This window comes from Caballeronia sp. LZ028 (assembly GCF_031451415.1).
Lineage (GTDB): Bacteria > Pseudomonadota > Gammaproteobacteria > Burkholderiales > Burkholderiaceae > Caballeronia > Caballeronia zhejiangensis.
Genome location: NZ_JARUXN010000001.1, coordinates 1 through 55,060 on the forward strand (window position 1 = coordinate 1; position 55,060 = coordinate 55,060).

Here is a 55,060-nt window from a genome sequence, read left to right on the forward strand (position 1 = left end):
ACAACACGAGATCGATGAGGGTTTCGTGCTGACCTGCCAGTGCCATCCGGTGAGCGAGCGCGTGGTTGTGAGCTTCGACGAGCGGTAAGCGACGTCCCGCCGGCATTCGATTCGCGTAAACTAGGATCGCTCACCCGAGCGGTCCTTTCGTCTTTCCGGCAGCCGACACCGATGAACACGATTCATGTCACGAATGGCGATAGCGCGGCCCAATCGCTCACCGAAGCCCTGCTGCGCGCGGAACGCGATGAGCGCGTCATTGCGCTGCGCGACGATCTCGCCGTCGGTCCGCTTAGGGACATCGACGAATCGGTGCTCGCGCGCGCCACGTTCTGGCGTCAGATCATAACGAGCGGCATCGACTTCGAAGACGAACTCGAACAGCAACAGGCGCTCTTCACCCGCCTCGCGCGCGGCGACGGACAGATCGTCGTGTGGCACGGTCAGAGCGCGGCGGATCAGCTCACGTTGCGACGCGTCGCCTATCATCTGCGCAATGCGCCGCAGCGCCTGAACGAAGCAAAACTCACGTACGACGATCTGTCGATCGGAACCGACGACAGCGAGCCGCAACGCGTCAGCCGCGAAGACCGCGCGACGGCCGTCGGCATGTTCTCGCCGAAGCAACTGGTCGCGAAGCTGCCGACCGCCGCGCCCATTTCCGTGCTGCGCATCAGCCGGCTCGCGCTCGAATGGCAGGAAGCGAAGTACGCCAACGCGGAAACGCGCCGGCTGCGCGACAACATGCTCGTATCGGGAACGTGGACCGACGTCGACGAAGCGCTGCTCGATCTCGCCAGTCCAGAATGGAAGCCGGCCGCCCGCATCGCCGGCGCGGCGATGGCACAGCGCTTCGATTTCCTGCTCTCCGATGCCGTCGCGTTCTGGCGTTGCCGCGAACTCGTGATGGCGGGACGGCTTAAAATCCGCGGCACGCCGTCCGAAATCAGTCAGGCCGAACTGCGCCGCTGAATCCATATTTATAAGAACGCATTCTTCGAACACATGGCCCGTACCAAAGCGCCCGATCACGAGACGCAACGCGAACAGATCCTCGAACTCGCCGCCGCGAAATTCGCGCAGACGAGCTATCCCAGTACCTCGATGGCCGATCTCGCCGCGGCGAGCGGCACGTCGAAAGCCCGCCTCTATCACTATTACGAGAGCAAGGAAGCGATCCTCTTCGATCTGCTCGATCGCTACACGAAGCGGCTGATGCTGATCATCGCGGAGGTCGAAGGCGCGAGCCAGCGGCGCGGACTGGGCGAGCGCGAGGCGTTCGCCGAGCTCGTGCGCGCGTTCCTCGCCGAATATGAGACGTCGCACAGCCGGCACGTTGCGCTGCTGAACGACGTGAAGTATCTCGAAGAGGCGCAGCGCGAAATCGTCCTCGATCGTCAGCGCGACATCGTGGCGGCGTTTGCGCGACAACTGGCGCGCGCGTATCCGAAACGCGCGACCAAGGACAATCAGACCGCCCTCACGATGATGGTGTTCGGCATGATCAACTGGACGTTCACCTGGCTCAAGCCGGGCGGAAAGCTCGGCTACAGCGAATTCGCCGAGCAGGTCGTCGACATGATCGAAAATGGGTTAAACGTCGACCGTTAGAAAATGCTGCGGCACAACAGACTCACCGGTCGGTGAACCGTTGCGTTCACGCCAATCTGTTAAGCGACTGATTTCATTGACCTAAATTGATTTCAGCGCTCGTTTAGAACGTCACGCCTAATCGGTTTTAAGGGTTTTCCCGTACTCGCTTCTCCCAGATCGGCTAGAATTCGTTTTGCTTTGCAGCACGCTGCATGACGAATCGAAGGAGAAACGACCGTGGAACTGACTATCAACCGCACTGCCGAGCAGATCGTCGCGCACGATCAGCCGCTCAAGGACGCGCGTATGCCGGTTCTCGTCCGCGAGTTGTCTTCGGCGGATCGCGAGCGTCTCCTCACGCACTTCCTCGCGCTCGATGAAGACGACCGTCTTCTGCGGTTCGGCCAGATCGTGCCGGACCACGTCATCGAGAACTACGTGCGCAACATCAATTTCGCGGACGACAAGGTGTTCGGTGTCTTCGGCAGCGCGCTGGAATTGATCGGCGTCGGCCATCTGGCCTATCTGCCCGCCGAAGGCGACAAGCGCACCGCCGAGTTCGGCGTGTCGGTGCTCGAAAGCGCCCGCGGCCGCGGCGTCGGCTCGAAGCTCTTCGAGCGCGCCGCCATGCGCAGCCGCAACACGCACGTGTCGGTGCTCTACATGCACTGCCTGTCGCGCAACTCGACCATGATGCACATCGCGAAGAAGTCGGGCATGAAGATCGAGTACGCGTACGGCGAAGCGGACGCCTATCTGTCGCTCGCGCCGGCCGATCAGACCAGCATCATGGCCGAAATGCTCCAGGAACAAGCGGCCGTGTTCGACTACGCGATCAAGCGCCAGGCGCATCGTGCGTCGCAGGTTTTTCAGGCGTTCGTTCCGACGGCGGACGCAGCTTAACCATCATCGAGAACAGCGCGGGGTTTGCGCTGCGAGCGGGACCAGCAAGGGCGGCATCGACCGCCCTTTTTCATTTCAGCGCAACGGCAGAACCGTCGTCTCCTTGATGCGCTCCAGCGAGAAGCTCGAGCGTACGTCGATCACCGATGGATGATGCAGCAACTCGTCCTGCACGAAGCGCGAAAAGTCATCCATGTCGCGCACTTGCACGCGCAGCAGAAAGTCCATCTCGCCGGTCATCGCGTCGCACGCGACGACTTCCGGCCATGAACGCACGGCTTCGCGAAAGAGATCGCCGTGCGTCGGCGCCTTCGGCGTGCCCGCCGCGGCCTGCGTGCCGCCGCGCTTTTCCAGACGCACGTTGATATAGGCAAGCAAGCCGAGCCCGAGTTTTTTTGCGTCGAGCAACGCGACGTACCCGCGAATGACGCCGACCTCCTCCAGCCGACGGATGCGCCGCAAGCACGGACTCGGCGACAGATTCACGCGCTCGGCGATCTCCTGATTCGACAGCCGGCCATTTTCCTGAAGGATCGCAAGAATGCGGCGGTCTATCGTGTCCAATTCGGGTTCGGCCATTTCATAGCTCCGGAATGCACTCGATTAGCAGTATCGTGCGCAATCTTATGAATGCGCGATTTGTTTCGCAAGTTTTTGCCATCGCCATCTGACTAAACTGTCTTCACGTCGCGCACACGCGCCGCACGCCAATCAGGAGACATGCATGACCGCAACGACTTGGGACAATCCCGTCGGCACCGACGGCTTCGAGTTCATCGAATACACCGCGCCGGATCCCGTCGCGCTCGGGAAACTGTTCGAGCAGATGGGCTTCACGGCGATCGCGAAGCATCGTCACAAGGATGTGACGCTGTATCGGCAAGGGGAAATCAACTTCATCGTGAACGCGGAGCCGGATTCCTTCGCGCAGCGCTTTGCGCGTCTGCACGGGCCGTCGATCTGCGCGATCGCGTTCCGCGTCGCCGATGCCGCCAAGGCGTATCAGCGCGCGCTCGAACTCGGCGCCTGGGGTTTCGACAACAAGACCGGTCCGATGGAGCTGAATATCCCGGCGATCAAGGGCATCGGCGATTCGCTGATCTATTTCGTGGATCGCTGGCGCGGCAAGAACGGCGCGCAGCCGGGCAGCATCGGCGATATCAGCATTTACGACGTCGATTTCGAGCCGATCCCGGGCGCGGAGCAGAATCCGGTCGGCCACGGCCTCACGTATATCGATCACCTGACGCACAACGTGCATCGCGGCCGCATGGTCGAATGGGCGGAGTTCTACGAGCGGCTCTTCAACTTCCGCGAAGTGCGTTACTTCGATATCGAAGGCAAGGTGACGGCAGTGAAGTCGAAAGCGATGACCTCGCCGTGCGGCAAGATCCGCATTCCGATCAACGAGGAAGGCTCGGAGAACGCCGGCCAGATTCAGGAATATCTCGACGCGTATCACGGCGAAGGCATTCAGCACATCGCGCTCGGCACGGGCGACATTTACGGCACCGTCGACGGACTGCGCGGCGCGAAGATCGCGCTGCTCGATACCATCGACACGTATTACGAACTCGTCGATCGTCGCGTGCCGGGGCATTGCGAATCCGTCGCGGAACTGAAAAAGCGCAAGATTCTGATCGACGGCACCAAGGACGAAATCCTGTTGCAGATCTTCACGGAGAACCAGATTGGGCCGATCTTCTTCGAGATCATTCAGCGCAAGGGCAACCAGGGCTTCGGCGAAGGCAACTTCAAGGCGCTGTTCGAATCGATCGAACTGGATCAAATGCGCCGTGGCGTGCTGAAGGACACCACCGCGAGTTAAGAAATACGAGCGGCACAAAAAAAGGGACATGAATTTCATGTCCCTTTTTCCATTCCGGCGGCCCGCTTTGTCGGCGCGGACCGCGACGATCGGGTCAGCCCGCCGTCTCGTCGTCGCTGCTTTCGGATTCGCGGCGCTGTTGGGCGCCAGCCTGAACCGACTGAACGCGCACTTGCGCGACCTGTGCAACCGACGACGCCCCGAACGGCGAGGCATTATTCGCCCGTGCGCCACCAACGGGCGCGCTGATGGCGAAAAAGGCTGCCGAAACCATCAAGAAATTCTGGATGTGGCGTTGTTTCATCGTTATCTCCTTCTAACTGCTTGCGTACAACTCGCTTTCGGAAGCCAAAACGTGCTTAAAAAGGTGGCACGGGATTTCCGGAAGCGCCATTTTAGACAGGGATGAGTGGCAGGGTTCCGAAGATCGGTCGGTTTTACACGATGTAACAAAACCTTCCCGATCACGGTCAAATCGTCAAGGAATTGACGCAAAGCGCAACCAAGCGAGGAATTTTTAACGGGTTTGTCCCACTGTCTCGAAAACCCTTAGACCGGCAAACTGGAATCCCGGCCCGACCGTTCATAAGACGCGACGGCCCGAAACATGCTTTGGTGATCCCAAACCTCGGGTGGAGGAAGACACATAATGAACGCCCCGCTAGACGCAGAACAGAGAGCTTCGCTAGAAGCCGCGCTGAAGTCCGTCACGCTCGACGACAAATACACGCTCGAACGCGGCCGCGCCTACATGAGCGGCATCCAGGCGCTGGTGCGTCTGCCGATGCTCCAGCAAGAGCGCGACAAAGCCGCTGGTCTCAATACGGCCGGATTCATCTCCGGTTATCGCGGTTCTCCCCTCGGTGGTCTCGATCAGTCGCTCTGGAAGGCGAAGAAGCATCTCGCCGGGCATCAGATCGTGTTTCAGCCGGGCGTGAACGAAGATCTGGCCGCCACCGCCGTGTGGGGCTCGCAGCAAGTCAACCTGTACCCGAGCGCCAAATACGACGGCGTTTTCTCGATGTGGTACGGCAAAGGTCCGGGCGTCGATCGCTCGGGCGATGTCTTCAAGCACGGCAACTCCGCTGGCTCCGCAAAGCACGGCGGCGTTCTCGTGCTCGCCGGCGATGATCACGCCGCGAAATCGTCGACGCTCGCGCATCAGTCGGAGCACATTTTCAAGGCGTGCGGACTGCCGGTGCTGTTTCCGTCGAACGTGCAGGAATATCTCGATTTCGGCCTGCACGGCTGGGCGATGTCGCGCTACTCCGGCCTGTGGGTCGCGATGAAATGCGTGACAGATGTCGTCGAGTCGTCGGCTTCGGTCGATATCGATCCGCATCGCACGCAAATCGTGCTGCCCACCGATTTCGCGATGCCCGACGGCGGCCTGAACATCCGCTGGCCCGATCCGCCGCTCGTGCAGGAAGCGCGTCTGCTCGACTACAAGTGGTACGCGGCGCTGGCCTATGTGCGTGCGAACAAGCTCGACCGCGTGGAGATCGATTCGCCGCACGCGCGCTTCGGCATCATGACCGGCGGCAAGGCGTATCTCGACGTGCGTCAGGCGCTGACCGATCTCGGCCTCGATGACGCGACGTGTTCGCAAATCGGCATTCGTCTCTACAAGGTCGGCTGCGTGTGGCCGCTGGAAGCGCAAGGCGCGCAGGAATTCGCGCGCGGGCTGGAAGAGATTCTCGTCGTCGAAGAAAAGCGCCAGATTCTCGAATACGCGATCAAGGAAGAGCTGTACAACTGGCCGGATGCGCAACGTCCGCGCGTCTACGGCAAGTTCGACGAGAAAGACGGCGCCGGCGGCGAATGGTCCGTGCCGATGGGCAACTGGCTTCTACCCGCGCACTACGAGCTGTCGCCCGCGATCATCGCGAAGGCGATCGCCACGCGCCTCGAAAAGTTCGATCTCCCCGCCGACGTGCGTGCGCGCATCGCGACGCGCCTCGCCGTGATCGACGCGAAGGAGAAATCGCTCGCGCGGCCGCGCGTCGAGGCGGAGCGCAAGCCGTGGTTCTGCTCGGGCTGTCCGCACAATACGTCGACGAACGTGCCGGAAGGATCGCGCGCGATGGCCGGAATCGGCTGTCACTACATGACGGTCTGGATGGACCGCAACACGAGCACGTTCAGCCAGATGGGCGGCGAAGGCGTCGCGTGGGTCGGCCAGGCGCCGTTCTCGAACGACAAGCACGTCTTCGCGAATCTCGGCGACGGCACGTACTTCCATTCGGGCCTGCTCGCGATCCGCGCGGCGATCGCGGCGAAGGTGAACATCACCTACAAGATTCTTTACAACGATGCCGTCGCGATGACGGGCGGCCAGCCCGTCGACGGCGTGCTGACCGTGCCGCAGATCACGCATCAGCTCGCGGCGGAAGGCGCGGCGAAGATCGTCATCGTCACGGATGAGCCGGAGAAGTACACGGCGAACCTCGGACTCGCGCCGGGCATCGACGTGCATCATCGCGATGAACTCGACGATATCCAGCGCCAGTTGCGCGACATTCCGGGCACGTCGATCCTGATCTACGACCAGACCTGCGCCACCGAGAAACGGCGTCGCCGCAAACGCGGCGCGTTTCCCGATCCGGCGAAGCGCGTCGTCATCAACGAGGCCGTGTGCGAAGGTTGCGGCGATTGCTCGGTGAAGTCGAATTGCCTGTCGGTGGAACCGCTCGAAACCGAGTACGGCACGAAGCGGCAGATCAACCAGTCGACGTGCAACAAGGACTATTCGTGTCTGAACGGCTTCTGCCCGAGCTTCGTCACGGTGGAAGGCGGGCAGTTGAAGAAACCGAAGGCGACGAGCGTCGCGAGCGATGCGATGCCCGCCGTGCCCACGCCCGAGCTGCCGGAAATCGGGCGGCCGTATGGCGTGCTGGTGACGGGCGTCGGCGGAACGGGCGTCGTGACGATCGGCGCGCTGCTCGGCATGGCGGCGCATCTGGAGCAGAAAGGCGTCACCGTGCTCGACGTCACCGGTCTCGCGCAGAAAGGCGGCGCCGTGATGAGCCACGTGCAGATCGCGAATCGTCCTGCCGATATCCACGCGACGCGCATCGCGATGGGCGAGGCGGATCTCGTCATCGGCTGCGACGCGATCGTGACCGCGAGCAACGAATGCGGCTCGCGGATGCAGCCGGACCACACGCGTGTCGTCGTGAACAGCGCGCAAACGCCGACCGCCGAGTTCATCAAGAATCCGAACTGGAGCTTTCCGGGCGCGAGCGCCGAGGCGGATATCCGCGCGGCGGCGGGCGAGCACGTCGCGCTCGTCGATGCCAACCGCTTCGCCGTCGCGCTGATGGGCGACGCGATTTATACGAATCCGTTCGTGCTCGGGTTTGCGTGGCAGAAGGGCTGGGTGCCGCTGCGGCATGAATCGCTGGTGCGCGCGATCGAATTGAACGCGGTGCAGGTCGAGAAGAATCTCGCGGCGTTCGAATGGGGACGACGCGCGGCGCACGATCTTTCGTCGGTTACGCGGCTCGCTCACGGGACGCAAACGCAAGACGCGCCGGGCAAGATCATTGCGCTGCATACGCCGAAGGCGCTCGATACGCTCATCGACAAGCGGCTCGACTATCTCGCGAAGTATCAGAACACGGCTTATGCGGCGCGGTATGGGCGGCTGGTCGCGTCGGTGCGCGCGAAGGAAGCGGAACTCGGAACCGGTGATTATTCGTTGACGGAAGCTGTCGCGAAGAATCTTCACAAGCTCATGGCTTATAAGGACGAGTACGAAGTCGCGCGCCTGTATGCCGATCCGGTTTTCCTCGACAAGATTCGCGGGAGCTTCGAAGGCGACTGGAAGATCAAGGTGCATCTCGCGCCGCCTTCCTTGTCGAAGAAGGATTCGCATGGGCATCTGGTGAAGAAGCAGTACGGCCCGTGGATGATGTCCGCGATGCGTGTTCTCGCTCGTTTCAAGTTCCTGCGCGGGACGGCGCTCGACCCGTTCGGACGCACGGAGGAGCGGAAGATGGAGCGCGCGTTGATCGGCGAATACGAAGCGCTGGTGAAGGAGCTGATCGGCGGATTGACGGCAGAGAAGCTGCCGCTCGCGATCGAACTGGCGAATCTGCCGGATTCGATGCGCGGGTATGGGCACATCAAGGAAAACAACGTGAAGGCCGCGAAGCTGAAGTGGGAGAAGTTGCTGGGACGGTGGCGCGATCCGCAGGGTGACGAAAAGCGACAAGTAGCCTGACGCGCTGGCTCAAAAAAAACGGCGATCCTTTCCGGATCGCCGTTTTTCTTTCAGCGCAGCAAATAAACCTTACTTCGCCACGCGCGCATTCGCGCTCGCCACCGCCGTCATATTGATGATCCGACGCACGGTCGCCGCCGGCGTGAGGATATGAACCGGCTTCGCGGCACCCAACAAGAACGGCCCGACCGTCACGCCTTCGCCGCTCACCATCTTGAGCAGGTTATACGTGATGTTCGCCGCCTCGACGTTCGGCATGATGAGCAGATTCGCCTCGCCATGCAGCGTCGTGCCGGGGAACGAAGCCTTGCGCACGGCTTCCGAGAGCGCCGCGTCGCCGTGCATTTCACCGTCGATTTCGAGATCCGGCGCGCGCTCGGCGATCAGCTTGCGCGCTTCGGCCATCCGGCTCGCCGATGCGCTCGGCACGCTGCCGAAGTTCGAATTCGACAGCAGCGCGACCTTCGGCTGCACGCCGAAACGCTCGATCTCGCGCGCGGCGAGAATCGTCATGTCGGCGAGTTGTTCGGCCGTCGGCGTCTCATTGACGTACGTGTCGCTGATGAACAGATTGCGCCCTTGCAGCATCAGCAAGTTCATCGCCGCGAAGTTGTTGGCGCCTTCGGCCTTGCCGAGCACCTGATCGATGAACTTCAGATGATCCTGATACGTGTCGATGAGACCGCAGATCATCCCGTCCGCGTCGCCGGTATGAACCAGAATCGCGCCGATCAGCGTGTTGAACTTGCGCAGCGCGGCCTTCGCGCTTTCGGGCGTCACGCCCTGACGCGCGGCGATCTCGTGATACGCCTGCCAGCTCTTCTGATAACGCGGATCGTCTTCCGGATTCACGATCTCGAAATCGACGCCTGGCTTCAGCTTCGAGCCCATCTTCTGCAGACGCATCTCGACGACCGCCGGACGCCCGATGATGATCGGCTTCGCGATCTTCTCCAGCAGCACGAACTGCGCGGCGCGCAGCACGCGCTCGTCCTCGCCTTCCGCGAACGCGATGCGCGCCGGCGCCGCCTTCGCCGCCGCGAACACCGGGCGCATCACCATGCCCGTGCGATACACCGTCGCGCCGAGCGTCTCGCGATACGCGTCCATGTCCTTGATCGGACGCGTCGCCACGCCCGAATCCATCGCGGCTTGCGCGACAGCCGGCGCGATCTTGATGATGAGGCGCGGATCGAACGGCTTCGGAATCAGATATTCCGGACCGAATTCCAGCGAATGACCTTCGTATGCCTTCGCGACTTCATCGCCCTGATCGGTCTCTTCGGCGAGTTCCGCGATCGCGCGCACGCACGCGAGCTTCATCTCTTCGGTGATCGTCGTCGCGCCGACATCCAGCGCGCCGCGGAAGATAAACGGAAAGCACAGCACGTTGTTGACCTGGTTCGGATAGTCCGAACGGCCCGTCGCGACGATACAGTCCGGACGCACGCGCTTCGCTTCTTCCGGGCGGATTTCCGGCTCGGGATTCGCGAGCGCGAGAATCAGCGGCTTGTCGGCCATCGTCTGGACCATCTCGGCCTTCAGCACGCCCGCGCTGGAACAGCCGAGGAACACGTCGCAGCCGTGCATCGCATCGGCGAGGGTGCGCGCGTCGGTCGACGCCTGATAGCGCTCCTTCGACGCATCCAGATTGCCGCGGCCTTCGTAGATCACGCCCTTCGAATCGATCACGAGCGTGTTCGACTTCTTCAAACCCAGATGCACGAGCAGATCCAGACACGCGATCGCCGCCGCGCCCGCGCCCGAGCAGACGAGCTTCACTTCCTCGAGCTTCTTGCCGACCACTTTCAGGCCGTTGAGAATCGCCGCCGAAGCGATGATCGCCGTGCCGTGCTGATCGTCATGGAAAACGGGAATCTTCATGCGCTCGCGCAGCTTCTTCTCGATATAGAAGCATTCCGGCGCCTTGATGTCTTCGAGATTGATGCCGCCGAGCGTCGGTTCGAGCATCGCGATCGCATCGACGAGTTTGTCCGGATCGGTTTCAGCCAACTCGATGTCGAACACGTCGATGCCCGCGAACTTCTTGAACAGGCACCCTTTGCCTTCCATCACCGGCTTGGCCGCGAGCGGGCCGATGTTGCCGAGTCCCAGCACGGCCGTGCCGTTCGTCACGACGCCGACGAGATTCGCGCGCGACGTGTACTTCTGCGCGTCGAGCGGTTCGTCGTAGATCGCCATGCAAGCGGCCGCGACGCCCGGCGAATACGCGAGCGAGAGATCGAGCTGGTTGGATAGCGGCTTGGTCGGAGTAACCGAAATCTTGCCGGGGCGGGGATTCTGGTGATACGCGAGGGCGCTTTGCTTGAGTTGTTCGTCCATGATTGACCTGAGACGTTTGGGAATTATTTGAACAGGGTTCACACTGCCGTCGACCGTGCTGCAATGAATGCGGAAATGTGAATCGATGGACCAAGTATCACGGCTCGGCACGTCGGATAGACGCAACGTGCCGCTCGGAAGGATGTGACGAGCGGACGGAGCCTTGGTTTTTTTGGGACGTCCAGTGTACACCGCGCACTTGAAATGACGCGATGCAACGTTTCAGCGCAATTTCGTCCGATGAAGCACGCTCAGACGAGCTCGGCGCCGCGCTTTTCGGGGATCAGAAAGAGCGTCGCGATGACATCGAGCAGATAGATCGACGCGAGGAACGCGAGCGCGACCGCGAACGAATAGCGCGCCGCCAGCGCGCCGACCGCGACCGGTCCCAGACCGCCTACCGCGCGCCCGATGTTGAACAGCACGTTCTGCGCTGTCGCGCGCGCTTCGGTCGGATAGATTTCGGAGATCAGCGCGCCGTAGCCGCCGAGCATGCCGTTCACGAACACGCCCATCACCGCGCCGCCGATCAGCAACGCGGACGGGCTCGTCAGATTGGAGTAGACGAAGACCATCGCGACCGCGCCGATCTGATAGACGAGAAACGCGGGCTTGCGCCCGAAGCGATCCGCCGCGAGACCGAACAGCCAAATGCCGAGCGCCATGCCGAGTACGGTGGCCGCGGTCCAGAGACCGGATTTCGTGAGCGAGTAGCCGAACGTCTTCGACAGATAGCTCGGCAGCCAGATCATCAGCCCGTAATAGCCGAAGTTCTGCACCGAGCACAGAATGATGACGCCGATGCTCGCGCGCGCGGTGCGGGCGTCGTCGAAGAGACGTTTGAGCGGCAGCTTGCGGGCGCGGTTCGCTTTCGCGGCCGCGCGGCGTTCGGTGAAGAGCGCGGGTTCCTCCACATGCCGCCGCACGAAAAACGACGCCACCGCCGGCAGCAGCCCCACCGCGAACATGCCGCGCCAGCCGATCAGGGGGAGGAGCAACGGCGTGACGAGCGCGGCGGCGAGCACGCCCAGTTGCCAGCCGATTCCGACATACGACGACACGCGCGCCCGCAAACGCGCGGGCCACGCCTCGGCGACGAGCGCCATGCCGATGCCGAATTCCCCGCCCAGCCCGATCCCGGCGATGGTGCGGTAAATCAGCAGATCGCCATAGCCCTGCGCGAGCGCGCATAAACCGGTGAAGACGGCGAACACGAGAATCGTCCAGGTCAGCATGCGGACGCGGCCGAAATAGTCGGACAGCATGCCGAACACGATGCCGCCCGCGACCGCGCCGGCGAGCGTCCACGTGACGAGCGCGCCGGATTGCGCGGGCGTGAGATGCAGGTCGGCGGCGATCGCGGGCAGCATGAAGCCTAGAATCAGCAGATCGAAGCCGTCCATCGCGTAGCCGAGAACGGACGCGATGAGCGCCTGCAGCGCGTGGCGCGTGGGCGCGACGCTGGAATCTTGTGTAGAGGGAACGGATGTCATCGGCGATGTGAAGTTGCGCAACGGCGCCGCGAGTTTACGCGCGAGCGGCGCGGCTTCACAACCTGCAAACAATTCGCCCCGCCTCGCCGCCTCGGGTAAAATGGCGGGCTAGCTGTGCATGGGACGGCCTTAAGGCGCCGAACTAACGCGCCGAACTAAGGCGCCGAAGCGCCAAGTCCCGTCGACACGCGCGCAGGAAACGCCAAAAGCCATCCGAAAGGAATGCTCTTTCCGCGTCGATCCATGCGCCAGGGCCCGCGCGGCCGCCTCCCGCTTTCCAAGCGCCACACAAGTCCAAGGATTCGCCCATGACAGGCTTCGATCGCCAGACGATCTCCGACACCACCGCCAAGATGTTGCTCGAAGTGCAGGCGGTGCACTTCAACGCGGAAAAACCGTACATCTTCACGTCCGGTTGGGCGAGCCCCGTGTATATCGATTGCCGCAAGCTGATCTCCTACCCGCGCGTGCGCCGCGGCCTGATGGAGATGGCCGAAGCGACCATTCTGCGCGACGTCGGCTACGAGCAGATCGACGCGGTCGCCGGCGGCGAGACCGCTGGCATCCCGTTCGCGGCGTGGATCGCCGATCGCCTGATGGTGCCGATGCAATATGTGCGCAAGAAGCCGAAGGGCTTCGGCCGCAACGCGCAGATCGAAGGTTTGCTGACCGAAGGCCAGCGCGTGCTGCTGGTCGAGGACCTGACCACCGACAGCCGCAGCAAGATCAACTTCATCAACGCGCTGCGCACCGCGGGCGCGACGGTGAATCACTGCTTCGTGCTCTTCCACTACAACATCTTCAAGGAAAGCGTGTCCGTGCTGAAGGACATCGACGTCGATCTGCACGCGCTCGCCACATGGTGGGACGTGCTGCGCGTCGCGAAGGAACAGGGCTATTTCGAGACGAAGACGCTCGATGAAGTCGAGAAATTCCTGCATGCGCCGGCGGAATGGTCGGCCGCGCACGGCGGTGCAACTGCGGCTCCGCAATAAATATTGACAGTCGCAAGGCAATGAAAATGCAAAAAACCGCTGATTAAACTCAGCGGTTTTTTTAATTCTGCAAGCGGACGAACTAAAGCGAGTTCGGATTGGAAAGCGAGGAATCGTCGAGCGAGCCGTCGCCGGAATACGCCGACAGGTTCATTAATCCGTTGCTTTGCGCGTACTGAAACAATTCCGAATCGCGCTCGATGCCGAGTTTGCGCATCGCCGTATTCTTTTGCGTGCTGATCGTCTTGATACTGCGCCGCAATTGAGCCGCAATTTCGGTGATCGTCATGCCCGAGACGAACAGGCGCACCACTTCGAGCTCGCGCTTGGACAGGATGACGCTGCGCTGCTGCCCGCTCGCGCCGAGGCCCATGCTGTCGAGCGCGACCTTCACCGACGGCCCGAGGTATTCCTGGCCGCGCATCACGTGCTGGATCGCCCAGCCGATGTGATTCATGTCGTCGGCCTTGTTGATGATCGACATCACGCCGACCTCGCGCAAACGTTTGAGCAACGCCGGATTCTCGAGCATCGTCAGCACGACGAGTTTGACCCGCGGGAATTGCCGTCCGATGTAGCCGAGCAAGGGCATGCCGTCGCCGTACGAACCGCCGCGCATGGCGAGATCGGTGACAAGAACGTCGCAGGGAGACTTCTGAAGCAACTGGATGAGTTCGGTCGACTGACGCGCCTGCCCGATGACGTCAACCTCCGGAAACTTGTTGAGCGCCTGCGTCGCGCCGAAAAGGATCACCGGATGGTCGTCTGCGATAATGACTTTTATTCGCTGGCTCATTTAACTCTCCTGTATTTCAGTCGATTTGTTGCCGCGCGAATCTGCATCGAATTACTCATTTCTACATTCAATAGAGTCGGAAGTCGTCGCCGTCAAGGCGCTGCTTTCACTACGTCCAAACCTGCGAGCGCACAATGCGCCATCGGTTAAGTCCCAAGGAATCCAAGCTTTAATGCTTTGTTGCAATGTTAAACTGCAAGCTGGTTCGAAGCGCATCACTGAGACAAAAAACATCGTTGCGGCCAGCGAAACGCTGCTATAACGCGCGGCGATACTGACAGGAGTTCAGCCCATGCGCCTCACCGGCCGACGCGTGAGTTCGAGTGGCCATGTCGTATCAGTACTGTTCATCGCCTTGGCGGCGGCGGTTTTTCCCATTTCGCGCGACGCTGCGGCCGATCCCGTCTTCACCGTGACCAGTACGGATCTCGCGCCGGGCAAGACTATCGGGCGCGATCTGCTTTTCGATCAATCCGAGTGCAAGGGCGGCAACCGCTCGCCGCAAATTTCCTGGCATGGCGCGCCTTCGAACGCGCGCAGCTTCGCCGTGACCATCTTCGACCCCGACGCGCCGGGGCGCGGATGGTGGCACTGGGCCGTCGCCGGCATTCCCGCCGGCACGGATCGGCTGCCGAACAACGCGAGCGCTTCGGGCGCGCTGCGCAAGCTGGGCGCCATCGAAGCGCGCAACGACTGGGACACGGACGGCTACGGCGGCCCCTGCCCGCCGCCCGGCAAGCCGCATCGCTACATCGTGACCGTGTACGCGCTCAACAGCGCCGATCTGCGCTTGCGCCAGGGCACGCCCGCACTCATGTTCGAACACGAAATCCGCACAATGGCGATCGCCAGCGCGCGACTCACCTTCACATACGGGCGATAGTCGGACGTCGAGAACCGTGCGGTCGCGCCGGTCGGTCAGAAATTGTCTTTGCTAGACTGGCCCGAACCGTCCGCACGGCGCGCCTTCGGCGTGTGCCGCCGCGCACGGACCGACCTCGGGGACACCATGCCGAACATCGTCATCGTTTATCACAGCGGCTACGGCCACACGAAGAAGGTCGCGGACGCCGTGCTCGGCGGCGCAACGGACGCCGGCGCGAACGTGAAGCTGATCGCCGTCGGCGAGCTCGACGACGCTGGCTGGGCCGAACTCGACGCCGCCGACGCCATCGTTTTCGGCGCGCCGACCTACATGGGCGGGCCGTCCGCCGATTTCAAGAAATTCGCCGATGCAAGCTCGAAACCGTGGTTCGCGCAGAAATGGAAGGACAAGATCGCGGCCGGCTTCACGAATTCGGCGCACATGAACGGCGATAAATTCCTGACGATCTCGTATTTCGTGACGCTCGCCATGCAGCACGGGATGGTCTGGGTCGGCACGGGCATGATGCCGTCGAACACGAAGGCGGCCACGCGCAACGACCTGAATTTCGTCGGCGGATTCACCGGGCTGCTCACGCAATCGCCCGCGGATGCCTCGCCGGAGGAAGCGCCGCCGATCGGCGATCTGGAGACGGCGAAGGTTTTCGGCGCGCGCGTCGCGGCTGTGACGGCGCGTTGGATCGGCGATCGCGCCGCCGTCGACAACGACGGACATCAGCCCGCCTCGAATTCGCACTAAAATGTCCGTTTTGCGGCGAGCGCCCGCACGAACCAGCGAGATCGAGATGACCACGAAAGTATTTGTCGACGGACAGGAAGGCACCACCGGCCTGAAGATTTTCGAATATCTGTCGCAGCGCCGTGACATCGAAGTGTTGCGCATCGAGGATGCGAAGCGCAAGGACGTGGAGGAGCGCCGCCGCCTCATCAACGCATCGGACGTGACGTTCCTGTGCCTGCCGGATGTCGCGTCGCGCGAGTCGGTTTCGCTCGTCGCGCCGGACAACACGCGCACCGTGATGATCGACGCCAGCACGGCGTTCCGCACGCAGGACGACTGGGCGTACGGTCTGCCGGAGTTGTCGCGCGCGCAGCGTGAGCGCCTGCGCACGGCGAAGCGCATCGCGGTGCCGGGTTGCCACGCGTCGGCGTTCGTGCTGTCGGTGCAGCCGCTCGTCGCGGGCGGCCTCGTGCCCGCCGATTTCCACGCTCACGCCTATTCGATCACCGGCTACAGCGGCGGCGGCAAGAAGATGATCGCGGAGTACGAAGCAGGCGGCGACGACAAGCTGATGAGCCCGCGCCCGTATGCGCTCGGCCTGACGCACAAGCATCTGCCGGAAATGTCGGTGCGCACGGGTCTGAAACGCGCGCCGGTCTTCACGCCGATCGTCGGACCGTTCCTGAAAGGTCTCGCCGTGACGACGTATTTCTCGCCGGACCAGCTCGCGCGCCCGGCGAAGCCGCAGGACGTGCGCGACATGCTCGCCGAGTATTACAACAACGAGCCCTTCGTGCGCGTCATGCCGTTCGACGCTGAGAGTAACCTCGACGCCGGCTTCTTCGACGTTCAGGCGTGCAACGAAACGAATCGCGTCGATATTTTCGTGTTCGGCAACGACGAGCGCTTCGTGACCGTGGCGCGCCTCGACAATCTGGGCAAGGGCGCGTCGGGCGCGGCGATCCAGTGTATGAATCTCGCGATCGGCGCCGACGAAGAGACGGGGCTCGCCCGCTGATCGAGCTTCAGCCGAATCAAAAAAGGCCGACTCGCCTAGGCGGCGAATCGGCCTTTTTCGTATCAGTCGGTGCGGCGCAGCATCGGAAGGTACCGACGAAAAAAAGCCCGCCAAGGTTGACGGGCTGAATCCATATCAGTGGAGACATGGAGGAGACAGGAGTAAATATACCAAGAATATTGGTGCATCGCAACATGGCCGCGCTGACGCCCGACACGCCGACGAAACTCAGGGCTGCATCATCGAAAGGATGAACTGGAGCTGATCCGCGGAAATCGGCTTGACGAGATGCATGTCGAAACCTGCGTCGAGCGTCATTTCGCGATGCTGGGGCTGCCCCCAGCCGGTGAGCGCGACGAGCATCAACGCGTGGCCGTTCGGCAGCTTGCGCAACTGGCGCGCCGCCGCAAGTCCGTCGACGAGCGGCATGCCGAGATCGAGGATCACGACTTCGGGGTCGAACTGCGCGGCGACTTCCACAGCCTGCGCGCCGTTCGCCGCGAGCGCGACCTCGTGGCCCATGCCGGTCAGCAAGTTCGCGAGACCGGCGAGCGCATCGTCGTCGTCGTCGGCTATCAGGATGCGCTTGCTCATGATGGCCTCAGCGGGAACCGTAAATTTCGAGTGTCAGCTTGTTCGACCCGGCCTGCGCCGCCGTAATCTCGGTGCGCGCACCGCGTGCGCCCAGATAGAAGTGCTGGCGCGCGGGCGAATTCTGATCGTGCGTCGCGTCGGGCACGCACGAGGCGATGTCCGCCGCGACGCCCTGCAGCGAATCCGCGCTCGATCCGCCGCGCGGCGTCCATGTGCATCGATAGTTGGTTTGCGAAGCGGCGCACTTCGCGTCGTCGCCGTAGGGAAGCGCGATCGCGCGGCCGTCGAAAGCGGAAAGCGACGAGAAATTCGGCGCGGCGGACAGCACGCGTTTGAGCGCATCGCACGGATTCGGCGTGTCGTCGGCGCGCGCGCACGTCGTCGAAAGCATGCCGAAGCACAGCGGCAAGAGCGCGGCGAAAACGGCGCGTCGGCCTGTCTCATCCATGAGCGCCTCCTTTTAGCTGTTCTTTTCGTTTCGCCGCGAACCGGCGAGCGCGACTATGCGCTGCCGATTCGCGTATGTCTGTTCGAAAGCGAATGAAGCACTGAAAACGGCAGCAAGTCACGCACCCGTTTTTGCAGACGTTTGGAAGCGCGTTAGTGACGCACGAGCGCCATCATCGCGCCGAAGCCGACGAACACGCCGCCCGTCAGCCGGTTGAACGCCTGCGCGACGCTCGCGCTTTTCAGTTTGTCGCCGATGCGCGCGCCGAGCCCCGCGTACACGGCGTACCAGCTCACCTCGATGACGGCGAACGTCGACACGAGCACCGCGAATTGCGGCAAGACCGGCCGGCTTGCATCGATGAACTGCGGCAGCAGCGCCGCCGCAAAGAGAATCGCCTTCGGATTGCTGCTCGCGACGAGAAAGCCGTTGCGAAAAAGCGTGAAGGGTCTGAAAGCATGCGCGCCGCCGGTTTCGTCGCGCACGTCGATCGCGCCCGCCTTGGCGCGCCAGCTTTTCACGCCGAGCCAGACGAGATACGCCGCGCCGATCAGACGCAGCGTGTCGAAGAGGCGCGGCCACGCTTCGAGAAACACGCCCAACCCCGCCGCCGACACCGACAACATGATGACGAGCGCCGTCAGACAGCCGGCCATGGTGGCGGTCGAGCGCTCGAGACCATGCCGTGCGCCGTGCGTCATGACGAGCAGCATGTTGGGGCCGGGAATCGCGGATACGACGAAGACGGTGGCGACGAACAGCCACCAGAGATGCAGGCTCATTGCGGCGTGGCAAGGACGGAAACGGGATTCGAATTATGCCGTTTGACCGCCTTCGCCACGACATCGATTTACGACTCGCGCCCCGCGCGGCGCGCGGCCACCTGACCGAGCACGGCGAAATCCTTCTCGCCGTCGCCGTGGGCGAGCGCATCGACGAGGTTGTCGCGCACGACGCTCGCCACCGGCAGCGGCACGTTGACGGCATCGCCCGCGGCGATCGCGAGACGCACGTCCTTTAGTCCGAGACGCGCCTTGAAGAGCGCGGGCTCGTAGCGCCGCTCGGCGATCATCTTCCCGTATCCCTGATAGACCGGACCCGGAAACAGCGAATTCGTGATGACGTCGAGCAGCGTCTGCGATTCGATGCCGTGGCCGCTCACGAGCGCCGCCGCCTCGCCGAAGCTCTCGATCGCCGACGCCAGCATGAAATTCGCGGCGAGCTTGAGCACGTTCGCGTGCTGCGGCTCGCTGCCGACGCGCCACGTTTTCTGGCCGAGCGCATCGAGGACGGGCTGCGCACGGTCGATCGCTTCGCTCGCGCCCGCCGCGAGAATGTTGAGCTTGCCCGCCGCCGCGACGTCCGGCCGGCCGAGCACCGGCGCGGCGACATACGCGACGCCGTGCTGCGCGTGCAATTCGGCGAGCTCGGTGGCGAGCGCCGCCGAGATCGTCGCCATGTTGACGTGCACCAGGCCTTTCGGCGCGTGCTTGAGCAGGCCGCCATCGACGAGCACGGAGCGCAGCGCGGTATCGTCGGCGAGCATGGAGAACGCGGCGTCGCCGGCGAAAGCCTGCTCGGGCGTATCGACGACCGACGCGCCCTGATCCGCGAGCGCGCGCGTTTTGTCGCGCGAGCGATTCCAGACGCGCACGCTGTGCCCCGCCTTGAGCGCGCGCTCCGCCATCGCGCCGCCCATTTCCCCCAATCCGATGAATCCGATATCCATGCTCGTGTGCTCCTTTGCCTTGTCCGCTTGCCGCGCGCGCAATGCCGCGCGGACCGAGCGCCAGTAAAGCACATCGCCGGAAAGCGCGCAGAAGCGCGCAATGCCATACTGCTGCATGGTCAAGGCGCGCTTTCACTTCCATCGCGAACTGAACGATTTCCTCGCTCGATCCCTGCGCGGGCACACGTTCGCGTGCGCGTGCGCGAAGTCTTCGTCGATCAAGCACATGATCGAGGCGCTCGGCGTGCCGCATACCGAAGTCGATCTGATCGTGAAGGCCGGCCGCGCGGTTGGATTCGACGCCCCGATCGAGCCGGACGATCTCATCGAGGTTTATCCCGCGCGTCACGCGCCCGCCGGAATGGAGAACGGCGCGCTGCTGCTGCGCCCGCCGCTCGACGCCGCGGACCTGCGTTTCATCGCCGATGCGCATCTCGGCGGACTCGCGCAATTGCTGCGACTGGCGGGCTTCGACACGCGCTACGACAACAACTTCCCCGACGATGAAATCGAGCAGCTCGCGCAGGACGAAGCGCGCATCGTGCTCACGCGCGATCGCGAATTGCTCAAGCGCCGCACCGTCTTGCGCGGATGCTACGTGCGGACCCTGCAAGCCGACGAACAGTTCCGCGAAGTCTCGGAGCGCTTCGATCTCGCGCCGCACGTCCGCGCGTTCCGTCTCTGCCTGATGTGCAACGCGCCATTGCGTCCGGCCGCGCCCGGCGAGATCGACGGCCGCGTGCCCGAGGGCGTACGTGAGCGGCATGCGCGCTTCGTGACCTGCGATGTGTGCCATCGCGTGTTCTGGGAAGGCTCGCACTGGCGGCGCATGCGGGCGCGCATCGATGCGCTGGCGGAGGCGGGTCGCTAGTTCCGTACAATGTCGGACTTGCAATCAATCGTCGCATCGGAGCATCGCGTGAACAAATTCGAACTGGAACAGAACAAGGCATTCAAACTCGCCAACGACCTCAAGCAGGGCGGCCGGGCACGCGTGGGCGCAGCGGATGCGCAGAAGGTAGATCGGCGTGAACAGCGCAAGCTCGATCAGGCGAAGGGGCTCGTGCCGTTCGCGTGCAAGCTCGATGAAAAGCTCGTCAAGCAGTTGAAGGAACGCGCCGAAGCGCATGAAGGCGGGATGACGGAAGTGCTGGCCGAGTTGCTGGTGAAGGCGGGGCTGGAGCGGTAAGCGCTGGTTGTCGCCGTGGTGGCCGCGGCAGCGAACGATGCGCGGCGACTACGCTTTGTCGTGCCTGAGCGGTTCCGGCTTGCCCGTTCCCTTGAACGGGCTGCGGCAGGACTCATCGATCAGGCTCGTCAGCTTCTCGAAGGTCTTCGCATCCGAACTACGCCACTGGTGATAATCACACCAGCCCGGCATCAAGAACTTCACGCCGCGCCCCATCATCCGGCCTGCTTCGTTCGTTTCGCGAACATGTTGCGAAACATATTGAGAAACGACGATTTCGGCGTCCACGTCCTACGTATGCGCCGCGCTCGCAGAGGCTTCCCACCTTGCGACGCTTCCTCCTCCTCGAGATCTGCCGGCGTAAGAAACCTGACGCCCTGCGCCTCCATCAACTCGAACGTCTCGTCGACTGTCCGCCGGCAAAGCTCGTTTTCGACCTCTTGAAGCCGCGCAATGTACAGCGCCAGCCTGTCCTTCGGAACCACGACGAGCTTCTCCGAATCCAGCAACGGCATCTCGCCCCATTCGCTCGACAACCGCCCCGCTGCCCGCCCCGCTTCATACTTACGCTCGATTAATTCAACGGTCCTAACCATTTTCCATCCTCCCATTTGCACGACGATGGGCCGATTATGACCGCCAACGTTCGCCCCATGCCACCTGTCCGAACGGGTTAGGAAGAATCGCCTGCGCGCGCCCGGCCGTGTCGTCGGCTTGCGCCTAACGCGTGAGGTCGCGCGCTTCGTCGACATCCGCATGGCGCGTCGCCGGGATGCACGCCACCGCGATCAGCGAGAGCACGAGCCCGCCCATCACATAGAACGTGGGTGCGAGTTGCGATTCGGTCACGCGGATGAGCCACGTCACGATGAACTGTCCGAAGCCGCCGAAGATCATCACCGCGATGTTGTACGCGAGGGAAAGCCCTGTCGAGCGCACGTGCGCCGGAAACAGCTCCGCGATCAGCGCGCCGAACGGCCCGTAGTATCCCGACAGCGCGATCGACAGCAGCGCCTGCACGACAACGAGCCGCATCACGCTCGGTTCCGCCGCGAGCCACGCGAAAAGCGGATAGATGATGACGAGCGTGATCGCGAGCGACCACAGCGACAGCCCTTTGCGCCCGATGCGATCCGACCACGCGCCCGTGACCGGCGACAGCACCGTCAGCAGAAGATTGCCGACGATCAACGCCGTGAACGACTGACCGAACGGCAGCTTCAATTGCTTGACGGCGAACGTCGGCAGATAGGCGATCAGCACGTACACGCTCACCGTCAACGCGATCACCGAGCCGAGCCCGCACAGCACCTCGCGGCCATGCGTGCTGAACACTTCGCCGAGCGTCGCGCGGCGCGCGGTTTTCTTCGCGTGCAGGAACGCTTCGGTGTCGGCCATGTTGCGGCGAATGTACAGCCCGACCGGCCCGATCACGAGACCGAAGATGAACGGCACGCGCCATCCCCATGAATCGAGCGCTTCGGGCGACAGTCCGCGCGAAATCGCCGAGCCGACGATCGCGCCGAGCAGGAGCGACGCCGCCTGGCTCGCCATCTGGAAACTGCCGTAGAAGCCGCGCTTCGAAAACGGCGCCGCTTCGATCAGCAGCGCGGTCGAACTGCCGAACTCGCCGCCAGCGGAAAATCCCTGCAGCAGCCGCGCGAACACGATGACGAGCGGCGCGCCGATGCCGATCGCCGAATACGGCGGCGCTATCGCGAGCAGGAGAATGCCGAGCGTCATCAGTCCGATGACGAGCGTCAGCGCCGCCTTGCGCCCCGCGCGATCCGCATACAGGCCGAGAACGATGCCGCCCACGGGACGCATCACGAACGCGACGCCGAAGGTCGCGGTGGTCAGAAGAATCGACGAATAATCGCTGCTGCTCGGAAAGAACAAGCGGGCGATGACGACCGTCATGAAGCCGAACACGGTGAAGTCGTACCACTCCAGCGCGTTGCCGATGACCGCCGCCATCACGGCGCGCGCGTTCAATGCTCTTCCTGGCATGCGATCCCCCAAGGTCAGTGGGTGTCCGCGCTTTAAAGATGCGAACGCGCGGCTCTTTTTTCCTTGGCGAGTGTAAAGACGGTTTTTCTCCCGATCAAGCTAATTGCGAACGAAGAAAAGCGCGCCGTGCCTTTCGGCCGGGCGCGCTTCGGCTCGGGCGCGAGCCGCGCTTATGCCTTTTTCACATAGGCGCTGCACCAGCCCTTCGCCGCGACCTGCTTGTTGCTGAACATCGGGCACGGCGCGTAGGCGTCCGTCGGCTTGCCCTGATAGAACTGACAGTTGCCGCAGTCCTGCCCGGCGGCGTACTTCGCGAACTTGGCCTTGTCGACCTTGCTCGCGTCTTCCTTGTAGCCGAGTGCCTGCGCGGTGGGATCGCTTTCAGCGACTTTCGGGGCGTCGGCGGCGAAGGCCGCTTTCGAGCCGAGCGCGAACGTCGATGCGACGCCCACGCTGGTAATGAGAAACGTGCGACGTGATGTCTTCATGGTGACTCACTCCATGTTGTATTGGGGGATAGCGCCGTTCTTGGCGACGGCGATACCCGAGCATAGCAACCTGAAAGCGAGTCGACGACGCCAAATGTTAGAGATAAGGCACGGCGGAAAGTCGCATGACAGTCAGCGCGCCATGTCGGCGACGCGTTCGGCGATCGCGAGCGATGCCGTCAATCCCGGCGATTCGATGCCGAAGAGGTTCACGAGTCCCGGCACGCCGTGCGCCGATTTGCCCTGGATCACGAAATCCGCCGCCACCTGGCCCGGACCGGACAGCTTCGGACGGATGCCCGCGTACGCGGGTTGAAGCGCGTCGTCGGGCAGACCCGGCCAATACGCGCGGATCGCGGCGTAGAAGGAATCGGCGCGACGCGGATCGACGTCGTAATTGAGCGCCTGCACCCATTCGACGTCCGGACCGAACTTCGCCTGCCCGCCGAGATCGATCGTCAGATGCACGCCGAGGCCGGCTTCGTTCGGCATCGGATAAATGAGCCGCTCGAACGGCGCGCGTCCGCTCACGCTGAAGTAGTTGCCCTTCGCGAAGTAGAGCGGCGGCACGTGACGATCGTCGAGTCCGCGAATGCGCCGCGCGATCTCGTTCGCATGCAAGCCCGCACTGTTGATGAGAAACGACGCCCGAAAGCGCGCCGGCGACTCGCCACCCGTCTCGACGATGAAGCAGCCTTCGCGCGCATCGATCGACGTGACCGGCGTATGGAACACGATATTCGCGCCGTGATTCTCCGCCTCGCCCTGCAGCGCGAGCATGTACTGATGACTGTCGACGATGCCCGTCAGCGGCGACCACACCGCCTCGACGCATTGAAGTTGCGGCTCCATCTCCGCCGCCTGCGCGCCGCTGATGCGCACGAGTCCCTTCACGCGATTCTCGATGCCCTTCTGTTCCAGCGCCGCGAGTTGCGGCACCTGATTGCGCGCCGTCGCGACGAGCAGCTTGCCGCATTGCCGGTGCGGCACGCCGTGCTCCTGACAGAACGCGTAGAGCATGTCGCGCCCGCGCACGCACAGTTCGGCCTTCAGCGATCCGCGCGGATAGTAGATGCCTGCGTGAACGACTTCGCTGTTGCGCGAGCTCGTGCCGATGCCGATGCCCTCGCCCGCCTCCAGCACGATGACTTCGCGGCCGCGCTTGGCCAGCGCGCGGGCGATCGCCAGTCCGACGACGCCCGCCCCGATTACTACGCACTCGATCCGATCCATGTCTTCTTCCGCGGCAGATTTGTCCCAACTATTTTACGTTCGGGACTATTGCGCGTTACACAACAAATGCACGCTGATTAGATCGTTTTCCGGTGTAATTCAGAAAAAGGCAAGAATCTGGCCGCCAGATGTCAAAAACGACAGGTTTTGGCGGCCTTTTCGGCAATTTCGCGAACGGCGCGCTTTCAGAAGCCGATCGCTTTTTTGCGCAAGTTGCGGTCGATCTGAATGTCGCGCGCTTCGACGTGATGCCGTCCGTCGATACGCGCGTTGCCGAACGCGTTCAGCATCGCGCGCCGCATGCCGCGCGGCGACGCCTGCGTGAGCGCGTCGAGCGGCGCGTCGCCGAGTGTTTCCGGAAAACGCGCGCCCCACGAATGAGCATTGCGGATTTCGGCGTAAATCGATTGCGCGATGCGCCGCGCGCCGTCGCGATCGGGCGGCGGAATTTCGTAGACGTTCATGCGATTCATCAGGGGCTCGGGAATCGCGCGCGCGTCGTTGGCCGTCGCGATCCACACGACGTTGCCCGCGTTGATCGGCACTTCGGCGAATTCGTCGACGAAAGTCTGCGCCGTGTCATGCTCCAGCAGCGCATAGAGCGCGCCGAGCGGATCGTATTGCGCGTCGCCGGTGGCCTTGTCGATTTCGTCGACGGTCATGACGGGATTCGCGTAGCTGCCGTTCACGAGCGCATCGAACACCTTGCCGGGCTTCGCATTGCGCCATTGCGACGACGCCCCCGACAGGATCCAGCCCGCCGTCAGCGAGCTCATCGCGACATAGTGATTCGACGTGCCGAGCAGCCGCGCGAGCTGCTTCGCGAAGTGCGTCTTGCCGATGCCCGGCTCGCCGAGCAGCAGCATCGGCATGAGTTCGAGGCGATCGTCGGTTTCGAGGCACAGCGCGATCTGCTTGCGGATATCGGCGAGCGGCTCCTCGAAATTCGGCAGATCCGCGGCGAGATCGTCCACCGACGGCATGCGGTTCGGCTTCACGCAGAAACGCAGATTACCCACTTTGAGCATTTTTTCGTAAGTGGCGCGCAAGGCGTCGTTCGCGCCTTCGGAGAGATCGTTGAGCGCGGACTCCACATCGTCGAGACTGTAGACCTTGCTGAACGATGCCACTGCGAGTTCCTGTTTGACCACGGCCGTCGTCATGTCACACCCCGTCAATTTTTATGGTCGACGAGTCCAGTGTATCGACGCCAAAACCGCACGCAAGCGAGCAGTCGAACGCGTGTGCTGCTAATCGCGATGCGCGCAAAGCGTGCGAGTATCATCGTCGGACGACGCGGCGAGCGGGTTCGAAATCTGCTTCGCGTCAGGCCAGGTTGAGATTCGTTTCGTTCGTCCACAATTGTGTGTTGCGCGGTCTGGCTGAACCGTACCTGCGCCGCCGTGTCACAACGAATTCGCCGGAGAACGCCGATCCAGCGACGCGCCAGCCGCGCCGCCATCCGAACAGTCCGCGCGCAGGAGTCGCTTTCAATGCATAAAACGATACGCACCGTCTTTCTGAATGCCGCGCTCATGACAGGCGCCGGTCTTGCCGCGCTTAACGCGCAGGCGCAGACCGCGCCATCGCAACCGGTGATCTGGGAGTTGCAGGTCGTGCGCGACGGACAACAGATCGACTCGTTTTCCGGCACGACGAACGTCGGACAGGCGCGCACCGACACGCATCACAACAAGGTGCAGAATCGCGTCGGCTGCGCGGATCAGCCTGCCGGCGACATCGATCTGCAACGCACCATCACCATTTCGCCGACGCGCGCGAACGCCGACGACATCACGCTCGCCATCGACGCGCAGGAAACCTTGCAGGACGACAGCTCGCGCGCATCGCCCTCGGGCTGCAAGCTGCCGCCGGTGCCGCGTCAGGTGAGCGGATCGCATCCGGGCTTGGCGCTCAAGCCAGGCGAATGGGCGCAGTGGCAGCTCATCGACAGCAATCCGTCGCTCGCCTACCGGGTACGCGCGAGCCTGGGGTCGCCGGCGGCGGCGCAATGACAACCGCGGTGACATAGACTCAAGAGGCCGCCGCTCGAGACAAAGAACGCATGCGAAACCCAGAACATCTTCCGCCAGGCCCGTCCGCTCATTCGGCCACGCCGGATTTCACGGCGGTCAGCTGGAATCTGCACAAGGGCCGCTCGCCCCTCGGCCTGCGCGCGTGGACCGCGATGCAACGGTGGGTTCAGACCACCAACGCCGACGTCTATTTTCTTCAGGAAGCGATGGCGCGGCGCATGCCGCAGCCCGTGCTCGCGAGCGGCTTCGGCAAGCCGTTCGACGCGCCGCTCGACGATGTCTGGCATTGCCAGGCGACCGAGATCGCCACCGCGCTCGAATTGCAGATCGCGCTCGGACCGAACGTGTTCAAGCCGTCGTGGCGGCATGGCAATGCGATTCTCTCGCCGCATCCGCTCGATCTTTCCGGGCGCTGGGACATCTCCGCGCATCGTTTCGAAAAGCGCGGCTTGCTGGTCGCGCGCGCGACCTTCGCCGGTCAGGCCATCACATTGCTGTGCGCGCATCTCGCGTTGACGCGGCAGGCGCGGCTGCGTCAGATGAACTGGATCGCGCACTGGATCGCGAAGGAAGCGCCGGAAGGTCCGCTCATGCTGGCGGGCGATTTCAACGACTGGCGCAACGACTCCGTGCCGCTTTTCGGCGAACTCGGCATGAGCGAAGTCGCGACGATGCTCGGCGAATCGGGCCGCACGTTTCCGGCTTTCTCACCGGCGCTCGCGCTCGACAAGATGTTCGTGCGCGGCCTGAAGCCGGTCGAATGGCTCGTGCCGACGCAGGACACCGCGTGGCTGTCCGATCACCTTCCGTACATGGCGCGGCTGCGTGTGGAGTGAGCGCGCTCAGGGCTTCGTGAGCAGCGCTTCCAGATCGGCGATGGTGACGGGCTTCGTCAGATGATGATCGAAGCCCGCGTCGAGCGCGCTGCGACGATCGGCATCGCTGCCCCAGCCGGTCAATGCAAGCAGCAGCGCGCTTCGGGTCGCGTCGCGCTTTCTCATTTCGCGCGCGACGTCGAAGCCGCTCATGCCCGGCAATCCGATATCGAGCACGACAACATCCGGTTTGAAATCGTCGAGCGATGCGAGCGCGCGCGGGCCGTCATGCTCGGTGCGGACTTCATGGCCGAGCGCTTCGAGCAGCATCGACATGGCAAGCGCCGCATCGACGCTGTCGTCGACGAGCAGGATGCGGCGGCCCGGCACCGTGCCGCCGCTTGCTTGGGCGGTGGTGTTCATGCAGTTCCCCGTTGCCGTCGTCGCGCGAAAAGGCCAAAGCGGATGTTCCGACCCTCGCACGACGTTATTGAGATGATTGGGGCAATGTAGCACAGCGGGTTGCCCAACATGCCGGCGCATCCGTCGGATACCCCTGCAAGAAAGCACTCTGAGTTCAGAAAAACCGTATTTCCCGGTCGGCCCGTCTGACTCCATTGTGTGGGTTCCACAAATGACAAGCGTGCTGCCATGCCACTCCAAGGCAAATTCGTCGTCGACAATACGTTGCGGGCGACGTTAACGGTGCTCGGAGTCGGCGTTTTCCAGGCATTCTCGGGGGACGGCATATACAAGAACCGGGGCGGCTGCACGGCGGTGCCCGATGCAGGGCCGATACCCGAAGGAAAGTATTGGATCGTCGCACGGCCTACCGGAGGCGTGGCCTCGCAAGCGCAGGCCTGGATGAAAGACCTATGGAATGATTGGGTGCGAAACAGTCCAAGCAATCACGGTGAGTGGTTCGCGCTGTACCGGGATGACGGCTCCGTCGATGACTGGACGTGGATCAATGGCGTTCGCCGCGGCAACTTCCGGTTGCACCCTCGCGGCGGCGCAGGTATTTCACTTGGCTGCATCACACTCGAGAGTTGGGCGGACTTTCAGAGGCTGCGGCATGCGCTGCTGCACACGCCGAAGATCTCCGTCAGAGCGGGCCGCATCGAGGCTTACGGTTGGATCGAGGTAACGACAATTGGGAAAACGTGTCCTTAGCGTAGTGCTCGTAATGCTTCTGTTCCTCGGTCTGTTTCGGCTTGCGGTGCGGTACGTCCACACCTATCCGCTGCCAATACCCGCAGATCAGCAGCAAATCCTGATCGGCGTTGCCAGGATGCTGAAGGTGCAGGACTACGAGTTTCTCTACATCGCGTCGATGCTCGCCATCGATGCGATCGTGGCCGGACTGGTCTCTTGGGGGGTGGTCCGGTTATGGCGGCGATGTACGGCTGCGGGCAGATAAGAGGCCGAACTGACCCTTCCAGGCTGAAAACGACTCCGCAATCACGCCGCCCGGCGGCTCTGCTATCGTGAACGTTCCTTCCGCCGCCGTCTCGCACCACAGTCATGTTCGATCTCTTCGACGACATTCCCAAGCCCGACATCGCGTGGCATCCGGACTGGATCGACGCCGACGCGGCTTCCGATCTGATGGGCGCCCTGATCGCGGAAGTCGCCTGGCAGCAGGACACGATGACCACGCCGGGCGGTCGCGTGCCGCTGCCGCGCCTGACCGCGTGGCAAGGCGAACCGGACGCGGTCTATGTCTATTCCGGCATCCGCAATGTGCCGCAGCCGTGGACGCCCGCCGTCGCGCAACTTCGCGAGCGCGCCGAGGCCGCCTGCGATGCGCGCTTCAACAGCGTGCTGCTCAACCGCTATCGCAGCGGCCTCGACAGCATGGGATGGCATGCCGACAAGGAACGCGAACTCGGGCCCGAGCCGGTGATCGCATCGGTGAGTCTCGGCGCGACGCGCACCTTCGAGTTTCGTCACGCGCGCACGCACGCGACGCACACGCTCGCGCTCACACACGGCAGCCTGCTCGTGATGCGCGGGCGCACGCAGCGCGAATGGGTGCATCGCGTGCCGAAAGAGCCGGGGGCGCGCGGCGAGCGCATCAATCTCACTTTCCGCTGGGTCGATGCGTCGAAACGGAAGTAATCGCGCTCAAGGACGTTTCGCGACGAAATCGATCTCCACGAGCGCATCGCGCGCAAGCCCCGTCACGCCGATGCACGTTCGCGCCGGCAGCGGCTTCGGCAGAAAGTACGAGCGATACACCGCGTTCATCGCGTCGTAGTCGCGCTTGAACTCGGTCAGAAAGATACGCACGCTGAGCACATTGTCGAGCGTCAGCCCGACGCCGTTCAGCACGAGAATCAGGTTGTCCATCACGCGGCGCGTCTGCGCGGCGACGCCTTCGGGCAACGGCGCGCCGTCGTCGTTCGGATCGGTCGGCATCTGACCGGTGAGAAACACCCAGCCGTCGGCTTCGGCTGCGTGCGAGAAAGGGCCGACGGGCGTCGGCGCGGCATCGACCATCGTGAATTTCGGCATCTGAGTCACTTCGTCTCCCCGTTTTGCGTTCGATATAAAGCAGAACCGGCACGTTAGCGCGCCAAAATTGCGCGCGCGCCGGCGCCGCCTGCGAAGATGGCCCGGCTTACGATTACCTTTTCACACGCGATGCTTCCCTATCCCATTCTCGCCGACGCCGTGTTGCGCATGCTGGCCGCGATGCTGATCGGCTGCATCATCGGCATCGATCGCGATCTGCACGGCAAGCCGACCGGCATGAAGACGCTCGGGCTCGTGTCGCTCGGCGCGTGCATCGCGACGATGTGCGCGCAAGGTTTCTCGATGACGCTCTCCAACGACGCTGACGTGTCGCGCGCCGTGCAGGGCATCGTGACGGGCGTCGGCTTTCTCGGCGCGGGCGTGATCCTGCAGAATCCGCGCGAGAATCGCGTGCGCGGGCTCACGACGGCGGCGTCGATCTGGGTGACGGCGGCGGTGGGCATCGTCTGCGGACTGGGCGTCTGGAGCCTCGCGTTCATCGCGATGATCCTGATGATCGCGCTGCTCACGATCGGGCGCGTCGTCGAGAAGCGTCTGTTGCGTCGCTGGATGAGCAAGCCGGAAGACGAACGCCAGAAATACGCGGACGTCGAAGAGGCTTAGGCGAACGCGTCGGCGGCGGGCGCTTTCACGCGATTGCGGCCTGCGACCTTCGCGGCATAGAGCAGGCCGTCGGCGCGCGCCATCAGCGATGCGAGCGGCTCGCGCCCGTCCCACATCGCAACGCCCGCGCTGAAGGTGTAATGCAGCAGGCCGCCGGGCGCGGCGCACGGCGTCGCCTCGACGGTCTTGCGCAGCCGCTCGACGAGCGCGGTGACATCGTGGATGCGCGCCGCCGTGCAGAAAAGACAAAACTCCTCGCCGCCGATACGCCCGAACGCATCGTCTTCGCGAATGCGCGCACGCACGATCGACGCGAAATGGCGCAACACTTCGTCGCCCGCCGCGTGACCGTAGCGGTCGTTCACGCTCTTGAAGTGATCGATGTCGATGACCGCGACGAACTCGCACTCGCCTTCCTGCCGCGCCCGCGCGAGACGCTCGCCCGCGCCGGCCAGCAATGCCTTGCGCGAAAGCGCGCCGGTGAGATCGTCGAAGCGCGCAAGCCGTTCGAGCCGCTGCGCGAGACGGTCGTGCGCCATCATCACGAGGCCGATGCACAGCGACGGCAGCACGAGAATGCCGAGCGCGAGAAACGTGATCTGCATCACGCCGGGCTGCAGCAGCGAGGTCTGCGCGGGCGGCTCCACGACGTAGATCGCGCCGCGCACCGTATGGCCGAGCGCGCCGAGCGCCGCCGCGCCGGCGACGAACAAGTAGTTATAGCGCGGCCGTTCCCTCGGACGCTCGATCAGCACGCGTCCGGCGATCGCGAAATCGCACGCGGCATGAAACGCCGACACAATCACCACGCGCGCATTCACATCCGGCGTCACATACGTGAAGTAGACGATGCCCGCCATCACGCCGAGCCACATGATCCAGCCGGCCCAGCGCTGCGCGGGACGCATGCGAACGTCGAAGAAATCGTTGCAGCCTTCGTAGATGAGCAGGACCGTCGCAGCGAGCAACTGATTCGCGACGACGATGCCGAGCCACGCCGGCGCCACGTTCTGCACGGCAAAAAGCAAGAGCGAAACGATTGCGATGACGTTCGCCCCAAGCCAGCGCGGCACGCCCGCAATCGCGTGCGAGAGCAGCGAGATCAGCACCAGTATCGAGAGGATGCTCGACAGCGCGGTGACGACGAGAATGCTGACGGGACTGAACATCGCTGAAAGTGGACGGGTTATCGCTCGTGCTTTGAGCAAACGACGCCGCACGCGCGGTGCGACGAAAAGATTCGCTAAAAGGGATTCGCGGCGAAAGAGCACGAGTATCCGACAACACCGACGTGTTTACGGCTTGAATCGGCGTGCCTTGAACAGGTCGACCTGCGTCATGGCGTCGCATGACGCATGTAAAAACGCGGCGCAGCCTTTCGGCGCGCCGCGTTCGAACGCGGATTCCCGCGCGCTTTTACCATTCATGACGCTCGCGCCAGCGTTGCTCGCGGCGCATCTCGTGATGCCAGCGGCGCTCGCGCCATTCGTGACGACGCCATTCGCGCTCGCGCCAGCGTTCGTCGCGATCGCCGTATCCATATCCGTAATAGCCGACCGGCACCGCGGGCTGCGCGTACACGGGCTGCGTGTAGACCGGCACGCCGACGCCCACCGCCACATCGACGTGCGCGTTCGCCGATGCCGATATCGCAAGTGCCGCGAGCCCCGCCAGCCCGATCGCCGTACCAAGAAGTTTCTTCATGTCGCTTTCTCCTTGCACCGAGTGCCGTGTGAGTCAGTGCAGTCTAGAAAGCGATGACGGATACAGGTGCAACGGGTTTGCCAGAAAGGTAACGTCAGGTAACGGTCAGCGAAAACGAAGGTGTCCTAGCGCACACGCTTGCCGGAACCGTCGATGACGACTTCGCCATCTTCCTTCGTGAACGGCCCCTTCTGCGCTTCGGGCAGGATATCGAGCACGAGCTCCGATGGCCGGCACAGCCGCGCGCCCTTCGGCGTATCGACGAACGGACGGTTGATGAGAATCGGATGCGCGAGCATCGCGTCGATGAGTTGTTCGTCGCTGAGGCTCGGATCGTCGAGGCCGAGTTCGGCGTATGGCGTGCCCTTCTCGCGCAGCGCTTCGCGCACCGACAGTCCCGCGCGCGCGATCAGCGCAACGAGCGTCTCGCGGCTCGGAGGATGCGTCAGATACTCGATCACCGCCGGCTCGATGCCCGCGTTGCGGATCAGTGCGAGCGTGTTGCGCGAAGTCCCGCACTTCGGGTTGTGATAGATGGTGACGGTCATGGCGGCGATGTCCCTGCGTTCGTGGATTAGCCATCGCATTCTAGGCGATGGCGCGATCGACAGCTTCGCGTCACGCACGCGACCGCGAGCGCCATGCGCGTTCAATTGTCCTGTTCAATCGCGGAGCGACGGCCTATAACGAAGAGTGCAGCGCGGCATGCGTCTTCTGCGGACCCGCGGGTCCCATTCGCCGGCAAGCGCACCGGCGCTCCGTCTGCATCACATTCGAACAAGTCCGGGAAACCCGCCGCGGCAGCCTCGCCGGGAACCGGCGCCAATATCCGCTCGCCAGCGCCATGCATGGCACATGCAGCACTCGTGGCACGTTCCGTGCGGATCACCGATTCGAATCAGCGAACAGCGTTGCGCGGCGTACACGCGAACGCGCCTTTCGATCAAGGAGTCGACATGAAATCACGTATCGCCATGGCGGCGCTCGCCGCCTCGTTACTCGCCACTGCCGGTCTCGCATCGGCTCAGCAGTCCTATTACCGCACCGCGCAGGTTCCGGGACAGGCCACCGCCGACACCTGGACCGATCCCGCCGCGCCCGCGCAAAACGCCATGCAGGGCCAGTCGACCGACACGTCCTACGGCGGCTCGCCGATGACACGCGGCGCGGCCGGCGCAACCACGATGGGCACGATGGACAGTCCGGCCTCCAAGCCCTGCACGCGCGGGCCGCAATGCAATATCTTCTTCGGCCAGTGAATTCTTTAGACTGCGCCAGCATAGGTGCATGACCCGGCGCGTCCGTTCGGTGAGAACGGACGCGCTTCCCTTATCCACGGAATGGCCAGCATGCACTGCGACGAATCTCCCGCACCTCTCTTCGACGAAGGCTTCAACCAAGTCGTGACCGAGACGCGCGAGCCGGACGGTTCGCTCGATGCCGGCCGGAAGTAAGCGCGCGATGGCCACCTCGAAAAGCAAGACCGCGCGCATTCGCGTCGGCGTCGGCGGATGGACGTTCGAGCCGTGGCGCGGCACGTTCTATCCGGACGATCTGCCGCAAAAGCGCGAACTCGAATACGCGAGCCGCGCGCTGACGTCCATCGAAGTGAACGGCACGTTCTACGGCGCGCAAAAGCCCGCGACGTTCATCAAGTGGCGCGACGAAACGCCCGACGACTTCGTGTTCTCGCTGAAGGCGCCGCGCTACGCGACGAATCGCCGGGTGCTCGCCGAAGCGGGCGATACCATCGAGCGATTCTTCGGCAGCGGCGTGCTCGAACTGAAGGACAAGCTCGGCCCGATCAACTGGCAATTCGCGCCGACCAAGAAGTTCGATCCGGAGGACTTCGAACGCTTTCTCGAACTGCTGCCCGCGAAAGTGGAAGGCCGCGCGATTCGTCACGCGGTCGAAGTTCGGCACGAGAGCTTTTGCGATGCGGCCTTCGTTGCGCTCGCGCGGAAGTATCGCGTCGCGGTGGTCATCGCGGGGGATTCGAAGTATCCGCAAATCGCGGATATCACCGCGCCGTTCGTCTATGCGCGCATCATGGGCACGACCGACAAGCAGGCGAAGGGCTATGCGAAAGCGGCGCTCGATCGCTGGGCCGAGCGCGCGAAGACGTGGTCGTCGGGCGGCTCGCCGGACGACTTGCAGACCTTCGGCAAGGCTGCGCCGAAAGCCGCATCGCGCGATGTGTTTCTCTACGTCATCAGCGGATTCAAGGAGCGCAATCCCGCGGCGGCGATCGCGCTCATCGAACGTCTGAAAGGCTAAAGAACCTTTAGCGGACGAGACACGGCTTCTTGTTGTCGAACTTCCAGTTCGGAATCAGATATTGCATCGCGACGCCGTCGTCGCGCGCGCCGAGTCCATGCTGCTTGTACAGTTCGTGCGCCCTCTCGACTTCGTCCATATCCAGTTCGACGCCCAGGCCCGGCGCTTCCGGCACCTTCACTTTCCCGCCGACGATCTGGAGCGGATCGCGCGTCAAACGCTGGCCGTCCTGCCAGATCCAGTGCGTGTCGATAGCGGTGATCTTGCCCGGCGCGGCAGCGGCGACGTGCGTGAACATCGCGAGCGACACGTCGAAGTGATTATTCGAATGCGAGCCCCACGTCAGGCCCCAGTCGTTGCACATCTGCGCGACGCGCACCGAGCCTTGCATCGTCCAGAAATGCGGATCGGCGAGCGGAATGTCGACCGATTGCAACTGGATCGCATGACCCATCTGACGCCAGTCCGTCGCGATCATGTTCGTCGCCGTCGGCAGGCCGGTCGCGCGGCGGAATTCCGCCATCACTTCGCGGCCGGAGTAGCCGTTTTCCGCGCCGCACGGATCTTCCGCGTAGGCGAGCACGTCGTGCTTGTCGCGGCACAGGCGGATCGCTTCGGCCAATGACCACGCGCCGTTCGGATCGAGCGTCACGCGCGCATCCGGAAAACGCTCGGCGAGCGCCGTGACGGCTTCGATTTCCGCATCGCCCGCGAGCACGCCGCCCTTCAGCTTGAAATCGTTGAAGCCGTAGCGCGCTTGTGCCGCTTCGGCCAGACGCACGACCGCCTCAGGCGTCAGCGCGACTTCGGTACGCACGCGGTCCCAATCGTCCTTGCCGTCCGCGCCGGACGCATACGGCAGATCCGTCTTGTGGCGATCGCCGATGTAGAACAGATAGCCGAGCATTTCCACTTCATCGCGCTGCTGGCCTTCGCCGAGCAAGGCCGCGACGGGCACGCCGAGATGCTTGCCGAGCAGGTCGAGCAGCGCGGCTTCGAGCGCGGTGACGGCGTGGATCGTCGTGCGCAGATCAAAGGTTTGCAGGCCGCGGCCGCCCGCGTCGCGATCGGCGAACTTCGTGCGGACCTGATTCAGCACCGCATGCAGATTGCCGACCGATTGCCCGACGACGAGCGAGCGCGCATCGTCGATCGTCTGGCGGATGTTCTCGCCGCCCGGCACTTCGCCGACGCCCGTGTTGCCCGCGCTGTCCGTCAGGATCACGAGATTGCGCGTGAAGAACGGACCGTGCGCGCCGGACAGGTTCATGAGCATGCTGTCGCGGCCCGCGACCGGCACGACGCGCAATTCGGTGACTTTCGGAGTGTTCGTGGACATGAGCGTGATCCTTCCCAGAGAGGTTGAAGCGGGTTTCAGTGCGCGCCTTGATGCGCGACGTGGCCGTCCGGCGTGCGATCCGAGCGGCGGTTGCGCGTGAAGAAGACCGCGACCGCCGCGATCAGCGATGCGACGCCGAGGCCGTACAAGCCGCCCGACACCGAGCCCGTATGTTGTTGAAGATAGCCGAAGGTCGCAGGCGCGAAGAAACCGCCGAGATTGCCGACCGAGTTGATGAGCGCGAGCACGCCAGCCGCGACGCGCGCATCGAGATAGCCTTGCGGAATCGGCCAGAACAGCGACGACGCCGCCTTGAAGCCGATCGCGGAGAAGCAGATGGCGACGAACGACAGCACCGCGTTGCCGGTCGTCGATGCGAACAGGCCACATGCCGCGATCACGAGCGCCACGGCGACCCACGCCTGCTGGAAGCGCCAGCGCGCGGAGAGCAGCGCGAAGCAGTACATCGCGACGATCGCGATCATCCACGGAATCGTGTTGTAGAGGCCGACCTGGAAATCGGTGAGGCCGCCCATCTTGCGGATGATCGTCGGCAGCCAGAAGGTCGCGGCGTAAATGGTGAGCTGAATCGCGAAATACATGAAGCAGAACAGCACGATCTGCGGATCTTTCAGCAGCTTGATCGCGGGAATGTGGCCGCCGGTGGCCGCTTCGCGTTCCGCCTGTTCGGATGCGATCGCGTTTTGCAGCGCGCGTTGCTCGTCGACGGAAAGCCAGTGAGCATCGCTGATGCGCGATTTCAGCAGCATCCAGCTCACGCCGCACAGGATGACGGAGAACCCGCCTTCGATCAGAAACATCCACTGCCAGCCGTGCAGGCCAAGACCGCGAATCGACAGCAGACCGCCCGTGATCGGGCCGGACAGAATCGATGCGAACGCCGAGCCGCCGAGGAAAATCGCGATCGCCTTGCCGCGTTCCTTCTGCGGCAGCCATTGCGTGAAGTAATAGATGACGCCCGGGAAGAATCCCGCTTCCGCGACGCCCAGGAGAAAGCGCAGCACGTAGAACGACGTTTCGTTCTGCACGAAGGCCATCATCGCCGCGACGACGCCCCACGTACCCATGATGCGCGTGAGCCACGCGCGCGCGCCGTACTTCTGCATCAGCACGTTGGACGGCACTTCGAACAGCGCATAGCCGATGAAAAACAGACCGCTGCCGAGACCGTACGCCGCCGCGCCGATGCCGAGATCGGTCTGCAAATGCGAGCTCACGAAACCGACGTTCACGCGATCGATGTAGTTCGCGATGAACATGATGAGGAACAAGGGCAGCACATGGCGCTTGACCTTGGCGCTGGCCGATTCGAGCAGATCGGCGGCTGGCGTGGCGGGAATCGTGTTCAAGGGATGTCTCCGGATCGCGTCTCGTGGTACGTTGTCTGATGACATTCTATGGCGAGATGCTTTCGGGGCCAATCGCGTGTTTACCCTTTCTCGGCTCTAGGCTTGTCGTATATGGCTTACACGCCGATGGACACCGAGCGCATGTGCGGACGCTGGCCTTCTAAACTAGGACGTCCGACAACTACAGAAGCACAAAGCCGGTTGCGAAAACGACACTGCCGGCGCGAGGCCGGCAGTGTTTAGCGAAGACGGGAAAGGCTGACGCTTACTTCTTGTCCTGCCCGATCTCGTGATTCGCCATGATCTCGAGCGCGCGCACCATGCCCGAGTGATCCCACGCCTTGCCGCCGTGCGCGGCGCACGCATTGAACAACTGCATGCACGTCGACGTGTTCGGCAGCGCGACGCCGAGCGATTGCGCCGTCGCGAGCGCCAGATTCAAATCCTTCTGATGCAGCTCGATACGGAAGCCCGGATTGAACGTGCGCTTCGTCATGCGCTCGCCGTGCACTTCGAGAATGCGCGACGACGCGAAGCCGCCCATCAGCGCGGTGCGAACCTTTTCGGCATCGACGCCGGCCTTCGATGCGAGCAAGAGCGCTTCGCCGACCGCCTCGATGGTCGCCGCGACGATCACCTGATTCGCGACCTTGCAGACCTGTCCCGCGCCGACTTCGCCGATCAGCGAGATGTTCTTGCCCATCAGGTCGAAAAGCGGCTTGACCTTGTCGAACGTGGCTTGCGCGCCGCCGACCATGATCGTCAGCGACGCGGCCTTCGCGCCGACTTCGCCGCCGGACACGGGCGCGTCGAGATAATCCGCGCCCTTCTCGCGCACTTTCGCCGCGAATTCGCGCGTGGCGATCGGCGAAATCGAGCTCATGTCGACGACGATCTGACCGCTCTTCAGCTTGCTCGCGACGCCGTTCTCGCCGAACAGCACGCGTTCGACGTCCGGCGTGTCCGGCACCATGATGAAGATGACGTCGGCCTGCTCCGCGACGGCCGCGGGCGAATCACAGGCCGTGGCGCCCGCGCCGGTCAGATCGGCGGGCACGCCGCTGCGCGTGAATGCCGCGAGCTGGACGCCGCCCTTGAGAAGATTGGCCGCCATGGGATTGCCCATGATGCCCAGTCCGATGAAGCCTGCCTTTTGCATGTATCGCTCCTTGATGTCGATTTTCGATGCCGGTTTGTCGAGCGCGACGCTCAGTCCGGGATGAAATGTTTGCGCACGCCCTGCGCCGCGTTTCTGAGCATCCCCAGATCCGCGCACACGGCGACGAATGTGCTGCCCATTGCCAGATAGCGCTCGGCGTCTTCCTGCACGGGCGCGAGAATGCCGCTCGGCTTGCCGGCCGCGTGCGCGCGCTCGAACACATGTGCGATGACCGCCTGCACGTCCGGATGGTTCGCTTGGCCGATGTGACCGTACGATGCCGCGAGATCCGACGGTCCGACGAACAGCGCGTCGACGCCTTCGACCGCGATGATCTCGTCGATCGCTTCGACCGCCGCGCGGCTCTCGATCTGCACCGCGACGCTGATATTGTCGTTCGCGACCTGGAAGTAGTTCGGAACCGTGCCGTAGCGATTGCCGCGATGCCCGACCGACACGCCGCGGATGCCCTGAGGAGGATAACGCGTCGCGGCGACGGCGCGCTCGGCATCGGCGGCGCTGTCGACGAACGGAATCAGGAAATTGACGACACCGCCGTCGAGCAGCTTCTTGATCGCGACGGGATCGTTGGCCTGCGGGCGCACGACAGGCGCGCTCGGGCTGTCTTTCAGCGCCATCAATTGCGGGATGAGCGTGAGCGCGTCGTTCGGCGCGTGCTCGGCGTCGAGCAGCATCCAGTCGAATCCGACCACGCCGACGAGTTCGGTGACGATCGGACTCGCCAGCGACATCCAGCATCCGATCAGCCGCTTGCGCTCGCGCAGCGACGTTCGGAATGTATTGGGCAGCGGTTGATATGGTGACGAAGACGGCATGATGCCTCCCTGTGACGACGGCGATTTGATTGGAAAGCGGCAAGTCCGAACTCACGTAGTTATCGGACGTCTTAACACAGGGTACTGTGGAAACGCGGGAAAACGACAGCGGCGTAAACCCTGTATTCCTTGATATTAAGAGATTTCTGCTAAGAATCGTCTAATTCTACTTATACGATGTCTTATATCAATTCGCAGGACATGCGGGCCGCGTCGAATTGACGAAGCGTTCCCCACGCAGGAAGATGCGTCGTCGGACATCCCCACGCGCGAGGCTTATCGCGCCATGCGCGTAGACCGATCCTAAGCGAAGCCAAGACGTCCGACAACGGGCGTAAACGCCGCGCTTCCCAGAACAATATCCATCAGCAGCGAATCACCATGGCCAGTCTCACCGATAAAGTCGTCGCAACCCTGATCGAGGATATCGAACGCGGCGTTCTCCGTCCCGGCGACAAGATCCCGACCGAAGCCGCGCTGATGAAGCAACTGTCGGTGAGCCGGTCGGTGGTGCGCGAGGCGGTGTCGCGCTTGCAGGCGGCGAACGTCGTGGAAACGCGGCACGGCGTCGGCACGTTCATCCGCTCGCCCGAGGAACGCGAATCCGTGCGTCTCGCGGATGCCGACCTGTCGAACCTGCTGGACATCATGGCGATCATCGAATTTCGCATCGATCTCGAAGGCGCCGCCGCCGCGCTCGCCGCCGGCAGGCGCACCGACGCGCATCTGAAGCAGATCGCCGCCGCGCTCAAGCGCTTCGAGGAGCAACTCTCGAACGGAAGTACGGACGTGCTGCAACACGACGTCGAGTTTCACTTGCAGATCGCGCGGGCGAGCGGGAATCGCTATTTCCACGACGTGCTTAGTCAGATGGGACGCGGCGTCAGTCCGCGCACGCGGCTGGGCAAGGCCGAAATCGCGGAGCTGGATCAGATCGAACGTCTGCGCTGTGTGCTGAGCGAGCACAAGGCGATCTATCAGGCGATCGTGCGTCAGGATCCGGACGATGCCCGCGCCGCGATGCGCATGCATCTGAGCAACAGCCGCGAACGGTTGAGACACGCGCATGGCGCTGCCGCCTGAATGAGCGCCGATGTTTTGGGCAGTGCCGCCACGTTGTCTGAGTAAACAAAAGAGTTCGTATGTATACGTGGTAGTAGTTAACAAGCTCGCCGCAAATCGGTGGATAACTGGCAATGCGCTTTTTACGTCAGAGGTTTACCGCGCCGACAACTCCGGTATGGCGGGCGTGGTTTCGGCCTGACCTCGGGACAACTTTCGCGTCGTTTCGACGGACGTCGAGTTGTTCAGAAAGCGCCAACAGTTAACGCGACGATGTGCCAACAAGGTTGTCCACAGGACGATGGCTTTGCATGAACCGAAGTCCGCGCGCGGAACGCCGTTCGAAGTGTTCGCGACGTTTCTCAAACTCGGCCTGACATCGTTCGGCGGACCGGTCGCGCACATCGGCTACTTTCGCGCTGAATTCGTCGAACGCCGGAAATGGCTCGACGACACGAGCTTCACCGATCTCGTCGCGCTATGTCAGTTCCTTCCGGGGCCGGCGAGCAGCCAGGTCGGAATCGCGATCGGCTTCGCGCGCGCAGGATGGATCGGCGCGCTGGCGGCATGGACCGGCTTCACGTTGCCGTCCGCGATTGCGCTGATTCTCTTCGCCCTCGGCCTGGCGCACTCGGCGCAGCTGATTCACTCCGGGATCGTGCACGGTCTCAAGCTCGCGGCGGTCGCCATCGTCGCGCAAGCGGTGTGGGGCATGAAGACGTCGCTGTGTCCGGACCGGTTGCGGGCCGGCATCGCCGTGGCCGCCGCGTTGATCGCGCTGACCGTGCCGTCGGCCGCCGGGCAATTGGGCGCCATCGCGTTCGGCGGAATCATCGGCTGGCGGATGTTGACGCTGACGCATCTGGCGTCGGCGAAGCATCGGCGATATGGCATCGGCAGAACTCAGGGCGCGATGCTGCTCGCGGTTTTTTTCGTGCTGCTCGCTTTGCTGCCGGGCGTCGCCGGTTGGACCGGCGCGAACTGGCTCGCGATGGCGTCGGTGTTTTACCGGTCGGGCTCGCTCGTTTTCGGCGGCGGGCACGTCGTGTTGCCGCTGCTTCAGGCGAGCGTCGTGCCGAACGGATGGGTGCCCGACGATGTTTTTCTCGCCGGATATGGCGCGGCCCAAGCCGTGCCGGGGCCGCTCTTTACCTTCGCCGCGTTTCTGGGCGCGGTGATGCCCGCGCCGCTCGGCGGATGGATCGGCGGTTTCGCGATGGTCGTCGCCATGTTCCTGCCCGCGTTTCTGCTCGTGCTCGGCGCACTGCCGTTTTGGGAGACGTTGCGTCAGCGGGACGCGATACAGCGCGCGATGGGCGGCGTGAACGCGGCGGTCGTCGGCATTCTCGGCGCGGCGCTGTACGACCCGGTCTGGACGAGCGCCGTGCATTCGCGTGCGGATGTCGCGCTGGCGTTGGCCGCGTTCGGTTTGCTCGTCGTGGGGCGCGTGTCTCCGGTGATCGTCGTGGCGCTGACCGCGATCGGCGGATGGGTGATCGGCGCGTGAAAATGAAAAAGGTCCGCGACATGCGCGGACCTCTTTATTCTTTTTCAGCCGATCAACCGACCTTATTCCACCGTCACCGACTTAGCCAGATTGCGCGGCTTGTCGACATCCGTCCCGCGCGCACACGCCGTGTGATACGCGAGCAACTGCAGCGGCACGACGTGCAGGATCGGCGACAATGCGCCGTAATGCTCCGGCATGCGGATCACATGGATGCCGTCCTCGCTGACGATGCGCGTATCCGCATCCGCGAACACGTACAGTTCGCCGCCGCGCGCGCGCACTTCCTGCATGTTCGACTTCAGCTTTTCGAGCAGCGCGTCGTTCGGCGCGACGGTCACGACCGGCATCGCCTCGGTGACGAGCGCGAGCGGCCCGTGCTTCAGCTCGCCCGCCGGATACGCTTCAGCGTGGATGTACGAAATTTCCTTGAGCTTCAACGCGCCTTCGAGTGCGATCGGATAATGCAGGCCGCGGCCGAGGAACAGCGCATTCTCCTTGCGCGCGAACTCTTCCGACCACGCGATGATCTGCGGCTCCAGCGCGAGCACGCTGTTCAGCGCAGCCGGCAAGTGGCGCAGTTGCGTGAAGTACGCCGCTTCGCGCTTCGCGTCGACGTGACCGCGCATCTTCGCGAGCGTCACCGCGAGCACGAAGAGACCGACGAGCTGCGTCGTGAACGCCTTCGTCGATGCCACGCCGATTTCGGTGCCCGCGTGCGTCAGGAATGCGAGTTCGGTCTGGCGCACCATCGCGCTCGTCGCGACGTTGCACACGGCGAGCGTGTGCTTGTGGCCGAGCGACTGCGCGTGCTTGAGCGCGGCGAGCGTGTCGGCGGTTTCGCCCGATTGCGAAATCACGACGACCAGCGCCTTTGGATTCGGCACCGATTCGCGATAACGATATTCGCTCGCGATCTCGACCTGCGTCGGAATCTTCGCGATCGATTCGAGCCAGTATTTCGCCGTCACGCCCGAGTAGTAGCTCGTGCCGCACGCGAGAATGAGAATGCTGTCGACCTGCGAGAACGCGTCGCGCGCCGCTTCACCGAAGAGGCTCGGGCTGAACTCGTCGGCTTGCGGAATCGTGTCGGTGATCGCGCGCGGCTGCTCGAAGATTTCCTTTTGCATGAAATGGCGATACGGCCCGAGCTCGACCGCGCCGCCGTACGCCGTCACCACGCGCACTTCGCGCTCGGCGGGTACACCTTCGCGATCGACGATCTTCACGCCTTCGAGACCGATCTCGACAACATCGCCTTCTTCGAGGAACGCGAAGCGGTCCGTGCTGCCGGCGAGCGCGAGCGCATCGGAAGCCAGGAAGTTTTCGCCCTCGCCCACGCCGACGACGAGCGGCGAACCCTGACGCGCGCCGACGACCGTATGCGGCTGATTCCGGTGCATCACCGCGATCGCATACGCGCCGTGCAGTTGCTTCACGGCCTCGCGCACGGTTTGAAAGAGATCGCCGCGATACATGCTGTGAATCAGATGCGCGATGACTTCGGTGTCGGTCTGCGACACGAACTCGTAGCCCTTGCCCTTCAGCATTTCGCGCAGCGACTCGTAGTTCTCGATGATGCCGTTGTGCACGAGCGCGACGGTATCGCGCGAGAAGATCGGATGCGCGTTGTCGGTGACGGGCGCGCCGTGCGTGGCCCAGCGCGTGTGCGCGATGCCGGTCATGCCGCCGAGGTTCGTCTCGCGCACTTGCGCGTCGAGATCGGATACGCGCGCGACGCTGCGCGCGCGGCGCGGCTCGCCGTTGCTCAGAACGGCCACGCCGCACGAGTCGTAGCCGCGATATTCGAGCCGGCGCAGACCTTCGACCAGCACCGAGACGATGTTACGTTGCGCTACCGCGCCGACAATTCCGCACATGGACGTTCTTCCTCTGAGACTTGCATTCGAAAGCGCGATGCACGATGCGCCGCGCGCGTTGGGCTGAATCTGACGTACAGCCTTACGACTTCTTCTTGACCGGGCGCACGTAGCCCGTCTTGCTCACTTGCGACTTCTCATTGAGCACCAGCTCGCCTTCGCCAACGTCCTTCCATACTGTCGTGCCGGCCGCGATCGTCACGCCGCGGCCCACGCGCACCGGCGCGACCAGTTGCGTATCCGAGCCGACGAACACGTCGTCCTCGATCACCGTGCGATGCTTGTTCGCGCCGTCGTAATTACAGGTGATGGTGCCCGCGCCGATGTTCACGCGCGCGCCGACATCCGAATCGCCGATATAGCTGAGATGGTTCGCCTTCGAGCCGCGCCCGAACACCGCATTCTTCACTTCGACGAAGTTGCCGACATGCGCTTCATCGCCGAGCGTCGCGCCCGGACGCAGCCGCGCGTACGGACCGAGCACGACGTTCGCGCCCGTCTTGCCGCCTTCGATGTGCGTGTACGCATCGATTCGCGTGCCCGCGCCGATGGTCGCGTCGCGGATCACGCAGTTCGGGCCGATCGTCACGTTGTCGGCGAGCGTCACGCGTCCTTCGAACACGCAGTTCACGTCGATCGACACATCCGCGCCGCATTCGAGCGTGCCGCGCACGTCGATGCGCGCCGGGTCCATCAGCGTCACGCCCGCATCGAGCAGCGCGTTCGCGACGTTGCGCTGATGGATGCGCTCCAGCTCCGCGAGCTGGATCTTGCTGTTCACGCCGAGCGTTTCCCATTCGGCGTCCGGCTGCGCGGTGACGACTTCGACGCCCGCTTCGATCGCGCGCTCGACGACGTCCGTCAGATAGAACTCGCCCTGCGCGTTGTTGTTCTTCAGCGACGCGAGCCACGATTCGAGCGTGCGCGTCGGCGTGATGACGATCCCCGTATTGATTTCCGCGATGCGCCGTTCTTCCTCGCTCGCATCCTTTTGCTCGACGATCTTCTTCACCTTGCCGGCGGCGTCGCGCACGATGCGCCCGTAGCCCGTCGGATCGCCCACGTTCACGGTCAGGACGCCGTAGCGCTCCGCGCCCGCGGCGGCGATCAGACGTTCGAGCGTGCTCGCACGCGTGAGCGGCACGTCGCCGTACAGCACGAGCGTCGGAACCGATGGATCGAGCAGCGGCAGCGCCTGCTGCACGGCGTGTCCCGTGCCGAGTTGTTTGTCCTGCAGAGCGAACTGGACGTCCGGCGCGCCGACGGCCTCGCGAACCTTGTCCGCGCCATGTCCGACGACGACGACGAGCCGCGTCGGCGACAGCGTGCGCGCCGTATCGATGACGTGCGCGAGCAGCGGTTTGCCCGCCAATGGATGAAGCACTTTCGGCAGGGCGGAGCGCATGCGCTTGCCCATGCCGGCAGCCAGAATCACGATGTTCATCGCTGAAAGCCTTGCTGGTATGACGAGCCGCCAATTTATCACGCGGCTCTTTGGCGCAATGCGGCGAAACCCACGCTGCGCCTTATTGGATAAAGGTTACAGGTCGTCGAACTGCACAATTGAAACCGTGCCGGACGTTCCTGACGGTTCGGTCGCACACGGTTCCTCGTCGAACGCGATATCGCCTTGCGGATCGGCCTCGCCCGTCGCGCGCAATCCGGCGAACGGGAAAAGTTTGCTGTCCATCAGATGCGACGGCACCACGTTCGACAGCGCGTTGAACATGTTTTCCACGCGCCCCGGAAAACGCTTGTCCCATTCTCGGACCAGCGCCTTCATTTCCGCGCGCTTCAGATTCGGCTGGCTGCCGCACAGATTGCACGGAATGATCGGGAATTCGCGCAGTTCGGCGTATTTTTCGAGATCGACTTCCTTCACGTACGCGAGCGGACGAATGACGATGTTCTTGCCGTCATCGGATTGCAGCTTGGGCGGCATGCCCTTCAGCTTGCCGCCGTAGAACATGTTGAGCAGCAGCGTCTGCAGGATGTCGTCGCGATGATGTCCGAGCGCGATCTTCGTCGCGCCGAGCTCGCCCGCGACTCGATACAAAATGCCCCGGCGCAGTCGCGAGCAGAGCGAACATGTCGTCTTGCCTTCCGGCACGAGCCGCTTGACGATGCTGTACGTGTCCTGATTCTCGATATGGAACGGAATGTCGAGCTTGCTCAGATATTCCGGCAGCACGTGTTCCGGAAAGCCCGGCTGCTTCTGATCGAGATTGACGGCGACGATCTCGAAGTTGATCGGCGCGCGCTCGCGCAGGCGCATGAGGATGTCGAGCATCGCGTAGCTGTCCTTGCCGCCGGACAGGCACACCATGACCTTGTCGCCTTCCTCGATCATGTTGAAGTCGCCGATCGCCTCGCCGACCTGGCGCGCGATGCGCTTGAACAGCTTGTTGTTCTCGTATGCTTCCTTTTGCTGGCGCTTCGTCAGCGCCTCGCGCACCGGCTTTTGCGCTTCTGCGGTTTCGGCTGCGGCTTCGATCGTGTCGCGCGCGTTCATGCTCGTTCCTCTTTGATGCGGAAGACTTCGACGCCGACCGCGTCGCAATCGGGATAGACGTCGGGCTTTTCCGTCGACACGGCCACGGCGCGCACGTTCGGATGCGCGAGCAGCGCGGCCGCGACGTCGTCGCACAGCGTTTCCTGCAAATGGATGTGTCCGCGCTTCACGCGCTCGGCGATGGTCGAGCGCATGAAATCGTAGTCGACGACTTCGGCGAGCTTGTCGGCGACGGGCGTCGACAGCGCGAGCGGCACGTACAACTCGACGTTGATGACGACACGTTGCTCGCCGCGCTTTTCGAAGTCATGCACACCGATGTTGATGCGAACTTCGTAGTTACGCAGAAAAAGCCGCCGGCAATCGGTCAGCCGGGGATGCGAAAGTGCGGCAAGCATGTTGGTTCCAATATTCAGTGGCGCGTTTCAGGACTTTTGCGCGCCGATCATGTACATGACGTCGCGCGGACTCGGCACGAGATGCTGGCCGCCGTCGACGACGAGCGTCGTGCCGGTCACGCCGTGCGCGTTCGCGAGATAACACGCGGCCTGCGCGACGTCGTCGACCGTCGATGCGCGGTTGAGCGGCGTCACGCGATGCGCCGTCTCGAACGACGCGGGCGTCTGGCCGGCGGAAATCAGCGTCAGACCGGGCGCGAGGCCGACGACGCGCAGTTTCGGACCCAGCGCCTGCGCGAGCGCGATGGTGGCGTTTTCGAGCGCCGCCTTCGTCAGCGTGTACGACAGGTAGTCCGGGTTCATGTTGTACAGCTTCTGATCCAGCACGTTGATGACGACGCCGCGTTGCGCGTCATCGACGGTTGCGGACTCGGGCGTGATCTCGTGCAGCATGCGCGCGAGCGTGAGCGGCGCCGCGACGTTGACGGCGGTCATCTCGAGCAGCCTCGCGTAGCCGAAGTCGATGGCCGTATCTTCGTCGAAACGCGACGCGCAGTTCACCACGCAGTTCAGACCGCCGAACGCTTCGGCGCACGCCGGCACGAGCCGTTCTACCTCGGCCTCGACGGCGAGATCCGCTTTCAGTGCAACCGCGCGGCGCCCGAGCGACTCGATATCCGCGACGGTTTCGCGCGCTTCATGCGCCGAGTGGCCGTAATGCACGGCCACATCCCAGCCTTGCCGCGCGAATTCGAGCGCGACGCCGCGCCCGATGCGTTTCGCCGCGCCGGTCACGAGCACGGCGCGCGCACGCGAAACGGGACCGGATGACGACGTGTTGACGGAAGAAAACGGCGTGGAAGCGCTCATTTACAATACTGGGATGAATCCGAATGCCAGACAATCCGATAGTTTACCTGCTCCGGGCGCCGACGCGCTCGCGCAGTCCGAAGCGCTCACCGACCTGATCCGCGGGCGCATTGCCGCGGCGGGCGGCTGGTTGCCGTTCGACCGCTATATGGACCTCGCGTTGTACGCGCCCGGCCTCGGCTATTACAGCGGCGGAGCAATGAAATTCGGCCGCCGCGCGGAAGACGGCAGCGATTTCGTCACCGCGCCGGAACTGTCCCCGCTTTTCGCGACGACGCTCGCGCGGCCCGTCGCGCAGGCGTTGCAACAAAGCGACACGAAGCAATTGATGGAATTCGGCGCGGGCACCGGCAGGCTCGCGGCGGGCTTGCTGAACGCGCTCGCCGAACTCGATGTCGCCTTCGACAGCTACACGATCGTCGATCTTTCGGGCGAGTTGCGCGAACGTCAGCGCGAGACCGTCGAGAAGGACGCGCCGGCGCTCGCCGCGAAGGTGAAATGGCTCGACGCGCTGCCCGATGCGTTCGAGGGCGTCGTGATCGGCAACGAAGTGCTCGACGCGATGCCTGTGCGTCTGGTCGTGCGCAAGCTCGGCGCGTGGCACGAGCGTGGCGTCGTGGCGCTGAACGACCGCTTTGCCTTCGATGACCGGCCGATTGCGCCGGACGCGCAGGTCGAACTGATCGATGCCGCCATCGATGAAGCCAACGACGAGCCTTTTGCCGAATATGTGACGGAGACGCACGAGGCCGCGCTCGCGTTCACGAAGACCGTCTGCACGATGCTTGTGCGCGGTGCGGCATTTTTCATCGACTATGGTTTTCCGCGACGCGAGTTCTATCACGCGCAGCGCGCGGCGGGCACGCTGATGTGTCACTACCGGCATCGCGCGCATTCGGATCCGTTTCTGTATCCGGGATTGCAGGACATCACGGCGCATGTCGAGTTTACGGGCATCGCGGAAGCAGGCGTCGAAGCGGGTGCGGATTTGCTCGGATTTACGTCGCAGGCGCGGTTTCTGATGAATGCCGGCATCACCGATGTGCTCAGCGATCTCGATCCCGCTGATGTGAAGCGCTTTTTGCCTGCTGCGAATGCCGTGCAGAAGCTGCTTTCGGAGGCGGAAATGGGCGAGTTGTTCAAGGTGATCGCGTTTTCGCGCGGCATTCCCGGAATGCTGGATGCGTTTTCGGCCGGCGATCGGTCTCATACGCTATGAGTAAGCGATCATGATCCGCTGGCTGCTCACTACGTTTATCGCGCTCGCGATTCTTTCGGGGTCGCTGCCGTGGCTCAAGAAGATCGGCATCGGGAGGCTTCCCGGAGATTTCACGCTGCGGATATTTGGGCGGGAATATTCGTTTCCCTTTATGTCGACGCTGCTGTTGTCGGTTTTGTTGTCGTTGATTGCGCGGGCGCTTTGAGGGTTTTTTGCTTTTGCTTCTGCTTTCGTTTTCGCCGGATCCCGTTTTCGCGTCGGTCTATTAGCACTGCCCCTGTGCGGGGCGGCACTCACTTTCTTTGCTGCTGCAAAGAAAGTAAGCAAAGAAAGCAGCTCCCGATACGCCCGCGGTCACACGCAATTTGGGTAGTCCTCTCGTCCATCGTGGGCTGCCTAAAGAGTGCCCTCATAGGCCCCATCGGGCTTGGCTCGCGCACGGTCTGCCACATCGCACCACACAACAAACTGGTTCAGCACTAAATAGCTCCGGCCCGCTTCGCGGCCGACCGGTGAATCGGGTCTGCGTGTGCTTCGCTACTAACGTCTTAATCTCGCTGCACTTGCCGCACGTTGGTTTCCCTTGCATACCGGGCGGCAGCGCGTAGCGCTGTGCCGAAGCTCTTTCGTGCTGAACCAGCGTTCTCAACGGTTTCGGGCGGCGGACCGTGCGCGATCCAAGCCCGGTTATTGTGATGAGGGCACTCTTTAGGCGAGTGCCATCGAGGACGAGAGAACTACCCAAATTGCGTGTGACCGCGGGCCTGAAAAGCTGCTTTCTTTGCCTACTTTCTTTGCAGCAGCAAAGAAAGTAGGTGCCGCCCCGCACAGGGGCAACGCTAATAGACCGACACGAACACAGGATCCGGCGAAAACAAAAAAACAAACGAACCGCAAGACAAAGCAAAACAAAGCAAAACAAGAAGCCGTCAAACCCCCAAAGCGCCTTTCACCGCCGCGACCCGCGCATCATGCACGGCATCCTTGATCTTGGAAGGATTAGAAGCAAACGCCTGCGCAACGGCCCCGGCATCGACCGCACGAGCCGCAACCAACGCCTCCCGCAAACGCTCAGCCTGCGGATAAGCCTGCTGCTCCAACCCAAGCCGCCCACGCGCATCCGCGACACAAGCCTGTAGCGCTTCAGCAAACCTCGCAGGCTTGCGTATCGCATCCGATCGCTCGAACAGCCTGACGAGCGCCGCCGCGCCCATCTCCATCACGCGATGAATATTCCCGTGCTCACGCGCGACGAGCATCGCCAGATCGCGGCATTCGTTCGGCACGCGCAAGCGCTCGCACAAAGGCCGCAAGAGGTCGACGCTGCGTCCCTCATGGCCGATATGCCGCGGCAAAACATGCTCCGGCGTCGTCGCCTTGCCAAGATCGTGCGTCAGCGCCGCGAAGCGCACCGGCAACGCGAATCCCTGCGACGCGGCGTAGTCGAGCACCATCATCACATGCACGCCGGTATCCACTTCCGGGTGATAGTCCGCGCGCTGCGGCACGCCCCACAACGCATCCACCTCCGGCAGAATCCGCGCGAGCGCGCCGCATCCGCGCAGCACGTCGAACATGCGCGACGGCTTCTTTTCCATCAGCCCGCGCGACACTTCCTGCCACACACGCTCGGCGACGAGCGCATCGACTTCGCCCGCCGCGACCATCCGCTTCATCAGCTCGGCGGTTTCGGGCGCGACATCGAAATCCGCGAAACGCGCCGCAAAACGCGCGAGTCGCAGAATACGCACCGGATCCTCGATGAACGCATCGCCGACATGCCTGAACAACTTGTTCTTCAGATCGCTCTGCCCGTCGAACGGATCGATCACCGGACCGGTCAGCTCGCCCGCCGGCGTGACTTCGCGCGCCATCGCGTTGATCGTGAGATCGCGGCGCGCGAGATCTTCCTCGAGCGTCACATCCGGCGAATAGTAGAACTGGAAGCCGTGATAACCCGCCGCCGTCTTGCGCTCCGTGCGCGCGAGCGCGTATTCCTCGTGCGTCTGCGGATGCAAAAACACCGGAAAGTCCTTGCCGACCGGCCGATAACCCTGCGCCACCATCTGCTCGGGCGTCGCGCCGACGACGACATAATCGCGATCCACCACCGGCACGCCGAGCAATTCGTCGCGGATCGCGCCGCCGACTGCGTAGATGTTCATCGCGCTTCCTCGCGCGCGCCGTCGATCCACGCCGCGACCGCGGGCAGCGCCGTCACGCGTTTCGCATAATCGAGCGACGTCGCGCTCAGTTCAGGCGCGTAGGTGTTGAAGCGCATGACGACCGGCGCGAACATCGCGTCCGCGATACCGAACTCGCCGAACAAAAACGGCCCGCCCGATTTCGCCAGGCACTCCGCCCAGATCGCCTCGATGCGCGCGATGTTCGCGAGCGCGCCCGGCGTCGCGCCCGCGCCCGGCGCGCGCGTCGTGATTTCCATCGGCATGTTCTCGCGCAAGTCCGCGAAACCCGCGTGCATTTCCGCGCTGATGCTGCGGGCGCGCGCGCGGAGAGCCGCGTCGCGTGGCCACATCGCGTGTTCGGGATGCGCCTCGGCGATCGTTTCGACGATCGCGAGCGACTCCCACACGGAATCGCCCGCATCGGTGATGAGGCACGGCACCTTGCCGGACGGCGACACTTCGAGAATCTTCGCTTTCGTGTCGGGCTGGCCGAGGCGGATCAGCGTCTCTTCGAACGGGATGCCGAAATGTTTGAGCAGCACCCACGGGCGCATCGACCAGGAAGAATTGAACTTGTCACCGATAACGAGTTTCATGCGATCACAAAAAGAAGATTAACGATGCGCGGTTGCGCGATATCCGTTGAAGCGCGAGCGCGGCGAGTTGCCGCTCAGATACAGCGGCGCGATGGTCTCGATGCTCGCCGGCTCGTCGATGCCCAGTTCCGGCGCAAGCGGCCCGCTCGCGATGCTCGGCGTCTTCATCGAATCGAGATTGTCGCGCGAGATGACGGGCTGGCCGGGCGCCATTTCCATCGTCATCGCCTGCAGGCGGCCGAGGCTCTCCGGCAGCTTGATGATGCGCGAATGCTTGCCGATGGTCGCGCCCGCGAAACGCACCAGTTCCGCGAGCGTGTAGACGCTCGGCCCGGCGAGCTCGTAGACATGGCCATTGGCGGCGTCGAGATCGAGCACGTTGACCATCGCCTTCGCCACGTCGCCGACGAAGACCGGCTGAAACTGCGCATCGGCACAAGCGAGCGGAATCACCGGGAACATGCGTTCCAGAAACGCAAACTGATTCAGGAGATTGTCCTCCGGACCGAACACGACGGAACTGCGAAAGACCGTCCAGTCGAGTCCGGATTCTCGGACGATCTTTTCGCCGTCGCCCTTCGAACGCAGATACATGCTCGGGCCCGCCGGATCGGCGCCGATCGCGCTCATATGCAACAGACGCCGCACGCCCTTCGCCTCGCACGCGGCGGCGATCTTGCGCGGCAGTTCGACATGCGCTTTCGCGAACTCCGGCCCGTACGGATCGTCGCGCCGTCCCTGAAGAATGCCGACGAGATTGATCACGGCATCGCTCTGATCGATGAACGCGGCGAGTTGCACGGGATCGTGCACATCGGTCTCGATGACGTCGACGGGCAACAGCGTGAGATGCGCGGCGTTCGAGCGCCGTCGCGTCGCGACGCGCACGTTCTTGCCGAGATCGACGAGCGCATTGACGAGATGGCTGCCGATGAATCCCGAACCGCCGATCAACGCTATATGTTGGTGTCGCATAGTTCGCCTCTTGGGTCGCGGCCTGACGAATGCGGCTTCAGTTCAGAACGCCGGCGCAGAAATGAAAACGCCCGCGCGTCCTGTCGTTCGACGCGCGGGCGTGAAGCTTCGTTTCAGACGGTCAGGGTGCGATGTAGCCCAGACGCGCCTTCAACGACTGCGGACGGCCTTCGAACAGCGCCGCGTAATAGACGGTGTTCGACAGCACGTTCTTCACGTAATCGCGAGTCTCGGTGAAAGGGATCGTTTCAGCAAAAACCGCGCCCTCGACGGGTGCGCGCAAGTCCTGACGCCACTGCTTCGGCCGGCCCGGCCCCGCGTTGTAGCCAGCGGTCGCGAGCACGGGCGAGTTATCGAATTGATTGTAGATCATCGACAGGTAATTCGTGCCGAGCAGGATATTGGTGTTGATGTCGTTCATCTGCGCGCGCGACACCGTGCCAAGACCGATCTTCTTCGCGACGAGTTGCGCCGTGCCCGGCATCAGTTGCATCAGGCCGCCCGCGCCGACTTCCGACCGCGCGTTGATGATGAAACGCGATTCCTGACGGATCAGCCCGTACGCCCATTCGATGTCGAGATTGGTGTCCTTCGCGTCGCGCTCGACGATATCGCGGAACGGCGACAGATAGCGCAGCGTGAAATCGTGCTCGGCTTTCGTCTTGTCGGCGGTGTTGACCGTGCGGTCGAACATCTCGATGCGCTTCGCATACTGCGCGGCGGCGAGCAGTTGACGATCCGTCATCGTGCGCAGCGGCCAGTTCCATTCGCGGTTGCCTTCGAGCCGCATGTTCAGCGCGTAGAAACGCTGCGACAGCGCGAAGCCCGGCACCGATTGCATCTGCTCGATCTCGGCGTCGGACACCGTGGTGCGCGGCGGCACCGTGATCTTCTGACCGAGCTCTTCGAGCGCGAGCTGGCCGTAGAAATTGTATTGATCGGCGATGCTCTGGAATTCCTGATTCGCCGCGGCCGTATCGCCGGCCTGCTTCACGGCGCGCGCGTGCCAGTAGACCCACGACGGCTGGGCGCGCAGTGTGGGCGGCATCTGTTCGATGGACCAACGCACCATGTTCCAGTCGCCGATGAGGAGCGCGCTGCGCGTGCGCCATTCGTACGCCGGGTTGGACAATTGCGCGTTCGCCGACAGCCGATACCAGTCGGCCGCCGACGGCATGCGCTTGATCGCCGCCTGATAGCCGATCGTGCCCCAGCCGGTCGCGCGCTCCGCGGGCGTGAGACTCGGCGCGACGGAACTGAACGTGGCGGCGGCCATCGCCGGATCGTTGCGGGCGAGGCGCGTGACCGCGAGCAGCGTCAGCTGATGCGCCGGCGTGTTGGGCATCACGCCGCGCGCGAGATAGAGCGGCGGCTTGTTGACGGCGTCGTCGAAGAGCGAATCCTTCGGCTTTTCCTGGCCGAGCGCGTCGACGATATTCGAACCCGTCGACGTGTAGTTCTGCTCGTAGGCAAGGCGGATCTGCTGCCAGACATCGTCGCTCGTGAACTGGCCGGACGCCGCGAGCGCGCCGATCAGATCGACGCAACCGTCGCCATACCATTTCGGCTCGACGAGCAGCGCGCGCGCCGCATCCGCGACGTTCTCGCCGCGCGACAAACGCGCTTCGAGCGCATAGCACTTGACCTGCGTGTCGTCGTTGAGAACGAAACGGGAATACTGCTGCTCGAAGTTCTTCCAGTCGTGACGGCCGCCGAGCACGACGAGATAGTCGTTGCGCAGGCGGTCCGCAATCGCCTGACCGTCGTAGCGCTGCAGGAACGAGAGCACCGGCGCGTCGGGCGCGTCGAGGCGCGCGTGGCCCTGCGAATCGAAAAGCTGCGGCTTGATCGTGAAGTATTCGATGTAGCTCGGCGCCGGGTAATTCGGAATCTGTGCGGCGAGCATCGCGGCCTTGCCCGCATCGTTCGCGCGCGCGGCATCGCGCAGCTGCAGGAAGACGCGGTCGTCGGACGTGGGGGAGAAATCTGCATCGGGACGGACGGCGGAGGCCGTGCCGCAGGCGACGAGCGTCGCGGCGGCAAGGGCTGCGCCGACCGCGAGATATACTCGGTTGAGGCGTTTTGACATCTTTATTTCTGGAGCGCGAATGGTCTTGAACCGGGTCCTGAGATCGGAGGAAAGCATAGCACGCAACGTTTGCGACGAACCCAAGCGTGAGCCGAAAAGCGCCTTGCGCGCGACCCTTCTCGCGAAGCGCGAGGCGCAACAGGAGCAAGCCGGCCAGGACGCACGAAACGAGGCGCTCGCGATCCGTCTTCAGGAAGTGCTCGCGCGGCACGAAGCGCGCAGCGTCGGGTTCTACTGGCCGGTCGCGGGCGAATTCGACGCGCGCGACGCGCTCACGCGCTGGCTCGCCGCCGACGCCACGCGCAGCGCCGCGCTGCCGGTCGTCGTGAAACCGCACGCGCCGATGGTCTTCCACGCCTGGCGCGCCGACTCGCCGATGAAAGAAGGCCGCTACCGTATTCCGGTGCCCGCTGAAGAGAAAGCCGTGGTGCCCGAACTGCTGCTGATTCCGTGCGTCGGTTTCGATGCGGACCGGTATCGGCTGGGCTACGGCGGCGGCTATTACGACCGCACGCTCGCCGCGTGGCCGAACGGCGCGCGGCCGGTGACGATCGGCGTCGCGTACGAATCGGGTCTGTGCGCGACCTTGCCGCGCGAG

The 55,060-nt window shown here is 63.4% G+C and carries 56 protein-coding genes (1 of these 56 cut by a window edge); 24 read left to right on the forward strand and 32 right to left on the reverse strand.

All coding sequences use genetic code 11. The features are described 5' to 3' along the window. The first annotated feature begins 171 nt into the window (after positions 1-171). From QCE58_RS00005 to QCE58_RS00015, 3 genes are all read left to right on the forward strand, one after another. Positions 172-972, forward strand: coding sequence for a DUF1835 domain-containing protein (locus QCE58_RS00005; protein ID WP_034473234.1), 801 nt, complete (start codon positions 172-174; stop codon positions 970-972). A gap of 33 nt (positions 973-1,005) precedes the next feature. After that, a complete protein-coding gene (locus QCE58_RS00010) occupies positions 1,006-1,611 on the forward strand; it encodes a TetR/AcrR family transcriptional regulator (protein ID WP_008352714.1) in 606 nt (201 codons plus the stop codon). Between the two features lie 288 nt (positions 1,612-1,899). Next, positions 1,900-2,496, forward strand: coding sequence for a GNAT family N-acetyltransferase (locus QCE58_RS00015; RefSeq protein ID WP_235366314.1), 597 nt, complete (start codon positions 1,900-1,902; stop codon positions 2,494-2,496). A gap of 75 nt (positions 2,497-2,571) precedes the next feature. On the opposite strand, the gene QCE58_RS00020 is transcribed toward QCE58_RS00015, so the two are convergent. Further along, entirely contained in the window at positions 2,572-3,075 is a 504-nt protein-coding gene (locus QCE58_RS00020) for an Lrp/AsnC family transcriptional regulator (protein ID WP_250481700.1), read from the reverse strand. A 145-nt stretch (positions 3,076-3,220) separates the two neighbouring features. Between QCE58_RS00020 and hppD the strand changes: the two genes are divergently transcribed. Then, on the forward strand, positions 3,221-4,324 hold the full coding sequence (gene hppD, locus QCE58_RS00025; RefSeq protein ID WP_008352709.1) for a 4-hydroxyphenylpyruvate dioxygenase: 1,104 nt from the start codon (positions 3,221-3,223) through the stop codon (positions 4,322-4,324). A 94-nt stretch (positions 4,325-4,418) separates the two neighbouring features. Here the strand turns inward: hppD and QCE58_RS00030 are convergent, their stop codons facing one another. Next, the gene (locus tag QCE58_RS00030) at positions 4,419-4,628 is read right to left on the reverse strand and encodes a hypothetical protein (protein WP_008352707.1); all 210 of its coding nucleotides are present in this window, start codon (positions 4,626-4,628) and stop codon (positions 4,419-4,421) included. A gap of 345 nt (positions 4,629-4,973) precedes the next feature. Here QCE58_RS00030 and QCE58_RS00035 point away from each other — a divergent pair, with 345 nt between their 5' ends. Continuing rightward, the gene (locus QCE58_RS00035) at positions 4,974-8,549 is read left to right on the forward strand and encodes an indolepyruvate ferredoxin oxidoreductase family protein (protein WP_250481701.1); all 3,576 of its coding nucleotides are present in this window, start codon (positions 4,974-4,976) and stop codon (positions 8,547-8,549) included. Between the two features lie 69 nt (positions 8,550-8,618). Here QCE58_RS00035 and QCE58_RS00040 read toward each other — a convergent pair whose 3' ends face one another. Both QCE58_RS00040 and QCE58_RS00045 read right to left on the reverse strand, forming a co-directional pair. After that, on the reverse strand, positions 8,619-10,892 hold the full coding sequence (locus QCE58_RS00040) for an NADP-dependent malic enzyme (RefSeq protein WP_034473239.1): 2,274 nt from the start codon (positions 10,890-10,892) through the stop codon (positions 8,619-8,621). 251 nt (positions 10,893-11,143) lie between these two features. Next, the gene (locus QCE58_RS00045; protein ID WP_250435327.1) at positions 11,144-12,385 is read right to left on the reverse strand and encodes an MFS transporter; all 1,242 of its coding nucleotides are present in this window, start codon (positions 12,383-12,385) and stop codon (positions 11,144-11,146) included. A 308-nt stretch (positions 12,386-12,693) separates the two neighbouring features. Here QCE58_RS00045 and QCE58_RS00050 point away from each other — a divergent pair, with 308 nt between their 5' ends. Further along, entirely contained in the window at positions 12,694-13,380 is a 687-nt protein-coding gene (locus QCE58_RS00050) for an orotate phosphoribosyltransferase (RefSeq protein WP_008352701.1), read from the forward strand. Positions 13,381-13,462: 82 nt separating this feature from the next. Here QCE58_RS00050 and QCE58_RS00055 read toward each other — a convergent pair whose 3' ends face one another. Next, on the reverse strand, positions 13,463-14,176 hold the full coding sequence (locus tag QCE58_RS00055; RefSeq protein ID WP_250520827.1) for a response regulator: 714 nt from the start codon (positions 14,174-14,176) through the stop codon (positions 13,463-13,465). A gap of 292 nt (positions 14,177-14,468) precedes the next feature. Here QCE58_RS00055 and QCE58_RS00060 point away from each other — a divergent pair, with 292 nt between their 5' ends. The 3 genes from QCE58_RS00060 to argC all read left to right on the forward strand — a co-directional run bounded on the left by QCE58_RS00060 (position 14,469) and on the right by argC (position 16,800). Further along, entirely contained in the window at positions 14,469-15,059 is a 591-nt protein-coding gene (locus QCE58_RS00060; RefSeq protein WP_008352697.1) for a YbhB/YbcL family Raf kinase inhibitor-like protein, read from the forward strand. A 126-nt stretch (positions 15,060-15,185) separates the two neighbouring features. Continuing rightward, positions 15,186-15,800, forward strand: coding sequence for a flavodoxin family protein (locus QCE58_RS00065; RefSeq protein ID WP_008352694.1), 615 nt, complete (start codon positions 15,186-15,188; stop codon positions 15,798-15,800). A gap of 46 nt (positions 15,801-15,846) precedes the next feature. Then, positions 15,847-16,800, forward strand: a complete 954-nt coding sequence (gene argC / locus QCE58_RS00070; protein WP_008352692.1) for an N-acetyl-gamma-glutamyl-phosphate reductase — start codon at positions 15,847-15,849, stop codon at positions 16,798-16,800. Positions 16,801-17,028: 228 nt separating this feature from the next. Here argC and QCE58_RS00075 read toward each other — a convergent pair whose 3' ends face one another. The 4 genes from QCE58_RS00075 to QCE58_RS00090 all read right to left on the reverse strand — a co-directional run bounded on the left by QCE58_RS00075 (position 17,029) and on the right by QCE58_RS00090 (position 19,688). Then, on the reverse strand, positions 17,029-17,394 hold the full coding sequence (locus tag QCE58_RS00075) for a response regulator (RefSeq protein ID WP_008352689.1): 366 nt from the start codon (positions 17,392-17,394) through the stop codon (positions 17,029-17,031). 7 nt (positions 17,395-17,401) lie between these two features. After that, positions 17,402-17,842: a hypothetical protein gene (locus QCE58_RS00080; RefSeq protein ID WP_034473244.1), complete on the reverse strand. Its 441-nt coding sequence runs from the start codon at positions 17,840-17,842 to the stop codon at positions 17,402-17,404. 152 nt (positions 17,843-17,994) lie between these two features. Further along, a complete protein-coding gene (locus QCE58_RS00085) occupies positions 17,995-18,624 on the reverse strand; it encodes a LysE family translocator (protein WP_008352688.1) in 630 nt (209 codons plus the stop codon). A 68-nt stretch (positions 18,625-18,692) separates the two neighbouring features. Then, positions 18,693-19,688: an NAD(P)-dependent oxidoreductase gene (locus QCE58_RS00090; protein ID WP_284502240.1), complete on the reverse strand. Its 996-nt coding sequence runs from the start codon at positions 19,686-19,688 to the stop codon at positions 18,693-18,695. On the opposite strand from QCE58_RS00090, the gene QCE58_RS00095 reads away from it, so the two are divergent. Next, entirely contained in the window at positions 19,687-20,442 is a 756-nt protein-coding gene (locus QCE58_RS00095; protein ID WP_250460321.1) for a Mut7-C ubiquitin/RNAse domain-containing protein, read from the forward strand. The two genes, QCE58_RS00090 and QCE58_RS00095, sit on opposite strands and share 2 nt — an antisense overlap. A gap of 9 nt (positions 20,443-20,451) precedes the next feature. Continuing rightward, positions 20,452-20,760 (forward strand): hypothetical protein, encoded by a 309-nt coding sequence (locus tag QCE58_RS00100; RefSeq protein ID WP_008352684.1) that lies wholly within the window; start codon positions 20,452-20,454, stop codon positions 20,758-20,760. A 48-nt stretch (positions 20,761-20,808) separates the two neighbouring features. On the opposite strand, the gene QCE58_RS00105 is transcribed toward QCE58_RS00100, so the two are convergent. The 5 genes from QCE58_RS00105 to QCE58_RS00125 form a co-directional block, all read right to left on the reverse strand. After that, positions 20,809-21,048 carry a type II toxin-antitoxin system YoeB family toxin gene (locus QCE58_RS00105; protein ID WP_250481703.1) on the reverse strand — a complete coding sequence of 80 codons (240 nt, stop codon included), beginning with the start codon at positions 21,046-21,048 and terminating at the stop codon, positions 20,809-20,811. 432 nt (positions 21,049-21,480) lie between these two features. Then, positions 21,481-22,770: an MFS transporter gene (locus tag QCE58_RS00110; protein ID WP_250435291.1), complete on the reverse strand. Its 1,290-nt coding sequence runs from the start codon at positions 22,768-22,770 to the stop codon at positions 21,481-21,483. A gap of 170 nt (positions 22,771-22,940) precedes the next feature. Beyond that, the gene (locus QCE58_RS00115; protein ID WP_008352676.1) at positions 22,941-23,258 is read right to left on the reverse strand and encodes a high-potential iron-sulfur protein; all 318 of its coding nucleotides are present in this window, start codon (positions 23,256-23,258) and stop codon (positions 22,941-22,943) included. A gap of 132 nt (positions 23,259-23,390) precedes the next feature. Continuing rightward, on the reverse strand, positions 23,391-24,491 hold the full coding sequence (locus QCE58_RS00120) for an NAD(P)/FAD-dependent oxidoreductase (protein WP_250481704.1): 1,101 nt from the start codon (positions 24,489-24,491) through the stop codon (positions 23,391-23,393). 185 nt (positions 24,492-24,676) lie between these two features. Next, on the reverse strand, positions 24,677-25,654 hold the full coding sequence (locus QCE58_RS00125; RefSeq protein WP_008352674.1) for an AAA family ATPase: 978 nt from the start codon (positions 25,652-25,654) through the stop codon (positions 24,677-24,679). A 330-nt stretch (positions 25,655-25,984) separates the two neighbouring features. On the opposite strand from QCE58_RS00125, the gene QCE58_RS00130 reads away from it, so the two are divergent. Both QCE58_RS00130 and QCE58_RS00135 read left to right on the forward strand, forming a co-directional pair. Then, on the forward strand, positions 25,985-26,506 hold the full coding sequence (locus QCE58_RS00130; protein WP_250481705.1) for a hypothetical protein: 522 nt from the start codon (positions 25,985-25,987) through the stop codon (positions 26,504-26,506). Positions 26,507-26,556: 50 nt separating this feature from the next. Further along, positions 26,557-27,363, forward strand: a complete 807-nt coding sequence (locus tag QCE58_RS00135; protein WP_008352672.1) for an endonuclease/exonuclease/phosphatase family protein — start codon at positions 26,557-26,559, stop codon at positions 27,361-27,363. Between the two features lie 6 nt (positions 27,364-27,369). Here the strand turns inward: QCE58_RS00135 and QCE58_RS00140 are convergent, their stop codons facing one another. Further along, positions 27,370-27,765: a response regulator gene (locus QCE58_RS00140; protein WP_008352671.1), complete on the reverse strand. Its 396-nt coding sequence runs from the start codon at positions 27,763-27,765 to the stop codon at positions 27,370-27,372. A 228-nt stretch (positions 27,766-27,993) separates the two neighbouring features. Between QCE58_RS00140 and QCE58_RS00145 the strand changes: the two genes are divergently transcribed. The 3 genes from QCE58_RS00145 (at position 27,994) to QCE58_RS00155 (ending at position 29,463) form a co-directional block, all read left to right on the forward strand. Beyond that, positions 27,994-28,515, forward strand: coding sequence for a DUF2778 domain-containing protein (locus QCE58_RS00145; protein ID WP_250481706.1), 522 nt, complete (start codon positions 27,994-27,996; stop codon positions 28,513-28,515). A gap of 13 nt (positions 28,516-28,528) precedes the next feature. After that, positions 28,529-28,762 carry a hypothetical protein gene (locus QCE58_RS00150; RefSeq protein ID WP_175979603.1) on the forward strand — a complete coding sequence of 78 codons (234 nt, stop codon included), beginning with the start codon at positions 28,529-28,531 and terminating at the stop codon, positions 28,760-28,762. A 104-nt stretch (positions 28,763-28,866) separates the two neighbouring features. Then, positions 28,867-29,463, forward strand: coding sequence for an alpha-ketoglutarate-dependent dioxygenase AlkB (locus tag QCE58_RS00155; protein WP_175979604.1), 597 nt, complete (start codon positions 28,867-28,869; stop codon positions 29,461-29,463). Positions 29,464-29,469: 6 nt separating this feature from the next. Here QCE58_RS00155 and QCE58_RS00160 read toward each other — a convergent pair whose 3' ends face one another. Next, positions 29,470-29,859 (reverse strand): RidA family protein, encoded by a 390-nt coding sequence (locus tag QCE58_RS00160; RefSeq protein WP_284502241.1) that lies wholly within the window; start codon positions 29,857-29,859, stop codon positions 29,470-29,472. 129 nt (positions 29,860-29,988) lie between these two features. Here QCE58_RS00160 and QCE58_RS00165 point away from each other — a divergent pair, with 129 nt between their 5' ends. Beyond that, entirely contained in the window at positions 29,989-30,483 is a 495-nt protein-coding gene (locus tag QCE58_RS00165; RefSeq protein ID WP_051996639.1) for an MgtC/SapB family protein, read from the forward strand. Here the strand turns inward: QCE58_RS00165 and QCE58_RS00170 are convergent. The 3 genes from QCE58_RS00170 to arsC all read right to left on the reverse strand — a co-directional run bounded on the left by QCE58_RS00170 (position 30,480) and on the right by arsC (position 32,735). Further along, a complete protein-coding gene (locus tag QCE58_RS00170) occupies positions 30,480-31,652 on the reverse strand; it encodes a GGDEF domain-containing protein (protein WP_250520828.1) in 1,173 nt (390 codons plus the stop codon). The two genes, QCE58_RS00165 and QCE58_RS00170, sit on opposite strands and share 4 nt — an antisense overlap. A 247-nt stretch (positions 31,653-31,899) precedes the next feature. Next, positions 31,900-32,187 carry a hypothetical protein gene (locus QCE58_RS00175; RefSeq protein WP_239295480.1) on the reverse strand — a complete coding sequence of 96 codons (288 nt, stop codon included), beginning with the start codon at positions 32,185-32,187 and terminating at the stop codon, positions 31,900-31,902. 125 nt (positions 32,188-32,312) lie between these two features. After that, positions 32,313-32,735 (reverse strand): arsenate reductase (glutaredoxin), encoded by a 423-nt coding sequence (gene arsC, locus QCE58_RS00180; RefSeq protein ID WP_008352660.1) that lies wholly within the window; start codon positions 32,733-32,735, stop codon positions 32,313-32,315. 408 nt (positions 32,736-33,143) lie between these two features. Here arsC and QCE58_RS00185 point away from each other — a divergent pair, with 408 nt between their 5' ends. Both QCE58_RS00185 and QCE58_RS00190 read left to right on the forward strand, forming a co-directional pair. After that, positions 33,144-33,446, forward strand: a complete 303-nt coding sequence (locus QCE58_RS00185) for a hypothetical protein (RefSeq protein WP_250481709.1) — start codon at positions 33,144-33,146, stop codon at positions 33,444-33,446. A gap of 202 nt (positions 33,447-33,648) precedes the next feature. Further along, the gene (locus QCE58_RS00190; protein ID WP_250520829.1) at positions 33,649-34,464 is read left to right on the forward strand and encodes a DUF72 domain-containing protein; all 816 of its coding nucleotides are present in this window, start codon (positions 33,649-33,651) and stop codon (positions 34,462-34,464) included. 7 nt (positions 34,465-34,471) lie between these two features. Here QCE58_RS00190 and gudD read toward each other — a convergent pair whose 3' ends face one another. The 4 genes from gudD to garL all read right to left on the reverse strand — a co-directional run bounded on the left by gudD (position 34,472) and on the right by garL (position 39,168). Further along, entirely contained in the window at positions 34,472-35,803 is a 1,332-nt protein-coding gene (gene gudD, locus QCE58_RS00195; protein ID WP_008352656.1) for a glucarate dehydratase, read from the reverse strand. Between the two features lie 35 nt (positions 35,804-35,838). Then, positions 35,839-37,173 carry an MFS transporter gene (locus tag QCE58_RS00200; RefSeq protein WP_008352655.1) on the reverse strand — a complete coding sequence of 445 codons (1,335 nt, stop codon included), beginning with the start codon at positions 37,171-37,173 and terminating at the stop codon, positions 35,839-35,841. 265 nt (positions 37,174-37,438) lie between these two features. Continuing rightward, positions 37,439-38,449, reverse strand: coding sequence for a 2-hydroxy-3-oxopropionate reductase (locus QCE58_RS00205; protein WP_268811673.1), 1,011 nt, complete (start codon positions 38,447-38,449; stop codon positions 37,439-37,441). Next, the gene (gene garL / locus QCE58_RS00210) at positions 38,383-39,168 is read right to left on the reverse strand and encodes a 2-dehydro-3-deoxyglucarate aldolase (RefSeq protein WP_175979608.1); all 786 of its coding nucleotides are present in this window, start codon (positions 39,166-39,168) and stop codon (positions 38,383-38,385) included. Before garL ends, QCE58_RS00205 begins: the two co-directional genes overlap by 67 nt. Positions 39,169-39,549: 381 nt before the next feature. Between garL and QCE58_RS00215 the strand changes: the two genes are divergently transcribed. Both QCE58_RS00215 and chrA read left to right on the forward strand, forming a co-directional pair. After that, the gene (locus tag QCE58_RS00215; protein WP_250440268.1) at positions 39,550-40,251 is read left to right on the forward strand and encodes a FadR/GntR family transcriptional regulator; all 702 of its coding nucleotides are present in this window, start codon (positions 39,550-39,552) and stop codon (positions 40,249-40,251) included. Positions 40,252-40,531: 280 nt separating this feature from the next. Further along, complete coding sequence (gene chrA, locus QCE58_RS00220; protein WP_250481711.1) at positions 40,532-41,737, forward strand: chromate efflux transporter; 1,206 nt, start codon at positions 40,532-40,534, stop codon at positions 41,735-41,737. 62 nt (positions 41,738-41,799) lie between these two features. Here the strand turns inward: chrA and glmS are convergent, their stop codons facing one another. The 5 genes from glmS to QCE58_RS00245 form a co-directional block, all read right to left on the reverse strand. Beyond that, positions 41,800-43,617 (reverse strand): glutamine--fructose-6-phosphate transaminase (isomerizing), encoded by a 1,818-nt coding sequence (gene glmS / locus QCE58_RS00225; protein ID WP_034473249.1) that lies wholly within the window; start codon positions 43,615-43,617, stop codon positions 41,800-41,802. An 82-nt stretch (positions 43,618-43,699) separates the two neighbouring features. Next, positions 43,700-45,061, reverse strand: a complete 1,362-nt coding sequence (gene glmU, locus QCE58_RS00230; RefSeq protein ID WP_008352645.1) for a bifunctional UDP-N-acetylglucosamine diphosphorylase/glucosamine-1-phosphate N-acetyltransferase GlmU — start codon at positions 45,059-45,061, stop codon at positions 43,700-43,702. Between the two features lie 96 nt (positions 45,062-45,157). Then, positions 45,158-46,129 (reverse strand): tRNA 2-thiocytidine(32) synthetase TtcA, encoded by a 972-nt coding sequence (ttcA, locus tag QCE58_RS00235; protein ID WP_008352644.1) that lies wholly within the window; start codon positions 46,127-46,129, stop codon positions 45,158-45,160. Then, the gene (locus QCE58_RS00240; RefSeq protein WP_008352641.1) at positions 46,126-46,527 is read right to left on the reverse strand and encodes a dihydroneopterin aldolase; all 402 of its coding nucleotides are present in this window, start codon (positions 46,525-46,527) and stop codon (positions 46,126-46,128) included. Before QCE58_RS00240 ends, ttcA begins: the two co-directional genes overlap by 4 nt. A gap of 27 nt (positions 46,528-46,554) precedes the next feature. Then, positions 46,555-47,397, reverse strand: a complete 843-nt coding sequence (locus QCE58_RS00245) for an SDR family oxidoreductase (RefSeq protein ID WP_250481779.1) — start codon at positions 47,395-47,397, stop codon at positions 46,555-46,557. Between the two features lie 13 nt (positions 47,398-47,410). On the opposite strand from QCE58_RS00245, the gene QCE58_RS00250 reads away from it, so the two are divergent. After that, complete coding sequence (locus QCE58_RS00250) at positions 47,411-48,616, forward strand: class I SAM-dependent methyltransferase (protein ID WP_250520830.1); 1,206 nt, start codon at positions 47,411-47,413, stop codon at positions 48,614-48,616. Positions 48,617-48,626: 10 nt separating this feature from the next. After that, complete coding sequence (locus tag QCE58_RS00255) at positions 48,627-48,821, forward strand: DUF2905 domain-containing protein (protein ID WP_008352638.1); 195 nt, start codon at positions 48,627-48,629, stop codon at positions 48,819-48,821. A gap of 724 nt (positions 48,822-49,545) precedes the next feature. Here the strand turns inward: QCE58_RS00255 and QCE58_RS00260 are convergent. The 4 genes from QCE58_RS00260 to QCE58_RS00275 form a co-directional block, all read right to left on the reverse strand. Beyond that, on the reverse strand, positions 49,546-50,781 hold the full coding sequence (locus QCE58_RS00260) for a multifunctional CCA addition/repair protein (protein ID WP_008352637.1): 1,236 nt from the start codon (positions 50,779-50,781) through the stop codon (positions 49,546-49,548). Beyond that, complete coding sequence (locus tag QCE58_RS00265) at positions 50,778-51,398, reverse strand: glutathione S-transferase family protein (RefSeq protein ID WP_008352636.1); 621 nt, start codon at positions 51,396-51,398, stop codon at positions 50,778-50,780. Before QCE58_RS00265 ends, QCE58_RS00260 begins: the two co-directional genes overlap by 4 nt. 18 nt (positions 51,399-51,416) lie before the next feature. Continuing rightward, positions 51,417-52,373 (reverse strand): complex I NDUFA9 subunit family protein, encoded by a 957-nt coding sequence (locus QCE58_RS00270; protein WP_008352635.1) that lies wholly within the window; start codon positions 52,371-52,373, stop codon positions 51,417-51,419. A 121-nt stretch (positions 52,374-52,494) separates the two neighbouring features. Next, positions 52,495-54,462, reverse strand: coding sequence for a lytic transglycosylase domain-containing protein (locus QCE58_RS00275; RefSeq protein WP_250520831.1), 1,968 nt, complete (start codon positions 54,460-54,462; stop codon positions 52,495-52,497). 19 nt (positions 54,463-54,481) lie between these two features. On the opposite strand from QCE58_RS00275, the gene QCE58_RS00280 reads away from it, so the two are divergent. Further along, positions 54,482-55,060, forward strand: partial view of a 5-formyltetrahydrofolate cyclo-ligase gene (locus tag QCE58_RS00280; protein WP_244256204.1) — the 5' portion only. The gene runs 51 nt beyond the window's last position; only the first 579 of its 630 coding nucleotides appear in the window; it begins with the start codon at positions 54,482-54,484; the stop codon falls past the right edge of the window.

Excerpts from the sequence above, each read along its gene's own strand:
- QCE58_RS00135 (WP_008352672.1), top strand. The coding sequence starts at position 26,557 with ATGCGAAACCCAGAACATCTTCCGCCAGGCCCGTCCGCTCATTCGGCC.
- QCE58_RS00215 (WP_250440268.1), top strand. The coding sequence starts at position 39,550 with ATGGCCAGTCTCACCGATAAAGTCGTCGCAACCCTGATCGAGGATATC.
- glmS (WP_034473249.1), bottom strand. The coding sequence starts at position 43,617 with ATGTGCGGAATTGTCGGCGCGGTAGCGCAACGTAACATCGTCTCGGTG.
- chrA (WP_250481711.1), top strand. The coding sequence starts at position 40,532 with ATGGCTTTGCATGAACCGAAGTCCGCGCGCGGAACGCCGTTCGAAGTG.
- QCE58_RS00095 (WP_250460321.1), top strand. The coding sequence starts at position 19,687 with ATGGTCAAGGCGCGCTTTCACTTCCATCGCGAACTGAACGATTTCCTC.
- QCE58_RS00125 (WP_008352674.1), bottom strand. The coding sequence starts at position 25,654 with ATGACGACGGCCGTGGTCAAACAGGAACTCGCAGTGGCATCGTTCAGC.
- QCE58_RS00155 (WP_175979604.1), top strand. The coding sequence starts at position 28,867 with ATGTTCGATCTCTTCGACGACATTCCCAAGCCCGACATCGCGTGGCAT.
- QCE58_RS00250 (WP_250520830.1), top strand. The coding sequence starts at position 47,411 with ATGAATCCGAATGCCAGACAATCCGATAGTTTACCTGCTCCGGGCGCC.
- QCE58_RS00140 (WP_008352671.1), bottom strand. The coding sequence starts at position 27,765 with ATGAACACCACCGCCCAAGCAAGCGGCGGCACGGTGCCGGGCCGCCGC.
- QCE58_RS00055 (WP_250520827.1), bottom strand. The coding sequence starts at position 14,176 with ATGAGCCAGCGAATAAAAGTCATTATCGCAGACGACCATCCGGTGATC.
- QCE58_RS00260 (WP_008352637.1), bottom strand. The coding sequence starts at position 50,781 with ATGAACATCTACGCAGTCGGCGGCGCGATCCGCGACGAATTGCTCGGC.
- QCE58_RS00050 (WP_008352701.1), top strand. The coding sequence starts at position 12,694 with ATGACAGGCTTCGATCGCCAGACGATCTCCGACACCACCGCCAAGATG.
- QCE58_RS00270 (WP_008352635.1), bottom strand. The coding sequence starts at position 52,373 with ATGCGACACCAACATATAGCGTTGATCGGCGGTTCGGGATTCATCGGC.
- QCE58_RS00110 (WP_250435291.1), bottom strand. The coding sequence starts at position 22,770 with ATGCCAGGAAGAGCATTGAACGCGCGCGCCGTGATGGCGGCGGTCATC.
- QCE58_RS00170 (WP_250520828.1), bottom strand. The coding sequence starts at position 31,652 with ATGTTCAGTCCCGTCAGCATTCTCGTCGTCACCGCGCTGTCGAGCATC.
- QCE58_RS00130 (WP_250481705.1), top strand. The coding sequence starts at position 25,985 with ATGCATAAAACGATACGCACCGTCTTTCTGAATGCCGCGCTCATGACA.
- QCE58_RS00060 (WP_008352697.1), top strand. The coding sequence starts at position 14,469 with ATGCGCCTCACCGGCCGACGCGTGAGTTCGAGTGGCCATGTCGTATCA.
- QCE58_RS00240 (WP_008352641.1), bottom strand. The coding sequence starts at position 46,527 with ATGCTTGCCGCACTTTCGCATCCCCGGCTGACCGATTGCCGGCGGCTT.
- QCE58_RS00275 (WP_250520831.1), bottom strand. The coding sequence starts at position 54,462 with ATGTCAAAACGCCTCAACCGAGTATATCTCGCGGTCGGCGCAGCCCTT.
- QCE58_RS00030 (WP_008352707.1), bottom strand. The coding sequence starts at position 4,628 with ATGAAACAACGCCACATCCAGAATTTCTTGATGGTTTCGGCAGCCTTT.
- QCE58_RS00145 (WP_250481706.1), top strand. The coding sequence starts at position 27,994 with ATGCCACTCCAAGGCAAATTCGTCGTCGACAATACGTTGCGGGCGACG.
- QCE58_RS00020 (WP_250481700.1), bottom strand. The coding sequence starts at position 3,075 with ATGGCCGAACCCGAATTGGACACGATAGACCGCCGCATTCTTGCGATC.
- arsC (WP_008352660.1), bottom strand. The coding sequence starts at position 32,735 with ATGACCGTCACCATCTATCACAACCCGAAGTGCGGGACTTCGCGCAAC.
- ttcA (WP_008352644.1), bottom strand. The coding sequence starts at position 46,129 with ATGAACGCGCGCGACACGATCGAAGCCGCAGCCGAAACCGCAGAAGCG.
- glmU (WP_008352645.1), bottom strand. The coding sequence starts at position 45,061 with ATGAACATCGTGATTCTGGCTGCCGGCATGGGCAAGCGCATGCGCTCC.
- QCE58_RS00160 (WP_284502241.1), bottom strand. The coding sequence starts at position 29,859 with ATGCCGAAATTCACGATGGTCGATGCCGCGCCGACGCCCGTCGGCCCT.
- QCE58_RS00120 (WP_250481704.1), bottom strand. The coding sequence starts at position 24,491 with ATGGATCGGATCGAGTGCGTAGTAATCGGGGCGGGCGTCGTCGGACTG.
- garL (WP_175979608.1), bottom strand. The coding sequence starts at position 39,168 with ATGCCGTCTTCGTCACCATATCAACCGCTGCCCAATACATTCCGAACG.
- QCE58_RS00035 (WP_250481701.1), top strand. The coding sequence starts at position 4,974 with ATGAACGCCCCGCTAGACGCAGAACAGAGAGCTTCGCTAGAAGCCGCG.
- QCE58_RS00075 (WP_008352689.1), bottom strand. The coding sequence starts at position 17,394 with ATGAGCAAGCGCATCCTGATAGCCGACGACGACGACGATGCGCTCGCC.
- QCE58_RS00165 (WP_051996639.1), top strand. The coding sequence starts at position 29,989 with ATGCTTCCCTATCCCATTCTCGCCGACGCCGTGTTGCGCATGCTGGCC.
- QCE58_RS00100 (WP_008352684.1), top strand. The coding sequence starts at position 20,452 with ATGTCGGACTTGCAATCAATCGTCGCATCGGAGCATCGCGTGAACAAA.
- QCE58_RS00085 (WP_008352688.1), bottom strand. The coding sequence starts at position 18,624 with ATGAGCCTGCATCTCTGGTGGCTGTTCGTCGCCACCGTCTTCGTCGTA.
- QCE58_RS00065 (WP_008352694.1), top strand. The coding sequence starts at position 15,186 with ATGCCGAACATCGTCATCGTTTATCACAGCGGCTACGGCCACACGAAG.
- QCE58_RS00255 (WP_008352638.1), top strand. The coding sequence starts at position 48,627 with ATGATCCGCTGGCTGCTCACTACGTTTATCGCGCTCGCGATTCTTTCG.
- gudD (WP_008352656.1), bottom strand. The coding sequence starts at position 35,803 with ATGTCCACGAACACTCCGAAAGTCACCGAATTGCGCGTCGTGCCGGTC.
- QCE58_RS00175 (WP_239295480.1), bottom strand. The coding sequence starts at position 32,187 with ATGAAGAAACTTCTTGGTACGGCGATCGGGCTGGCGGGGCTCGCGGCA.
- QCE58_RS00185 (WP_250481709.1), top strand. The coding sequence starts at position 33,144 with ATGAAATCACGTATCGCCATGGCGGCGCTCGCCGCCTCGTTACTCGCC.
- QCE58_RS00265 (WP_008352636.1), bottom strand. The coding sequence starts at position 51,398 with ATGAAACTCGTTATCGGTGACAAGTTCAATTCTTCCTGGTCGATGCGC.
- QCE58_RS00015 (WP_235366314.1), top strand. The coding sequence starts at position 1,900 with ATGCCGGTTCTCGTCCGCGAGTTGTCTTCGGCGGATCGCGAGCGTCTC.
- QCE58_RS00150 (WP_175979603.1), top strand. The coding sequence starts at position 28,529 with ATGCTTCTGTTCCTCGGTCTGTTTCGGCTTGCGGTGCGGTACGTCCAC.
- QCE58_RS00040 (WP_034473239.1), bottom strand. The coding sequence starts at position 10,892 with ATGGACGAACAACTCAAGCAAAGCGCCCTCGCGTATCACCAGAATCCC.
- QCE58_RS00045 (WP_250435327.1), bottom strand. The coding sequence starts at position 12,385 with ATGACATCCGTTCCCTCTACACAAGATTCCAGCGTCGCGCCCACGCGC.
- argC (WP_008352692.1), top strand. The coding sequence starts at position 15,847 with ATGACCACGAAAGTATTTGTCGACGGACAGGAAGGCACCACCGGCCTG.
- QCE58_RS00005 (WP_034473234.1), top strand. The coding sequence starts at position 172 with ATGAACACGATTCATGTCACGAATGGCGATAGCGCGGCCCAATCGCTC.
- QCE58_RS00115 (WP_008352676.1), bottom strand. The coding sequence starts at position 23,258 with ATGAAGACATCACGTCGCACGTTTCTCATTACCAGCGTGGGCGTCGCA.
- QCE58_RS00190 (WP_250520829.1), top strand. The coding sequence starts at position 33,649 with ATGGCCACCTCGAAAAGCAAGACCGCGCGCATTCGCGTCGGCGTCGGC.
- hppD (WP_008352709.1), top strand. The coding sequence starts at position 3,221 with ATGACCGCAACGACTTGGGACAATCCCGTCGGCACCGACGGCTTCGAG.
- QCE58_RS00245 (WP_250481779.1), bottom strand. The coding sequence starts at position 47,397 with ATGAGCGCTTCCACGCCGTTTTCTTCCGTCAACACGTCGTCATCCGGT.
- QCE58_RS00080 (WP_034473244.1), bottom strand. The coding sequence starts at position 17,842 with ATGGATGAGACAGGCCGACGCGCCGTTTTCGCCGCGCTCTTGCCGCTG.
- QCE58_RS00090 (WP_284502240.1), bottom strand. The coding sequence starts at position 19,688 with ATGCAGCAGTATGGCATTGCGCGCTTCTGCGCGCTTTCCGGCGATGTG.
- QCE58_RS00010 (WP_008352714.1), top strand. The coding sequence starts at position 1,006 with ATGGCCCGTACCAAAGCGCCCGATCACGAGACGCAACGCGAACAGATC.